Source organism: Parasporobacterium paucivorans DSM 15970, from assembly GCF_900141895.1.
Lineage (GTDB): Bacteria > Bacillota > Clostridia > Lachnospirales > Lachnospiraceae > Parasporobacterium > Parasporobacterium paucivorans.
Map to the genome: position 1 here is coordinate 1 of NZ_FQYT01000017.1, position 53,705 is coordinate 53,705.

Genomic DNA, 53,705 nt, shown 5'->3' on the forward strand with positions numbered 1-53,705 from the left:
CTGTGGCGATACATTTCTAGGTATAAAAAACACTCCCTCCTAAATAAACAAGTTTTTATTATTTCACTTGTCTACCTAGAAGGGAGCATATCATGTGCAGGGGCTTTTTTGTTTGTTATTTCTGAAACCTAAAAGGTTAACTATTAATACCGGCTTAACTAGCTCAAGATAGAGCCTGCGGTTTCGTGTTAGTTGTTGCTTCCAAAATAGTTATTGACATATGCTAATAACTAGCTATAATGAAATTATAAATAACATATATCAAAAACTGTCAGGAGGTGGTGCATACACTGAGAGGAGACGGCACTGGTCCAGTAGGATATTGTGCATGTCCAAACTTTGGTACGAAAGTAAAATATAACAGAGCAAAGTCCGGCAATAAAATTAAGTGCTTGAAATGAGGCTCTGTGATGTCCAGAGAGTAAAAGAAAGGAGAATGTTCAAATGCCAAGAAGAGATGGTTCCGGCCCAATGGGTCAAGGAGCTATGAGTGGAAGAGGTTTAGGTTTTTGCAGTGGAGCAACATTGCTGGGTATGGCGTTTGGTTTTGGTCGTGGCTATGCCCGTGGCATGGGTATGGGAAATGGTTCTGTAAGTGGATGCAAAAGAACTATCGGAAGAAAATTTGCTGGACAAATTTCAGGAATGACAGAGAAAGAGATTCTAACCGAACAGAAAGAATTTCTACAAAGAGAACTCGAGAGAACCGAAAAAAAATTACAAAATATCCTGGATACAGACAAGTAGTAACGGAATCCCCTACTGCTTATCGAGTTTTTATGAGGTAAGAAAATGCCAAGACCAAGAAAATGGAGAAAAGTCTGTTGCTTGCCAGAGAGCAACCTATACGGACCGCTTAACGGATCAGATATAGAAAACGAAATTATTATGATGACAGTTGAAGAGTATGAAGCTATCCGCCTTATAGATCGTGAGGGTTTGACTCAGGAAGAATGTGCTGAAAAAATGCAGGTTGCACGTACTACCGTTCAAAATATTTACAAGGATGCACGAAGCAAGGTTGCAGAGTCCTTGGTTAATGGGAACCTGCTTAAGATTGAAGGCGGAGATTATAAACTTTACAACGAAAGTGAACGGAAACATTGTTGTGGAGGATGTCGAAGAAATAGATGTGGATGAAGAACAAACGATAACAAGGAGGACATCAGATGAAATTGGCAATACCGGTAGATGATAAAAGTATGGAGAGTACCGTGTGCATATCTTTTGGGCGTACCCCGTATTTTCTGATTTACAGTACGGAGACGAAGGAAAGCGTTTTTTTAGATAACAGCGCAGCAGCCAGCCAGGGAGGTGCAGGAATCAAGGCGGCCCAGTCAGTCGTAGATGGCGGGGTTGAGGCCCTTTTGACTCCGCGATGCGGGGAGAATGCAGCAGAAGTAATCAAAGCCGCAAACATTAAAATATATAAAACAACGAACTCATCAATCAAGGATACTATTGCTGCCTTTGAAGACGGAAAGTTATCGCTGCTTGATGAGATACATGCAGGATTCCATAGACGTGGAGGTGAATAGTATGAAGATCGCTGTGCTGAGCGGCAAAGGTGGTACCGGAAAAACGCTGGTGTCTGTCAATCTGGCCGCCGCGGCAGAAGAAGCTGTCTATATTGATTGTGATGTAGAGGAACCGAATGGCTATTTGTTTTTTAAACCGAAAATGACGAAGGCTGAAAAAGTTACGATCGAGATTCCTTATGTGGATGAAAATCTTTGTACCGGATGCCGTAAATGCGTTGATTTTTGCAAATTTCATGCCCTGGCCTATGTAGGGGGCAAACTTATGATTTTTGAAGAGATTTGCCATTCGTGTGGAGGCTGTGTTTTGCTTTGTCCCCAAAAGGCTTTATCGGAGAAAGACAAAGTAATAGGTGAAGTCCAAAAAGGAAATTCGGGAAACGTGAATGTTATTACAGGAATTCTGAATCCTGGTGAAGCTTCAGGGATTCCGATCATTAAGAAACTTTTGGATGACAAGAATGAAGGCAGAAAATATACATTCATTGACTGTCCACCAGGAAGTGCCTGCATCGTAATGGAAAGCATCAAAGATGCGGATTATTGTATACTTGTTGCAGAACCGACAATATTTGGATCCCATAACTTGAACCTAGTTTATGAACTGGTAAAATTATTCGGTAAACCACATGGGGTAGTCCTTAACAAGTGCCTGGAGGGAGAAAATCCTTCTGAAATATTTTGCCTAGAAAAAGGAATCAGGATACTTGGGAAAATACCGTTTGATAATGAGCTGGGCACTATTAATTCAAATGCGCTGATTTCGGTTAGGGAAAGTGAGAAATATAAAGATATGTTCACCAGCCTGCTGAAGGATATTACGAGGGAGGTGCAGCATGAAGCAGCTATTGATTCTAAGTGGTAAGGGCGGGACAGGAAAGACTACGGTTGCAGGGGCATTCATCCGCCTTTCCAATGCCAGAGCTTATGCCGATTGTGATGTGGATGCACCAAATCTGCACCTGATTATGAACCAGTTTACGGAGCCGGTAAGAACCGATTATTATGGACTGCCTAAAGCAGAGATTGATACGGATAAATGCATACAATGTGATTTGTGCAGGCAAAACTGCCGGTTTGATGCAATCAGTGCAGATGAAGTTTATAAAGTTGATGCATTTGCCTGTGAAGGATGCGGCGTCTGTGAAGCGATATGTCCCGTGGGAGCCATTGTATTAGTGCCCTCGGTAGCAGGTGAACTGATGCTATATTCGGATGGCGGGAAGGTTTTTTCTACTGCACAGCTGAAAATGGGCAGCGGAACCTCGGGTATGCTGGTTACTGAGGTCAAAAAACAGCTCAAATCAGCGGACGTGAATGCCGAATTGGCAATCATTGATGGGTCTCCTGGAATCGGCTGTCCGGTTATCGCCTCGATCAGCGGGGTTGACCTGGTATTGATCGTGGCAGAGCCATCCATATCAGGCATAAGCGATATGGAACGCGTTATCAAAATGGCCCAGACTTTCCAGACAAAGACAGCTGTCTGCATCAATAAATATGATACAAATCTGGTCAATTCCGATAGAATAGAAAGCTTCTGCAGAGATAACGGAATCGCTTTTACAGGCAGGATACCCTTTGATCCAAATGCAGTCAAAGCAATTAACGAAGGGCTGACTATCGTGGATATCGATTGCAGGTCGGGAGATGCTGCGAGAGCTGTTTATGATAATACAATGAAAATATTATATGAAAATATGGAGGAATAAGATATGATTAAAATAGCAGTAGCAAGTGAGAATGAAATGGTAACGGAGCATTTTGGACATTGTGTGAATTTCAATATTTTTGAGGCAAAGGAAAATGAAATCATTAAGCATGAGTCGGTTCCGAATCCTGGGCACAGGCCTGGATTTCTTCCTGTTTTTTTGAATGACATGGGAGTTAAGGTCGTCATTTCAGGCGGCATGGGCGGCGGAGCAATAGAGATTTTCAATGAAAAAGGAATTGAAGTGATTGTCGGCGCAAATGGACGTGCAAAAGCTGCAGTTGAAGCCTATTTAGCGGGTGTTTTGAAATCGACAGGATCTGTCTGTCATGAGCATCATCACCATGATGAATGCGGGAATTAAACTCAGAACAATAATAATTCCGGCTGTAATACATTTTGGAAATATGTAATGATGAAGGGGGGTTAGCCCCTTCATTTCTTTAACCTAAAAAGGAATGAGGATTTATAACGATGAAAATCACATCAAGATCTGAACAGGCTATGGCTTACTTTAAGGAAGGCTATAATTGCTCACAGTCAGTATTTCTGGCTTTTCATGATTTGTATGATATGGAGTTTGATACGGCATTAAAAATCAGCTCATCATTTGGCGCTGGAATGGGAAGATTAAGAGAAGTATGTGGTGCCGTGACAGGTATGTTTATGACGGCCGGGCTGGTGTATGGATCGGAGGATCCGAAGAATCATGTGTTAAAGACGGAACATTATAAAAGAATCCAGTTTTTGGCAAAAAAATTTGAAGATGAAAACAAGTCTATCATCTGCAGAGATCTTCTTGGCTTAAAACCTGGAAAAGACAATCCGACACCAGACGTCAGAACGGCGGAGTATTATAAAAAAAGGCCATGCGTAGAACTTGTCGGTATGGCCACAGATATTTTGGAAAATTATATGGCAGCTGTTCAGCCCTCCAGTTTGATTATGACAAAAGAAAAGCCGATATTGGATGCTATTTAGTGTATAATATCAGTATGCGGTTGGCATAAAAGAGTGAAAATGGGGAGGAGCGATGATTTGAGGAAATTTACGTGTTCAATTTGTGGGTATGTTTATGATGAAGCAATGGAAGGGACAAAGTGGGAAGATGTTCCCGGGGGCTGGATCTGTCCTTTGTGTGGTGCGGCAAAGGATGTTTTTACGGAAAGTCATATGGATTACAAACCGGCTGACCGAGAATCGGGCGTCCAGGAAACGGAAGCGGGCAGTCTGAAGGAGCTATCCTTTGGAGGAATGAGTGCCTTATTCTCAAACCTTTCAAAAGGATGCACGAAACAGTACCGTATGGAAGAAGCCGAATTATTCAACCAGCTTGCCGAATTTTATCAGGCAAAGAGCGGCACGGAAAGCGAAGGACAATTAAAGGATATTAGCATACTCGTCAACCGGGATTTAGCTTCAGCTTATGTGCAGGCAAATTCAATTGCAGCCGATGCATCAGACAGAGGTGCGCTCAGAGCCCTCGTATGGGGAGAGAAAGTGACACGTATCCTGAATTCAGCTCTTAGCAGATATGAGAAGCAAAAGGATGCATTGCTTGAAAATACCCATATCTATGTATGTGACATTTGTGGATTTGTTTATATAGGGGATAAGCTTCCTGATATTTGTCCCGTATGTAAAGTTCCAAACCAGAAAATTACTGAGGTAAAAAGGGGGTAGGGAGAATGCATGCAGTTCGAAATATAAATTTATGTACAAAAGATTGTCTCTGCTTATATGTCTGTCCTACCGGAGCGACCGATACGGAGACCGGACAGATTGATGCTTCGAAATGTCTGGAGGGATGCCGCATGTGTGTAGATGCCTGTCCGTCTCATGCGATTTCATTGATTCCGGAAGAATTCCCGCCTCAGCAGGGAAAAACTGATTCCGTCAGGAATTCACTGCTCTCTTTGGCTGAAAGCAAAGTGAAGCAGGAAAGAATTGCTGCAGATATCGAGGAGAATGCAGATAATCCGATATTGCGGCAGTTTGCAGCAGCATTGAAAGCATCAAACCGGCTCATGGCCGAAGACCTTCTCCGCGAAACCGGCTATATGCTTCCGCAGAGTCGGAATGTACGGGATCTTCTTGGGGCCCTGCTGAATACGGACCAGCCGGAAGGATTTCCGAAAGAGGCTGTAGAAAAGCTATTGGAAATTCTTATAAAAGCTAATAACAAGGGGGGGGACAACAATGAATGAAAATAAAACGCTCGAAAACCTGATGGAGGCATTCGCCGGAGAGTCCCAGGCAAACAGAAAGTACCTGGCGTACTCAAAAAAGGCCGAGAAAGATGGTTACATCAACGCTGCCAAACTGTTCAGAGCGGCATCGGATGCGGAAACATTACATGCACTGAAACATTTTGAAGTGGCTGGAAAAGTTGCAACTACTGCCGACAATCTTAAGGATGCCGTTGCCGGTGAGACCCATGAATACAAGGAAATGTACCCTGATCACGTAAGGATTGCGGAAGAAGAAGGTAATAAGGCAGCTCTAACTTCTTTTATGTATGCCATGAAAGCGGAAGAAGTCCATGCGCGGCTTTATCAGGAAGCATTGGAAAACATGGATCAGGCAGAAGAAGTCTTCTACTATCTCTGTCCCGTGTGCGGAAATATCGAAAAGTCCCGTCCTGATAAATGCAGCATTTGCGGCGTTATGGGAGATAAATTTACCCAATACTAAAAATAAGGAGGAAAAGAATATGCCTGATTTTGGACATCCCTTTTCAGGGCTGAAGAAAGACCATAAGATTAGTGAACAGGAATTGATCAGATCCATCCGGTTTATGATAGCTGCAGAATATGAGGCAATACAGATGTATATGCAGTTAGCGGAATCGACAGATAATAAGCTGGCAATAGAGGTTTTGAAGGATATTGCGGATGAAGAAAAGGTTCATGCAGGAGAATTTTTAAGACTGCTTAAAGAACTGGATCCGGATGAAGAAAAGTTTTATGCAGAAGGTGCAGAAGAAGTTGAGGAAGAGATTGAGAAGCTGAAATAAAAGATATGCTGTTTTTATAGGGAGGGTGCTGGAATATGCCCTCCTTTTTGCTGCATCAATGAATCCATTTGTTTTTCATGTTTTGTATGCTGATGAAGAAGTGAATGAGGTTGAAACCAAATAGAACCAGAAAGCTTATCCAGGGAGGCAGGAAGTTTGTTTCGTTTATATGGAGAGCTTCAAAATGTCAGCCCCATAAGTCAGCGGCAAAATATATGAAAGAGGCCTAATTAATGGAGGCAGACTGCTTACCGGGATAAAAAGACCGCAGAGAAACTTTATCGGAAATCTGAAAAAATTAGAAAATGTCTGTGCTTCGAATACTTGCTAACTGAAACGGCATAGTAGAAATATTAATTCAAGGAGGCAGGATATGATTGACGAGAAGGAATTATGGGAACAATGCGTGAAATTCCATGGGCACACGTGTGGAGGCTTGACAATAGGATACAAAACATCTCTTTATGCCATGAAACTACTGGGTTTAGACTTTTCAGAAGATGAAGATGTAGTATGCGTTTCTGAAAATGATGCATGCGGGGTAGATGCTATTCAGGTAATCCTTGGATGCAGTGTCGGAAAAGGCAATCTGCTGTTTCATCCGCGTGGAAAACAGGCATTTACGTTTCACAACAGAGCCAATGAAAAAAGCGTGCGCCTGGTTTTGAAAGACAGGCCGGAGGGGATTACCAGAGAAGCATCATTTTCCTACATGCAGGAAAGAAGTCCTGAAGAATTGTTTGTGGTAAAAGAGGCTGTTATTCAAATTCCCGAAAAAGCGAAAATATTCAATTCGGTTACCTGTGAGCACTGCAAAGAATCAACGGCGGAGACCATGATACGGCTAGAGGATGGAAAATGTCTGTGTCTTGACTGCTACTTCCCTTACAGCAGATTTGATGATAGTGTCAAATGAGTTATGAAAAACCAAGTTATAAAAAACAGGCCCCAATAGAACCTTGAAAACTGCAGATAAAGGGTAAATCCCTTCGGGGATGGCTGGGTTGTAACCTCTGGCTTGGAATCTAAGAACAGATAGAACCTTCGGCCCGGTGGTTTTGCAGTTCCAAAATAGTTTTCTGGCCAAGGTAGATTAGCATCTGCCACTTGCCGGGCATGTTACCCGCAGCTTCGATGGCCTCCACTTTATTAAGCACATGGTAATGATTGTGTTTATGGGGTCTCAGGAAGTTGTAATAAATTTCTGTTGTAATCGTAATCCATGATCTGAATCTTGCCTTACGGTATTGTGATAAATTCTTATTTATTAAAGATGGAGAGATTTTTTCGTATGGCGGCCTTGAAACTGTAACATCTGAATGCCTGGAGATAGTGTATAAAATGCCTGTTGCCATTCATGATTATAAAGGAATTAAAATTGTAATACCTGATCCGGATACATCAGCGGAAGAATCGGAGGATGTGTATGAAGGAATATAAATATATCTATGGTCCAGTGCCGTCAAGGCGGCTGGGACTGTCGTTAGGAGTCAGCCCTATACCCAAAAAGACCTGTAATTACTCCTGTATATACTGCCAGCTTGGCAGAACGGACCACATGACGAATACGAGAAAGATGTTTTATCCTGTCAAAGAAATTCTCGAAGAATTAGATCTGGTTATTCGGGAAAATATTCCATTTGACGTAATCACAATAGTGGGCGAAGGAGAGCCGACTCTATATCTGGGTCTTGGGGAACTTATTAGAGAAATTCAAAAAAGAACGGATAAGCCGGTAGCGGTCATTACGAACGGAGCCCTTCTTTTCAATCCACAGGTCCAGGAAGATTTAAGTCAGGCGGATATAGTCTTGCCTACAATGGACGCATATGATGAAGAGTCATTTAAAAAGATCAGCCGGCCTCATGGCAGCCTGAAGTACTCAGAAGTAATAAAGGGATTAGAAGCATTTTCAGAAAAATATAAAGGCCAGCTATGGATTGAAATCATGCTGATGAAAGACATCAATGATGACGATACAAGCCTGCAAAAATATTTGGAAATGCTGGATAAAATCAAATTTGAAAAGCTCTATCTGAATACTCCCGTTCGGCCGCCAGCTGAGTCTGATGTAATGGCTGTAGATCATGAAAGAATGAGCCGTGCAGCAGAAATCCTGGGTGGTATCTCTATAGACCTTCTGGATTCAAATGGTTTTCATAGCGAGATAAAAGACGATTATGAAGCGATACTCAGCATTATAAAACGTCATCCGATGAATCAGTTCGAGATAGAAGGGTTTCTGGAGGCTAGGGGCAACAAAAACAAAGGGAAACTTTTGGTGAAATTAAAAAATGATACGAACGTGGCTTCAATTAATTACAAGGGATATGTAACATTTAGGCTGAAATAATAAGGCAAAACCAGTGCACGACATTATTGTGCGCCGGTTTTGCCGTACTTCTTACTCGGTATGAAAATTGCATTGAAATTGTCCAGGGAGTATAATTTAATCATAGAAAACATAAATGAGAAATCATGAACCCGAAAGGAGAGGCCGGATGGAAGTAAGCGAAAGAACCGCACTGTTTTCGATGGCAATAAATCTAGTCATATTCGCAATTAAATATCTGTCTGCATCAGCATCAGGAAGTATTGCGCTAAAAGCTGAGGCTTTCCATACCCTTGCGGATTTTATTGCATCATCGACTGTCTTTATTGGATTGAAGATTGCCAAACGCAAAACCAAGTCATTCCCCTATGGCCTTTATAAAATAGAAAATCTCATGTCTGTTTTTATTTCTCTTATTATTCTTTATACAGGCTATGAAATTGTGTTGGAGGTAATAAATACAAATACAATCGAAATTAGGAATACGGGTTATGCAATATTAAGCCTGTTAGCTTCGATGGCGATTACATTCTGGTTTTCCAGATATGAGAAGAAAATTGGGAAAAAGATGAATTCCCCCATTTTATTAGCGGATGCTGCTCACATACGCTCTGATGTGTTAAGCAATATTGTAGTTTTAGCTGCTGTTTTAACCGCTTCGATCGGTTTTCAATTTGATAAAATTGCGGCATTTATAGTGGTTGGCTTCATTGCTAAAACCGGCATCCAAATATTAATTGACGGCGTGAGAGTGCTTCTGGACGCTTCTTTAGATTATGAGACTCTTAGTAAGGTCGAAAAAATCATAACAGATATACCTTAAATTATTGAACTGAAAGACCTGACGGGCCGTAACTCCGGTCGATTCAAGTTCATCGAAGCCAATATTGTAATAAAAACTCACAATTTAGATAAAGCACATCTGATAGCGGACAAGATTGAAAACCGAATAAAAGATGAAATTAAGAACATAGATCAGATTATCATCCGTTATGAGCCGATGCAGAAGGAAGAAATCATCTATGCATTGCCGTTGACGGATGATCAAGCTTCAATCAGCGCCCATTTTGGAGAAGCGCTATTCTTTATGTTAGTGACATTAAAAGCAGGAGATAAGGCTGCCTATAAGACAGAGATCATTGATAATCCTTTTTGTAAAACAGAAAAAGGCAAAGGAATATCCGCGGCAGAATTCCTGGTGGAGAATAAGGTGGATCTGGTCATAGTCAAAAAAGGTTTCAGCAGTAAAGGACCGGCTTATGTTTTCGCGGACTCAAATATTGAAATAATACTCACTAATGAAGATACTCCTGAAAATGTACTGAAAAAACTAGGCCTAACGGTTAATTCATCTCCAGGGAATTGCTGAATCCGAATAATTAAGGAGACTATTTGAATTATGATAACAACCCTAAATCTGATATCAACTGAAGAAGCAGCCATTATACAAGAAATTACAACTGATCATGTTACAAAAGAACGCTTGGAAAGTTTAGGTCTAATAAGCGGAGTTGATATTGTTTTTGTTCGAAAATCACCGTTTGGAACCACGAGAATATATAAGTGTCTGAATACTCTGGTCGCATTAAGAAATGATATTGCGGAGAAGATTCGTGTGGAGGTGCCAGATGAATCGAAATGAGGATATTAATGTTGTTTTAGTCGGAAATCCAAATACAGGCAAGACGTCTCTGCTGAATGCTTTAACAGGCATGAGCCTGCATGTAGGGAATTGGCCCGGAAAAACAGTGGAAAAGAAGGCAGGTAATATTACATACAAAAATACAAAGTTTACCATTGTTGATTTACCAGGCACATACAGTATCACTCCATATAGTGAAGAAGAAAAAGTGTCACATGATTATCTGATGAATCAAATACATGATGTGATAGTGCAGACTATTGATGTCAACGCTTTGGAACGTAACCTTTTAATGACAATGGAATTACTGGCACTTGGGAAAAAGATCATTCTTGCATTCAATTTCAACCTGGAAGCACAGAGACGAGGCATAAGGATTGATGTACCTGAAATCCATGAGGTTTTACAGATACCAATTGTGGTCATTGAAGCTAATAAGGGAGAAAATAAGGAGGAACTGCTCGATGAAATTTTAAGAGTAGCTCAGGAGGAATTTGAAGTACCTTCTTATTTAAAAGAAATGTTAAAGGAGAATAATGAGATTCATCACGATAAATCCATTGAGTTTTTTAAAGAGAAATTGAAACCCTATTACTTAATTGAAAAAACAATCCAAAGGACAGAAAGAATTGATGGAATCATACTAAATAAATATACCGCGTTTCCCATTTTTTTTGCAGTGATCTTTTTGATGTTCCAAGTCACTTTCACCTTGTCTGGACCGATGATTTCCGCTATCCGCTATATCTTTGATTTGATGGGTGTGGGTATTGGTTTTCTGAAGCTGCCAGGCTTACTGACTTCCTTTCTGTCCGAGGAATTAATAGGTGGGCTAGGATCTGTTCTTTCTTTTACACCCCTGATTTTCTTACTCTTTTTGATGATTGCCTTGCTGGAAGACAGCGGATATCTGGGGAGAACAGTCATATTGGTTGACCCTTTCTTTGAAAAGCTGGGAATTACAGGCCGTACGTTTATACCAATGATTTTAGGTTTCGGTTGCAATGTACCGGTAATTATGGCAACTAGGACAATTAAAGATCGGCGGGAGCGCATGATTGCGATTTTGACAAACTCTTTTATATCTTGTGGTGCCCGTCTGCCTGTTTACCTGTTGTTTGCGGGACTGTTTTTTTCGAAATATGCTGGATATATCGTCATGTTTCTTTATATCACTGGCATTTTAATTGCTTTTATCGCAAGTTTAATCCTGAGCAAGTTGTTAAAAAACCAAACACAAAATTCATTAATTATTGAATTGCCACCGTATCGGAAACCGTCGGTAAAAAATATTCTAAAACATGCCTGGTATCATACAAAGGAGTTTATAAAGAAGGCAGGTACAATTATCTTTTGTTCAGTATTGGTTGTGTGGGTACTGGCAAGCCTGCCTGCCGGGGTGGATTATGGATCAGCTGAAAGTCTTCTTGGACACCTTGGTTATTTGATAAGTTCACTGTTTATTCCATTGGGATTCGGACATTGGACTTTTTCTGTGGCGTTGATTTTTGGAATAGCATCCAAAGAAATAATTGTCGGAACACTCGGGACACTTTACGGAGTTGGACAGGATGCTTTGATTTCAGATATTCCTATGCATATCACACCATTAGGTGCCTTAAGCTTCATGTTTTTTGTACTGCTATATATCCCTTGCATGGCGACCATCGCAATGATCAGACAGGAAAGCGGGAGCTGGAAATATACAGTTTTTCAGCCGTTAGCGACGATTGTTGTTGCCTGGATTGTTTCTTTTTTTGTCTACCACATGGGACATCTGTTTGGTTTCAATTAAAGGTTTTAAGGCTGAAAAGCTGTGTTCATTCCACTGTTCAATACATTGACAAAAATAGGAACTGGTAGTAGTGTATATGATAGCATATGGTTAAAATGAGCAAAGAAGGTAATTGTATGGAGATAGAGATAACAACACTGATTGAAAACAACCCGGACAATCGGGGAGAGCTTCAGTATGAGCATGGACTTTCTTTGCTAATTGAAGTAGATGGCATGAAGGTTTTATTTGACACCGGACAGAGCGGCCGTTTTATGGAGAATGCTGGGGTGCTGCGTAAGGACTTAGAACATCTGGACTATGTCATTATCAGTCACGGACATTATGATCATAATGGAGGCCTGAAAGAACTGATAAGAAAATCCCATACCATTCCAAATTTGATCGTGGGAGAAGGCTTTTTTAATCCGAAATACAAAAAAGTTCAGCCAGACGAATATAAATTTATTGGGTGTCCTTTTGATAAAGAGTATTTGATTCAGAATAAGATACTGCTGAGAGAAGTAAAAGAAGATGTCTTACAGCTGAGTGGCAACCTGTACCTGTTCCGTCATTTCCGTAGAGCTACGGATTTTGAAAAAAGGAATGACAGGCTTTTGCTCAGGGATGGTGATTCCTATATTCCGGATGACTTCGAAGATGAGATTGTTCTTGGAATCCAAACCTCGAAAGGGTTTGTTGTGATAGCAGGCTGTTCCCATGCGGGAATAGTCAATATCCTGAAGGATATAACGGAGAAGACAGGCCTCCCAATTTTTGGTATTATAGGTGGAACACATCTGGTTGAAGCCGATGATACAAGAATCCAAAAAACGATAGAAGCGCTTAAAGAGATGGAAATCCGGATTGTGGCTGCATCGCATTGTACAGGGGAGAAAGGACTTAGATATATCCGACGTGAGCTGAAGGAGCAGTTTCTTTTCAATAATACCGGAAGTGTAATAAGAATATCGGATGATCAATAACGTAATTAATGAAGGAGAAAAGATGGCCAGGCCTATAAAATGGAGAAAAATTGAGCATGTACCCGTAATGCCGTATTTCATACCATCGGAATCGGGTGTAGAGGAAGTGCCGAATAACATACTGAAGCTTGAAGAATTAGAGGCTATTCGTCTGAAAGATCTGGAAGGTTTAGAGCAGGCAGAATGCGCTGAAAGAATGGAGGTTTCGAGGCCGACATTCCAGAGGATACTGCTTTCAGCACGTGAAAAAGTGGCAGACAGCTTGATAAACGGGAAGGCAATTCGTATTGAGGGAGGGAATTTCACCCGAAATATTTGCCCAATCAAATGCTCGGACTGCGGGAATGAATGGCAGGAGAGCTTTGAGAACCTGGAGCTGATAAAAAACGGAAAGTATGTATGTCCCGAATGCGGATCAACCAGAGTCATGTGCGAGAAGGACTGCAGAGGCAAGTTTTGCCATAAGAACTGCAGACGCCACTGGTAAAGGAAGAGTTATTGGACAGAATCAAGATTGTCCGGTAACTCTTTTTTTGATTTTTTGAGTATAAACGATATTGACATATGACATAAAGTGGACTAAACTATCACATAGTGGGCATAAGACCATAATGTGATATAAAGGAGGTGCACGATGTATTGCTGTTCATTTTCAGACAAGGTGATGGACCATTTTATGTCGCCTAGAAATGTGGGAGTCATTTCAGATGCGGATGCAGAAGGAAGTTCGGGAGATCCTGAGTGTGGTGATGCATTAACGATCTATATCAAGGTTGAAGATTATGTCATTACAGATATCAGCTTCCTGGTTTTTGGATGCGTTGCAGCAATCGCATCAAGCAGTATGACAACAGAACTTGCAAAAGGAAGAAATTTGGAAGAGGCTTTGCAGATTACGAATCAGGATATAGCAGACGCATTGGATGGTCTTCCCGAAAGTAAAATGCATTGTTCCGTTCTGGGAGCGGACGCGCTTGAAAATGCAATCAAAAACTATTACACAAAAAATCAAAAAAAATAGGAGATAAAGAAGATATGATGGAACAGAACAGGGATTGTGCAGATAATGAATGCACGAAAGAAAGCTGCGAGGGCTGTGAGCAGAATAGAAAAAGTATGATGGAAGCGTTGAACCAATATAGCTCAGTCAAACATGTAATCGGTGTAGCCAGCGGAAAAGGCGGAGTTGGAAAGTCTTTTGTCACAGCCATGTTAGCTGTATTGTTAAATAGAAAAGGCTACAAAGTTGGAATTCTGGATGCAGATATTACCGGCCCTTCCATTCCGAAAATGTTTGGTATCTCGAAAAGGGCAGAAATAAATGAACTTGGGTTTATACCTGAGAGGACGGCTGGGGGAATCAAGCTGATGTCCATTAATTTACTGCTTGAGCAGGAAGATATGCCTGTAATCTGGAGGGGACCCATTCTTGCCGGTACTGTGAAGCAGTTTTGGACGGATGTTGTCTGGGAAGACCTGGATTACCTGCTGATTGATATGCCTCCCGGGACAGGAGATGTACCGCTGACCGTATTCCAGTCTATTCCGCTTGACGGAATTGTGATAGTATCTTCACCCCAGGATCTTGTATCCATGATTGTCAGGAAAGCATATAATATGGCAAAACAGATGGATATCCCTGTTTTAGGTCTCGTTGAAAATATGAGTTCTGTTAAATGCCCGGATTGCGGCAAGGAAATCAATTTATTCGGAGAAAGCAAACTACCGGCAATATCCCGGGAAATAGGGGTGGATATCCTGGGAAGGCTTCCAATCGATCCAAAGCTGGCTGAACTGGTAGACAAAGGAGAATTTGAAAGATTTTCATCCGAATACCTTGCAGATGCCGTTGAAAAGATTGAAAAACTTTAATCAAAAGGATGGCCTGCAGCCCTTAGGGCAGCAGGCTTTTTTATGAGGTGGTGCATTGTATGCAGAATTACATTTCCAAGTATATGGAAATCATTGCAAAAAATGGAATAAGGAATACAAAGCAGAAAGAATATATATTGCTTGAACTGATTAGTTCATCCACACATCTTACTGCGGAGCAGATACACCAAAGGGTCAAGGAACGGAAAATAGGTCTGGCCACCATATATCGGAATCTGAAGCTGTTTGAAAGCCTTGGGATCGTGAAGGAAATACCTTCAGGCGGAACCAGCTACTATGAACTGAAACTGTTCGCCAGAAAGCCGTTGCATATTCATTTTAAATGCTTGAAATGTAACTGCATGACGGATATGGATGATTCGGAAATTACCATGGAATACGTGAGATTGAACCAAAAGGTTGAAAAAAAATTGGGAGCCGAGGTAATGGATGCCGACATTACGCTGTTAGGCATATGCAGTGCGTGCAAGGCAAAATTTAAATAGATGTGCGAAATTGAAATTCAGTATGTTGGTGAGCCAACATACTTTGAGTGCCTGACAATGTAAACTTTTAGGCAACAAGATATTTGTTAAATATGGTAGATAAGAAGGAGTAAATGTATGAAAAAGTTTAAGGTATTATTGTTATTTGCTGCAATGATGTTCGCATTAACAGGTTGCCAGGGTATCAGCAACGCAGTGGCAGAAGAACCTTCAGAGGAAACAGTACCGGTTCTTGAAGGACATGACCTCATGATATACTGCGGAGCCGGAATGACAAATCCTTTTGAGGAAATAACGCAGTTGTATAAAGATAAGACCGGATGTGAAATGAATGTTACATATGCAAATGCCGGACAGATACAGTCCCAGATCAATACGGCACAGGAAGGAGATCTCTTTATAGCGGCTTCGGCTGATGAACTGGTTCCGGTACAGGACGTCGTCACGAGAAGTGAAAATCTGGTTTTACATATTCCAGTGCTGGCTGTGCAGAAAGGGAATCCTCTGAACATCACTGGGTTAAGCGACCTTGTCAGGGATGACATCAGGATGGTGCTTGGAGATGGCGAATCAGTGCCTGTCGGAAAAATAGCCAATAAGGCATTGGCAGATGCCCAAATAGCCGGTCAGGTTAATGTGGTTGCAACATTGACGACAGCCCCTGCTTTGGCAACGGCACTGGAATCGGATGAGGCAGATGCAACCATCATCTGGAAAGAAAATGCTAAAAGTCTCAGCATAGTAGAATCACCAGAAATGGATAAATATATCAAAACGGTAGTGGCAGCATCTTTGGAATACAGCCAGGATGATGAAGCGGTAGAGAATTTTCTGGAATTCCTGGATTCGGATGATGCGAAAAATATCTGGACAAAAAACGGTTATGAAATAGCGGAATAAGGTAGATGAAAGATTATTTCAAGATCATAAGTTATGTCATTACGGTTGTTGTCACCCTATTTATTGGATTGAGCATTTTGGCGATAATTGTCAAGGGATTTCCTGATTTGAGAGAGGCGTTCCTGAACAGGGAGACGCAGTTCGCTGTAAGACTGAGTTTATACACTTCCAGCATTTCCACAGTCATCTGCTTGCTGTTGTCCATTCCCGTGGCTTATACGATGACCAGGACGAACTTTATATTCAAGAAAATAAGCCGTACCGTAATCGGACTTCCCATGGCACTTCCGTATCTGGTGCTCGGTCTCTGTCTGCTGATTGTATTTTCTTCACCTATGGGTAAACTGTTACGAGATGCAGGATTTCAGGTTGTATTTCATCCAAATGGAATCATTATGGCTCACCTGATTGTAAATCTCCCCTTCTGCATAAATATGATCATAACAGCTTTCACACAGGTAAATAAGCGCCTGGAGTTTATTGCGGGGACGTTAGGTGCATCCGGTTTTCGCCAGTTTATCACGGTAACACTCCCTTTGTCGAAAAATGCGATCTTAAGCGCAACGATGCTGACATGGTCAAGGGCGTTGGGTGAATTTGGTGCGACGTTAATGCTGGTGGGATGCACCCGGTTGAAAACGGAAACGCTCCCAACTAACATATACCTTAATATTTCAACCGGCAATAACGACATGGCGATGGCATCCGCGGTTATCCTGCTGATGATTTCTGTGCTATTACACGGAGTTACGTATTTCTTTAATAGAAAGAGTACGATACACAACAGAATGGAGGATTCTTAGCAATGGAAACAGCTGTCGCCGTAAAGGACTTCACTCTCCGAAGAGGAAGTTTCCTGCTGAAGAGCATAAACCTTACAGTCCGTAAAAACGAGATACTTGCTATTATTGGAAAAACTGGTGCTGGCAAGACTATGCTTTTGGAAGCTATTTCTGGAGCCTACGGGGAAAAAAAAGGCCGGATTTTTGTATCAGGGACCGATGTGTTGTCTGTGCCGGTAGAAAAAAGGGGGATCGGGTTTGTGTACCAGGATTACGGGCTGTTCCCTCATATGACGGTATATCAGAATATCAGCTACGGACTCAGAATGAGAAAAACGCCAAAGGAAAGCATTAAAGAAAAAGTGGAGCATATCGCACAGCTCCTATCAATTCAGCATATTTTGAATTGCTGGCCGGCAACCCTCAGTGGAGGGGAATGTCAGAGAACTGCATTGGCCAGATCTCTGATTGTGAACCCCCGCCTGTTGCTGCTAGATGAACCTTTTTCCGCATTGGACCCAGTGACCAGAGATAAGATGCATGAACTGCTGCTGGATATACATCAGAAATTCAACTGCACCATTATTTTTGTGTCGCATGATTTCAAAGAAGCGGCAAGTCTGGCGGAACGGGTCGGAGTCATGATAGATGGGGAGTTAATCGAAGTAAGGAATTGCAAGGATCTATTTCTGCCGTACGAAGATGAGAGAGCAAATGAATTTTTGGGAATTAATCAGAAAGAGAGAAGAGTGGAATGACAGAGAAAGAATTATTTATTAGATTAAAAGAAGAGTTTACAAAAATAATCGTAGATAGACAGCTCACAATGGATAAAGTGAGCATCAGGTCAAAAGCCTTATCTGTTGAAGAGGCGATCGGGATCACAAAAAGAAAGGATTTTCCAATCATAACTGGCAAGGAAATACTCCTGCAGGCGGAATACAAGGGCAGCTATGGTCAGGCATTTACGGATGCGCCCGCTGTGTTTGAGGGAACGCTTTTACAAGTGCTGGAATTGGATCTGGCAAACGACGGGCACAGCCGGGGGATTTTCATAACCGCCATGAATGCCGTCATGTGCCAATTGGGGCTGACTGACCGAACAATCCACTGCAAAAATGAAGAGCCTGAATTATGTGCCGGAAAATTCAAAACCTATTTCAAGGAGCAATATAAGGATCCCAAAATTGCGCTGATAGGATATCAGCCTTCCATGTTGGAAAATCTTGCTGAGGAATTCCAGGTAAGGGTACTGGATCTGAACCCGGATAATATCGGGCAGGTCAGATATGGTGTATGTGTGGAAGACGGAATTAAGGATTACAAAGAGGTCGTTGAATGGGCTGATATCATTCTGTGCACAGGAAGTACCGTTTGCAACGGATCGATCGTAAATTTCATGGATTTGGATAAAGAAACCATCTTTTTTGGAACAACGGTAGCTGGCGCAGCTTCCATATTGGGATTAAAGAGAATATGCTTCGAGTCATTATAGGTGACTCTGTAATGTAAAAAAATCATGACCACCCGTAAAATGGGTGGTTTGCTCTGAGGCTGTAAGCCTTTTTTACTGGCCAGCGCCTAAATACCTTCTGTACGAGGTTTTGTGAGAATGAAAACAATATCAAAGTAATTCAAACAATAATGGGGCATATTCGGATTAATACCACTATGGATATTTATTCTCATGTAACGAAAGATAAGGCTGATGAGGTAATGAAAAATCTAAATGGCAAGATTAAAATATCATAGTGATCAGGGGGCCGGACTAAAATCAGCCCCTCTTATTTTGCTTTCAAACAAATAAAAATTTGATACAAGTTTATGATACAAAATTTGAAAATAATGATAATATATCATAGAACATGATGAAAAGAATATTTAATGAAAGCTCGATTTTACAAGCATGACAGACTATAATAGAGGCACATAGGATATATTTCTTAATACATAATATATGAAGCAGTCATATATCTGCATGGCTGAAATTTTGTCCTACCGGGAGACGGCCCACAAAGGCCCCCCGTCTCCGGCCCGCAAGCGGATTTCACTGCTGATAAGGGCGGGATCCCAGGTCTGGGTGGTGAGTTCTGCATTATTGGGGTCTGCCACCAGTATTCTGCCATCGCTGGAAATGCCCGCCAGGATTATGAAATGGCCTCCGGATCGGGTAAAATGCCCTTTATCCATAAGGGCTATGAGGATCTTGCCGGATTCCAGCAAAGAGACTATGTTCTGCGGGGAATGATCCGGGATGCTTTCCGTCTTAAGGCCGAATGCGGATAATGCCCCTGGAATTAGAGCGTGGAAGGAACCGGATCCCGGCGCCCAGTAGGAGTGATCGCTGGCCCACTGGGCCATTTCTGCCGGATTCATGGGTGTACCCGTGAAACTGGAGACAACCATGGATACAACGGTAGGTCCGCAACCATACTCATACAGGGGATCCGCCCCACCGTAGAGATAGCCGGCCCACCGTGCATCCTGCTGGTTATAATAGATCAGACTGCCGAGGCTCGTGGGGAGGCAAGGCTCCTCCGGATGGGAGAAATCGGGAGCTTCCGCAAGGAAGTCCGCTCCACCCAGGATTACCGGAAGAATCTCCACAGCACCAGCGGGCGGGAGGACTTTCTCCTCCCGGGTCAGGGAGAGGGAAGTTATCGGATTTGTGTGAACGAAAAACGTAAAAAACCCTAATATTACAAGAAAAAATATCGGGCGAAAGCTTTTTTTGAACATAAAATCACCTCAGAAAACAGGATTATGAATTGTATCGGCTGCTGGAATGAAAGTCAGGTAAGAGCAGGGAGAAGAAATGTCGGATATAAAATTTGACCAGGTTACAAAAGTATATAATAAAGATGTCACAGGCGTAGACAATCTTTCCTTTTTCGTGGAAACCGGAGAATTTGTGTTCCTTGTAGGAAAGAGCGGAGCGGGAAAAAGCACTCTGCTCAGGCTTCTGACAGCCCAGGAAGAGCCGACCTCCGGCGAAATCCATATCGGGAAAGAATGCCTTGGAAAGATTTCCCGGAGCAGGATCCCTTACATCCGAAGGGGATTTGGAATTATGGAGAAAGGTCTGGGACTCCTGGAGGACAGGGACATAAGGGAAAACCTGGAATTTGCCATGATAGCCGCAGAGCAGCCAAGAAGGGGGATGGCCGACCGGATCGATGAGCTGCTGGGCGTGGTGGGTCTTCGCAGGATGCAGAAGCAATTTCCCCAGGAGCTTTCCGGGGGAGAGGCGGCCAGGGCTCTTCTCGCCCGGTCGCTTATTGCCAATCCCCGGATTATTGTGGCGGATGAGCCGACAGCAAATCTGGATCCGGATTCCTCCTGGGATCTGATGTGTCTGCTGAGCGACATAAGCCGCCAGGGAATCACGGTCATGGTGGCCTGCCACGACAGGGAACTGGTAGACATATTGAAAAAAAGAGTAATCACCCTGGCCGATGGAAGGATCATCGGAGATGAGAAAAAAGGGCGCTACAATTCCAGGATGATGTAGTCTAGGAGCTCTTCTTGCTGAAAAAGTCTTCCAATTGGGAAAGGTGGACAGTGTCCTGACAGGACGCCTCCCGGTTGGCCTGGGCAGCTTCAAGAAGCTCCGAACGCATGATGGAAATCTCCTTGGGAGCATCGATGGCAAGCTTTACCCAGTCTGATCCGGAATCCACTACGGATACTTTGATGTTTCCGTTTATTACGATGGATTCCCCTTTTTTTCGCTGAAGGATTAACATGGCCTCACGTCCTTCCCCTGCAGGTCGGCCAGTGTATGCCGGAAAGAGTAAAGGTCTGTATCCAGGATGACCTGTTTTGCAATCCTGTTGGCAGAATTGACCACCACGGGACATTTCAGGTTGACGGTGCTTTCCCCGGCCTTTTCCATGACGGTGCATATTACATAAAAAGACAAGTCCTCTTCCCGGGGGAATCCAAGCAGCGAAAGGTCTGCATGGCTCAGTTCGGGACGGTAGTTTTTCAGCAGATGAAAAGGGTTCATCAGTACAAAGGCCGGACCCTCTTCGAGAAGGCTTTGTAGGGAAATCATGGCATCGCTGCCGGGATGGAAGGAAATGGGAAGATAATCCCTGTATTCCTCAAAACCGAAGAGTCCTTCCGGAAAGCGCACCGTTTCTGCCGGCTCATAGGAAACGGTGTCGAAATATTTCGTGTTCAGTTCCATTCAATCGGATCCTCCTTTTATTTTATGCGGTTGCGTCCAAGTATGAAAATTTTTCTGCCGCGCTGGGCGGAGCGTAGATGGGCTTGCCGATATATTCGATAATGACATCCGGGTATTGGGTGATCTTCATCTTTACATCGCCGGGGACAAATTCAAAGTTTCCGCCGCTGACCTTAAAGTCAAAGTTGAGTTTATCCATCTGGTACTCCATGGTCAAATCCGGTGCGCTCCATTCGATGTTGGGGCCGGCAGTCGGCAGAAATCCCAGCATGAACTCTCCGGCAGGCTTCTGGTTTCTTCCGGAGTCAATCTGTGTAAAGATATCATCCCCGGGCCTTGCTTCCAGCATAAGCCGTCCTTCCCTGGCGTATCTGGCGGTTGCCTCTGAAGCGGCAGCCTTTCCTTTCTCTGCCGCTTTGAAGGCGCTCTGCAGCGGGGTAGGGAAAAGAGAGGCACGGGCCTCAAAGGTATCCATCTTAAGGCGGGCGGGACGGCTGTGAATCGTCAGTCCGCCTTTTTGTCTGCTGATTTCCACCTGGGTCCTCTTGCCGGAATACTCCAATCTGGCGCTCTGTACGTCCAGTTCATAGGCTATGGGTACGGTGGTTATTTTTAGTAAATTTTCCATGGAATCAACTCCTTCCAGTTATTTCATGAAATCAATAAATGAGAGGGAAAGAATGCTGTTGCCCACACGAAGCGCCGCATCGTAGGCGTACTGGGCCCAGGAGTAGTTTGTGATAGCTTCCGTAAGATCGACATTTTCAACCTTGTCAATCTGTTCCACAAGCTGGACCTCATTATCCTCCAGACGGGTCAGGGTGGATTCCAGGAAGTTGGTCCGGGTACCCAGCTGGGCCTCCCTATTGACCAGGTCATCCAGGCCCTTATCGAACTGTTTGATCAGGGTTTTGAAGGCTCCGCTGTCGAAGCTGTCTGCTTCCAGCTTCTGGGCCATCTGTCCGGCCAGGACTACCAGGTTTTTGCTGACACCGTCTTCGTTTACCCCGAAGCCTGTCACGTTGATACCGGGCATAGACGCATTGAAGGCGCTTGATGCCACCACGGAGTTGTCGCTGTTTATGGCCAGGCCGAAACCCATGTCCACGTAAATTTTCTCCGAGTCATACCCGGCCTCCTTCAGGCTGGCTTCATCATTTACATCGATGCCCCGGTAAAACAGGGTCATTCCGTCGTCGCTTAAGGTAAAGGGGACGTTGGCCCCGTCTGCACCCGCAAAGATGAATTCGTCTTCGTAGGTGGCGTTGAGGCTCAGCACCATGGACTGCTGGTACTCCCGAAGGGAAGTGGCGTAGGTGGATCTTTCCGCTGCCCCGTTGGTTCCGTTTAAGGCCTCCAGGCTGTATTCCTTGGAGACGGTAGCGGCCATGGACGATATCTGCATAATCGCCGATTCCTGAGAATCCTGACGGGACTGCACATCCTTTACCATGGAAATGTAATCGGAATTCTTTAAATACTTCCTGTACAGCTGGGAGGCCCTGGAAGCGGAGTCGGGGTCCTGTGCGACACTGCTGTATCTCCGCCCATTAGTCAGAACCTGGCTGCGCGCACTCTCGGTGTTTACAGCCGACTGGTTCAGACTGGACTGATAGTTCCGGATCAATGCTTTGGTTGTTACCCTCATGTTAAAACCTCCTGTTTCTTATCGTCCTACCACACCGGTGCCATTGATCAGTTTGTCCAGGGCCTCATCCAAGGTGGTCATGAGCCTTGCCGATGCGGAAAAGGCCTGCTGGTACTGGAGAAGGTTGATACCTTCCTCATCCAGGGAAACCCCGGAAACGGAATCCCGGGCGTTGGCAATCTGGTTCAGGACTGTCTGGTTGTTCTCCAGAAGGGCAGAGTTTGTGTTGCTGGCAATACCCATGGCTGTTTCCATGTTGGTATAGCATTCCTGGAAGTTCCCCAGGTAGAAGGTCTCCCCGTCTATGGCAAACTCTCTTTTTTGGGAGAGTGCATTGAGCATTTTCAGTACATTGTCGTTCGCAGTGGAACCGGCGTCCGCACTGGAGGCGGTAATGATGCGGATATTGCCATTGATCCAGTCGTCGGATATGCGGATATTGGAGGCGGTGAATGCATCTGCCCCGCCGGAGGCTACAAACAGGGGATGGTTTTCTGTAATGGCGGAAGTTGTGCCGTCCCCGTTATCGACGGTCCTTGTCTGGGAATTCAGGCTGTTCATGGTAGTGGCAAACTCATTTACAAATGCGTCAAAGTATTGCTGGTAGAAGGGCAGGCCTGCCGTTTCATCCCCGGAAAAGTCACCTGCCCGGTTGAGCATCTTGAGGGCATTTTCGAAGGAGCCGCCTGCCAGAGAATCCTTCAGGTCTGCACTTTTTACGCCCTTTGTATCCGTGACGAAGAAGGAAATACTGGTGCTGTCGTCCTGGATGGACAGGGATCCGTACCGGTTGTCGTCAATCAGCGTATGGGAAACACCCTGGACATCCCTGAAAGAAACGTTTAGAATATCGGTGGAGATACCGCCGGAAAAATTCTGAGTGGAGTATTTTACATCGATGGGCAGCCAGGCAGCCAGCTCATCCAGCTTTAAATTGCGGGAATCAATCAGCTCCAGGGCCGTATTGCCCAGGACCTGGCTGTTCTTGATGGTCTCGTTCATGGTGGCGATTTCGGACAGCAGGGTATTGATCTCTGTGGAATCGTTCTCCAGGCCGGAAACCAGTTCCGAGCGGGCCTCGTTCAAAGAGGTGGAGTACTGGTTGAAGTAGCTGACCAGCACCTGGCAGGAGGAGCGGACAGTCGTATCAAAGACCTGGTTTCCCACATTGGTCGGGTTGGACAGGGCGCTCAGGTTGCTGCCCAGGTCGCTGAGGCCCGTCTTCACGGCATCCCTTCCGGTTTCGTCAAATATACGGTTTATCATGTCCAGAGCATCCTGGGCGGACTGGCTGGCGCCTGTCCTGGAAGCCTGGCTGCGGTACTGGGTGTCCAGGTACGGATTCCGTATCTGGGACACGCCGGTGATGTCCACGCCGAAGCCTACGTTGGTGGCGGTAGTGGAACTATAGAAGCTTCCGTTCTGGGTGTTGAGGCTGACCATGTCAAGACGCTGCCTGGTATAGCCTTCCGTGTTGACATTGGCGATGTTCTGTCCGGATATGTCCAGGGCCTTCTGGCTGGCCTGCATGCCAAGCTGGGCCGTGGTAAAGCCGGCGAAAGTGGAACGTAACATATGTGAACCTCCGATTAGATGGTGTGGTTGGTGAATGGAGTGGTTGAAATGGCGGGCACGCCCATTTGGGTGTAGCCCTGGGAAAGAGCTGTGTTGACCTTGTGAAGGCTGACCTCCATAAGGCTTCTGGCATTGTCCAGGGTGTTGGTGAAAAGAAGCACGTTTTGGTCCAGCTGTTCCATCAGGGGAAGCAGAAGCTCCCTTTCCTGCGGGCTGCAGGCCGCACTGACCTGCTTTAAGGAGAAGCCCTTATAACCCAGGGCTTCCTGGATGGATTCCCGCTTCCGGTCAAATCCACGAAGCTTCAGGATCATGACCTGTTCCTTCTTCATGCAGTCCTCCAGAAATGAAAGTCGTTCCTTTCCGACAGCATGCAGCTTCTGCATCTCGACGGCCGCCGCTTCCGAGAAGAACAGGATCATCTCTTCCAGAATCTTCAAAAAATCAGAAAACGTATACATTATTCATCCTCCCCCGTGAGTAGAATCCGGACAGCGATTTCCTCCGGATCCGGCCTGTATTCTCCACCCTCCACCTGGTGTCGGAGCGCCTCCACCTTTTCGGGAGAGGAGGGCTGCCTGACCTGGAGGGATAATTTGGAGGCAAGGGCCGATGTGAAGGCTCTCCCGGCCACTTCGGATCTGTCGGACTGGATGGAAATGGAATCGAAACTCCTGGACTCCTTTCCGGTCTCCGCTCCTGTTGGCTCCGCCTTGCCGGAAGCCGGCTGGCCAGCGGGGTTTATGTTATGGCTTCTATTGTTGAATGAAATTCTCATGGCAATTCTCCTTCTAATTTTCCGTCAGCTATTAATTTCCCACGGTAACCTGCCGATATAACCATTAAAATACTGCTTTATCTTTGGGCATATATTCTTTATACTTTGTATATCGTCTGTTGAAAAATAAAATTAATAGTAGGTGGGAAAATGTCAAATGTTTTGAATGTGAGCAGCGCAATACCCGGTTATGATAATAACATAAAAAACAATCCGTATACAACAGTAAGTCCGGATCTGCGCAGCTATACGGATCCATCCAGGGTGGCCGGCCCCGCAGGAGATAACGATGCCAAGGGAGGGCAGGGGGCTGGACCGGGGTTGAATTATGACTCCAATTACGAGACCTTTACCCAGATGCTGAACGCATCTCCCCAGCTGACGAAGGTATTTGCCCGGATGCTTTTCGGCGGCCTGGCTGGCCTGGTGGAAGCCGGGATGGGGGACGCCTTTGCTGGAGATATTGCCAAATACATGGAAAGCCTGAAGATGACCGAAGGGGAGGCCACGGAGCTTTTAAAGAGCCAGGCAGAGGGAAGCGTCCGCTACCGGGGAGCTTTCTTCGGACTGCTCCGCCAGGTCATGAACGAAACATCCTCCATCGAGCTGAAGACCCGCATACTGGATTTTGTCCGACGCTATGGGGACATGGCCTCCGGCAAGCACATCCAGAACAGCATACAGGAGAACCTGAGCGACATCGAAAGGCATATGCTCAGTCCGGATCGGGAGCAGCTGAAGGGCATGGCCGGTCGCCTGGTGTATCCGGCTGGACCGGAGGGGACGGGGGAGAATGTCCGGATGCTGAAAAATGAAATCCTCCCCTTTTTGTCCCGCTATATAAGAAAAACCCATGACATGGGCCGGGTGCGGGATGCCATCAGCCTGCTAGCCTACAATACAGCCCGGTATGAAAACGGGGATTCCCAGGGTGTGTCCCATGCCTTCAAGAAGCTGCTGGGCTACCAGGCCTTTGCACGGCGCTTCAAGGGAGTGGATCCAGACGCCCTGATGGAGGGTCTGGCAAAGATGGACTTTGACAGGGAGGCCGGGAAAAATGAACGAGTACAGAATTTCCTGAACGTCCTGCAAAGGGGGCTTTCGGGAGAGGCGGGTCTGGAAAACAAGCAGGCCTTTGAGGACGTGCTGCAGGCTCTGCTGCTGAATGAAAGCGTGTACATGCCCCTCCTCCATCTGATGGCTCCCATGGAGCTGGAAGGAAAACAGCTCTTCTCGGAGCTGTGGATCGACCCGGACGCGGAGGATACGGGCAACGTGCTGGCCCGGGATCGGAAAATCAGGCTCCTGGTAAAATTCGATATAAAAGACGTGGGATATTTTGACCTGGTTTTATTTTACCAGGATGGGAAGGCAGATGTCCAGCTGTTCTATCCAGAGAAGCTTGCCTCCTCCCGGAAGATGATTGAAACCGGAGTGGGAGCAATCCTTGCCGGAAACAGCATAGAAGCCCGTTCCCTGAGCCTGGATGTAAGCCGAAAACCCCTGCAGCTGCAGGAAGTATTTCCCAAGCTTCTGGAAAGGAGGAATTCCGTAAATGTCAGAGTTTAATAAGGTCTTAAATAAAAAAGCGGCTGCACTCCGGTATGAGGAAGGCCGGAGTGCAGCGCCGGTAATCGTGGCCTGCGGGAGCGGGTATATGGCGGAGAAAATCGTGGAGATGGCCGGACAGAACGGAGTGCCGGTCTATGAGGACAATTCCCTGGCCACGGTCCTCTCCCAGCTGGAAGCCGGATCGGAGATTCCCCAGGAACTGTATCAGACCGTGGTGGATATCTATGCCTACTTCCTCCAGTTCGCCCCGGAAGGGAAATGAGAAGAGGCTAAAGTCAGGCGTTCTTCTGGTGGATCTGCTCCCGGAATACGAATTCCCGGATGACGGCCTCCTTGGCTACGGAAAGCCGGATGAACCGGCAGCCGTAGCCGGTCCTGTCCTGAAAGGGCACCTTCTGGCGGCGCAGGATGATGCCCTCCAGAAGCAGGGGAACGGAGCCTTTCTGAAACGGAAAGGAAAATTCGTTCCCCACAACCAGCTCTTCCTTGGCAATAAAGAACAATCCTCCGGCGCTGATGTCCCGGACGCAGCCCTCCAGGGTAATGTTATGGAAATCTGCATCTTTCGTGGATATGTCTATCTTGAAATCCGTCTTCACCTTAATGTCCCGTCTTCTCTGGATGACACCCCTCTCCTCCTCAAACCGGCAGTTTACGGAAAAATAACTGCGGTAATGGGGATGCACCACTTCCTTGTAGCTGTACAGGGTGCAAAGATAGGTAATCAGTCCGTCGATTGAATCATAAAACGTCACCTGGACCTCCGTGGACAGCTGCTCGGAATAATCATCCAGCAGGGCCAGGGAGGCCTTTTCTTCGTTTACAGATATGACCTGGGCGTCACAGATGAACTGGTTGTCTAAATTATAGAGGCTGCATTTCGAACAATTATCTAGCAAGCAGAGTCTTTCCTTTCAAGTGAATTATCTCTGTTTTAATTATCGGATAAATGCCCCCAAAGATAATAGAAGGCATGAAAAAAAGAAGGTGCCCTTTCGGACACCTTCCAAAACAACTGCTTTTGATATTACTGCAATAACTGGAGAACTCCCTGTGGAAGCTGGTTTGCCTGCGCAAGCATGGACTGGGAAGCCTGGGAGAGGATGTTGTTCTTGGTGAATTCCATCATTTCTTTGGCCATGTCCACGTCGCGGATACGGCTCTCGGCGGAGCTCATGTTCTCGGAAGTTACGCTTAAGTTGTTGATGGTGTGCTCCAGACGGTTCTGGGTGGCTCCCAAATCGCCACGTGTAGAAGAGACGGTGTTGATAGCGGCCTTGATGTCTTCGATAGCATCCTGTGCACCGGCCTGTGTGCTGATGTTGATAGCATTGATTCCCAGTCCTGTTGCATCCATTGCACCTACGGATACGGTCAGTTGATTGAAACTATCAGAGGTATCGCCAATCTGGAGGGTTAATCCCTCAGTAAGTGTGGATACTTCATTAGCTCCGTTGGCGAGAGTAAGTGTGCCAGCAACGGCCATATCAGTTCCAGTGGTGGCTCCTGAAAGTGTCAAGGACATGCCTGCACCTTGCTCGGATAGAAGAGTATTTATATCATCTTCTGTATAGGCTTTTCCGGCTACGAGGGTGACGGCGACATCTCCAGTTGCACCATCAACAACGACTCCTTCAGCTCCAGTGGCAAAAGTAATATCCTTATCGTTCATGGCTGCGCCGGCGTTATCAGCGCTTACAGATACAGCTACTGTTCCAGTTGTACCTGTTGCGTTGGCTGCTACTGCTGCAGCTGTAACTGCTTTTGTGCTCATAGTACCGTCCAGAAGCGCAATTCCGTTAAAGTTGGTTCCCTCAGAAATGCGGTTGACTTCTGTTCGCAGGGAATTAAGCTCGTTCTGGAGATTATCGCGGTCAACAGCATCACTGTATGTGCCATTGGCGGACTGGTCAGCCAGTTCTACCATACGGTTCAACATGCTGTGTACTTCGGTCAAAGCGCCTTCCGCGGTCTGTACCAGGGAGATGCCGTCTTCCGCGTTGCTCTTTGCTGTGTCCAGACCGGAAATCTGTGCCCTCATTTTTTCTGAGATGGCAAGACCGGCGGCATCATCGCCTGCGCGGTTGATCCGGAAACCGGATGATAATTTCTCCAGGTTTTTGGATACGGAAGTGTTGTTGGATGCCAGCTGTCTGTTTGCGTTCAGTGCTGTAATGTTGTGTTGAATTCTCATGTGTTATTTCCTCCTTGAAATTGAGTGGTTGCAGGAACATCCTTGTTCCTGTTGGTGCGGCATGGGCAGTTCGTGGTCTGGTAGAGACCTCAGGCTGCTTCCGGCTGTCGACTTGGCCGGAAAGGAAAATCCCCCCGAATGCCTTTCAAAGGTATTATCGGAGGGATTGGAAAAATATTAAGGGATTGGAAAAATAAAATTATAACTCTGCCATTTCATCCAGGATCGTAACGTCCGTTTCCTGGGCCAGGTTCACTTCGTAAGGCTCCGTCTCCGTTTCCCCTGCTTCCTGGAGAATCCGGATGACCGGCTGGAAGGGCAGGGAGGAGTTCTGGGAACTGACGATTCCGGAGCGCCCGTCTGAGAGGCGCACCAAGGTGCCGTTGGGATAGATGGCCAGCTGGGTAATGAAGATGTCCACCAGGCTGGTGTCCAGCTTGGTGCCGGCATCCTGGAGCAGGATGGAAACGGCTTCGCTGGCGGAAACGGCCTTGCGGTAGCAGCGGTCCATGGTCAGGGCATCGTATATGTCGGCGATGGCCACGATGCGGGCGAAGTTGTGGATACCATCATCCAGGATACCCTCGGGGTAGCCGCTGCCGTCCAGACGTTCGTGGTGATAGAGGGCTACGTTTCTGGTGATGGCGGACATGACGGGGTTTTCCTTGAGGATGTCATAGCCCAGGACGGTATGGGATTTCACATAGTTGAATTCTGTCTCGCTCAACTGGCCCGGCTTAAACAGGATATCCTGGTCCAGCACCGTCTTGCCGATGTCATGGAGCATTGCGCTTTCTGAAAGCAGGAGGAGCCTCTCCCGAGAGAGACCCAGCTGGGTCCCGAGTATCAGAGAATAGATGGCCACGTTCAATGAGTGGGAAAGGGTATTGGCATCCGTTGTTCCAATGCTATCCAGACTGACCAGCACATCTTCCCTGGAAATCAGTTCATCCAGGATGATATTGGAGGAATGAAGGAGGTTGGTAGAGTCTACGTTCCCTGTTTTCCGGAAGTTGTCAAAAATATTGTGGAGGATATTCCGGCACTTATGGATGGTCTTTTCGGAAAGGAGTTCCGTCACCTCGATACCTTCGCTTAAGCCATCTTCGACATAAAGGCTGCTGACACCCATGTTTCGGAGGGTGCGTATGTATTTATCCAGATTATGTACACCACGGTTGAGCATTAGCATGTTCTTGTAAAATACGGGTCTTGCCAGGTACATATCCGGCTTCAGTTTGTTTAATGGGACTTTTCTCATGTCTGTCTGCACTCCGAATTTCAAATATTGTGGTTCTGCCGCACTATGTGGGATTTACATAAAAATTGACAAAAAAATTAATTCGCATAGTCTATGTCGGCACGCAGAAGAGAAAGTTAATAGTTATACCTGAAAAAAAACATAAAATAATACAAAAAAATCATAAAATGCGCTTGTTTAACGTTGACAATCACAAAAATAACGTCTATACTCATTTTTATGATTGTTTTTCTGCCATAATCATCATATTCTGATTAACAACAAGCAATATTCAATTGAATTGAAAAAGGCAAAACCTTTCGAAAGAAGGTGACGCAAAGCCATGAGTCTACAGCAGTTTTACTGCCAGGATCGTCAGACCGCCACGAATGAAAAGGCATAAAATTTATGTTTGTTTCGTATGGGCACCCTTTGATGCCTATTTTTTATGGGGATTTTACGGGATACGAGCAAATCTACACAGCTTTGTACACAGAATAAGGAGAAGAAAAATGAATTCTATTTTTGGAAATTCCATTTCCATGTCGGAAAAATCCTTGGATTATCTCTGGCAGAAGCAGCAGGTGACATTGAATAATATCGCCAATGTGGATACCCCGGGATATAAAAAACAAGTTGTTTCATTTGAAAAAGAATTTCAAAAGCAGCTGGAAACAGCTGTAAAGTCAAACGATTCCTCCCAGATCAGGGAAACTATCAGTAATGCTAAAACAAAATTGAATACTACGTCAACGTCGGACAGATTGGACGAGAATAACGTAGATATGGATATGGAAAGCGTGGAGCTTTCCCGGACTGCTCTTCAGTATCAGTATATGCTGGATTCAGTCAACAATGACATCAGCCGTCTCAGGACGGTTATTAAGGGTTAGCAGAAAGGGGTTATAAATCATGAATGAATCATTTATCACGCCGATTATTCCGGTGAATTCCACCCCAGGATGGAACCCGGCTTCCGCAGTGGAAAAGGCGGAGGGGGATTCCCATTTCAAGGGGATTTTCCAGAGCGCTATTAAGGGCGTCGCCGAGTCGGAACAAGAGCTGGCTGGTCAGGAATACCTGCTGGCTACAGGGCAGATCGAAGATGCCCATGCAGTCCCCATTGCGGCGGCCAAAGCCCAGCTTTCGATAGACCTGTTGGTGCAGCTGCGGAATAAGGCCTTGGAGTCATACAACGAAATCATAAATATTAATATATAAATGATATAGCATTTATTTCAGGGAGGACGCAGTGAATCCAGTATGGAAAAAGTAAAAGATGTATTGGACTGGCTGAAACAGTTTGCCAATAAAACCAGTAAAAAGACAAAAATGATTATTGGAATCGTGGTTGGCGCAGTCATCGTGTTTGCAGTCGTTCTGGCAGCCATCCTGAACAACAGTCCCTATCAGGTGATGTTTGCGGACGTAAGCGAAGGAGAGGCTTCGGAAATCATTTCCATTCTGAAAAGCTCCGGAACGGATTTTCAGTACAAGAACGGCGATTTTCTGGTTAAAGAGGATGTGCTGGATCAAACCATGGCGGAACTTGTGTACCAGGGGTATCCGACCAGCGGCTTCACCTATAATGTGTTTACGGAAAATGCAAGCCTGATGACCACGGATTCGGATAAGAGAACCTATAAGTTGTATGAACTCCAGGACCGGATCGGCGCCACCATCCGGCTCTTTGACGGAGTAAAGGATGCCAAGGTCACAATCGCTCTGGGAGAACAGGAAAAATATGCCCTGACCGATGAGGACAAGAGCAAGGCAGGAGCCAGCGCCACGGTCATCATGAAGAACGGGGGATCCCCCACGAAGGAGCAGGCCTCCGCCATTCAGCGGCTCATAGCCAGAAGTGTGGAGGGGCTGGATTTTGAAAACGTTTCCGTCTTTGACGGAAATGGAATAGAGGTATCCGCGGACTCTACGGAAAATGCCGCCGGCATTGCAAGCGATGGGGCGGAACTGGCCAGGCTCCTGGAGGATCAGGTGACACTGAATGTCATGAATGTCCTTACGCCATTTTACGGGGCCGGGAATGTCCGGATTTCCGTGAAAGCGGCCATAAACATGGACCAGGTGGTAACGGAGTCCATAGCGTACAGCACCCCGGAAAAGACAGGGGAAGAGGACAAGAGCGGCATCGTTTCCAACGAAAGCGGATCCCGGGACGGTTCCGGAGGGAGCACCACAGATGGAGGGGCCGCCGGGACAGACAGCAATACGGATGTACCGGGGTACACCACAGGCGGAGGGAGCACCGGAAGTGGGGTCAATTCCGAAACCTACACAAAGGAGTATCTGGTAAACCAGATCCGGCAGCAGGGGACCGTCAGCCCGGGCGTGCTGGAGAATCTGACCATTTCCGTGGCAATCAACGGAGAGGATTTCAAAAGCCTGGATGAGGGGGAATTGCGTGCTTTGGTTGGAAACGCAGCAGGAATTGCGGCTTCGGACTATGAAGAGAAAATAGCCCTGGCGTCCGCTCCTTTCTTTGAAGAGGAAAAAGCAGCGCAGGAAATCCTTCCAGTCAGCAAGCTGGAACGCCAGTATATACTGATGATTAGCGGCGTGGCTCTGATCATAATCATTGCTGCAGTCCTTCTTGGCCTGAAAAAGAAGAAGAAAAAGAGCAGGAAGGCCCCGATGGCGGAAAATCCATCCGCCGCACCCCCTCCCAAGAAGAGGGAACAAAACGAGGAAGTCATCAACCTGCAGAATGAGCATGGAATGGAGCTGAAGAAAAGCATCCGGAATTTCTCGGAGCAGAATCCGGAGATTTCCGCTCAATTGCTGAAAAACTGGCTGAATGAAGGTGATCGGTATGAGTAGCTTACGAGGCCTGACCCCAGGACAGAAAGCGGCGGCGGTTGTCGTTTCGTTGGGGGTGGACAAGGCGTCCCAGATATATAAATTCATGGACAAGGCGGATGTGGAAAAGCTGACGCTGGAGGTGGCCAGGCTGGGGCACCTGGAGGCAGACGAAACGGAAGGCGTGCTGGACGAGTTCTATAAGACCTGCCTGACCCAGAAGGTGGTGACCGACGGGGGGCTTGAATATGCCCGGACCGTTCTGGAAAAAGCCTTTGGAGAATCCCAGGCATCTACCCTCCTGGACAAGGTGACGAAGTCCTTAAAAACCAAGTCCTTCGGATTTATTCGCAAGAATGACGTGAAAAGCCTGTTCCTCGTGCTGCAGCATGAAAGGGCACAGACGATAGCCCTGGTCCTGGCCTACACGGATCCGGAAATGACGGCATCACTGATTGAGGAGCTGCCACGGGCGAAGAGGCTTCAGGTAGTGGAATGCATCGCCCGGATGGAGAGCGCTTCCCCGGAAGCCATAAAAATCGTGGAAGAGCAGCTGAAAAGGAAATTCTCCTCCATCCTCACTACGGATTACACCACCATCGGCGGAATAGACTACATTGCAGATGTCATGAACCGAATGGACAGAAGCAATGAAAAGCTGATTTTTGATGAGCTGGGCCGCAAGGATGCGGAACTTACGGATACCATCCGCAAGAAGATGTTCGTATTTGAAGATATCATTGCCATGGATGACAGATCCATCCAGAGGTTTATCCGGGAATGCGATCCGAAAGATATCGTTTATGCACTCAAGAACGCAAACGAGCAGGTATCCGGTATGTTCTTCGCCAACATGTCTGCCCGTATGGCAGAGACCATACAGGCAGACCTGGAAGTCACTGTCAATGTCCGTCTGAGGGATGTGGAAGAGGCGCAGCAGAAAATCGTCAATACCATCAGACGGCTGGAAGAGGAAGGCGAACTGATCATCAACAAAGGAGGAAAGGAAGAAATCATTGGCTAGGAATATGAAGGATGAAGGGGTGAGACCCTACCAGTTCTACCTGCAGTTCGGAGAGGAACTGACCCGGGTGCAGCCGGAGGAATTGTCCGGATCGGACTGTTCCGAGTCAGAAATCGTGCTTCTGGAGGCCAGGGAGAAGGCCGGGCAGATTCTGGAGGAGGCCAGGGCTGAGAGCGAAAAAATCCGTTCAGATGCCTATGAAACGGCTGCCCGGGAAGGGCACAAATCCGGATATGAACAGGGCCGGCAGGAAGCCTATGAGGAACATGCCAAAAAGCTGCGGGAAGACACGAACCGGCTAGAGGAAGAGATAGCCCGGGCCATCGAGGATATGGAGAACAAAAAGGCCCTAATGATGGAGACCCATCTGAATGACCTGAAAAACATCTCCGTTTCGATAGCGGAAAAAATCATTAAGACCAGCCTGAGCGCAAGCGAAGAAATCATCAAGAGGATGATCATATCCGCAGCGGACAAATTGAAGAAATCCCAATGGGCGAAAATATATATATCGGACAGCGACTCGGACCGTATAGTGAAGGGCGACGCAGCCCTGATACGAGAACTGGGGAAATTGTCCGACAACATCAAGATTATTGCCATGGACGGGGAAGAAGAAGGCACCTGCATCATCGAGCTTCCGGAGGAAATCATTGATGCCAGCGTGAATACCCAGCTTGAGAATATACGGGACATTCTGAATAATGCAAGATTATAGCGGGAGAGGGATATGCTAAAGGATTTGCCTGAGCTGATACTGAAATCAGAGACAAAAAGCCACATCGGAAAAATTGAAAACATCGTCGGAATGGCGATTGAGTCTTCCGGTGGGCGAGCCAGTATCGGGGATATCGCCATGATTTACAATGAGGACCGGAAGAAGCAGATTCCCGTGGAAGTGGTGGGCTTTAGGGACGACAAGATCCAGCTGATGGCCTATGAGAATATGAACGGCATAGCCTCAGGAAGCTTTGTCCGCAACACCCGCAACCGCCTCAAAATACCAGTGGGAGAGTTCCTGCGGGGAAGAGTCATTGACGCTCTGGGAAGGCCCATGGATGAAGGAGGGCCTTTTGAATCCCCAGCCTATTATTATGTGGAGAATCCCTACATCAATCCCCTGACCAGACCACCCATCGACGAGCGCCTTGATTTTGGGGTGAACGCCATCGATGGACTGAACAGCGTGGGGAAGGGCCAGCGTATCGGCATATTCGCCGGCAGCGGCGTGGGAAAGAGCACCCTTCTTGGCATGATTGCCAGAAATGTCAAATCGGACATCAATGTGATTGCACTGGTAGGGGAGCGTGGACGGGAAGTCCGGGAATTCATAGAAAAGGATCTGGGTCCCGAAGGAATGAAACGATCCGTTCTGGTGGTAGCCACATCGGACCAGCCGGCCATGCTCCGGATGAAATGTCCTCTGGTGGCCACCACCATCGCAGAATATTTCAAAGATCAAGGGAAGGATGTCCTCCTGATGATGGATTCCCTGACACGGTTTGCCATGGCGCAGCGGGAAATCGGGCTGGCCACAGGGGAACCGCCGGTGGCCAGAGGCTACACCCCTTCTATTTATGCCGAATTTCCCAAGCTTCTGGAACGGAGCGGTAAATTTGAGAAGGGATCCATAACCGGTGTATATACGGTTTTGGTGGAAGGGGATGACACCAACGAGCCTGTGGCAGATACGGTCCGGGGCATTTTGGACGGCCATATCGTCCTCAGCCGCAAACTGGCCAATGAAAATCATTTTCCGGCTATCGACATCACGGGCAGCATTTCCCGACTGATGACCAATATCGTATCGGACGAGCACAGGGATCTGGCAGCCAGGCTCAGGGACATCCTCAGTATCTACGAAAAGAATGAGGACCTGATTTCCATAGGCGCCTACAAAGCGGGAACCAATCCCAGGCTGGATTATGCCATCCAGAAAATCGACAGTGTCAATGCCTTCCTGAAACAGGAGATAGAAGAAAGCCATTCTTATGAGGAGATTCTGAATAAACTAGAAGAAATCGTAAAACAGTAAAGGCGGTAAAAGAAGAATATGAAGAAATTTCATTTTTCATTGGATTCGGTGTTGCGGTTTAAGGAACAGGTGTTGGACAGCCTCAAAAACGAGCACGCGCGTACGCTTGCCCGGGTGTCAAAAACAGAGCAGGAACTGAAAGAGCTGAAGGACCGGCACTGGGAGAACGCCACCCGATTTAATGAAAACAAGAAAAATGGAGCGACTATTATGGAGATGCGTTCCACGGAGGCGTATCTGCAGGTATTGGACCGCAGGATCGAAATGGCCGCAAAGGAGCTGGAAATCCTAAAGGCGCAAGAACAGGAAAAACGTAGACTAGTCATCGAAGCCAATAAGGAGACTGCCTCTATAGGCAGGCTGCGGGAGAAGAAGTTGGAACAGTATTTGAAGGAAGTCAGGAAAAAAGAAGAGATATTCATGGAAGAATTTGTTTCCAATGCGCGCCTGAAGCCAGCACAGGGATAATTCTGTCAGACAGATTATCATAGATATTTCAGAAAGAAAGGAGGAGAAGAATTGGTAAACATGACAAGCGCTGTTCCGGTAACTGGCACAAACGTATCGGTCAGCAAGAATCCAGAGGATGCTGATATCCTTCTGCCGGCTGGATTCAAGGAACTCCTGCAGGCTCTGGGAACAGAAGGGAATGCCCGTTCGGGCGCTGCGGCTGTACCGCTTTCCATTATCGAAGATTCTGGGGAAGCGGAAGTACAGATGCCGGAGCAGGAAGAAAAGCCGGATATCATGCCGGAATTGGCGGTGGGCCTGATGACCCAGGAAATGATGACCGCGATTGCTGCCATGAAGCCGGAGACAAGGGTGGAAAAACCGGAGGGTACGGTCAACCCCGGTATAGCGCAAATCGCGACAGAGCCTGTCCCGGTGCAAAAATCCATCCAGAAGCCTTTAAAAAAAATCGGGCAGGTCAATATCCCAAATGAGGAGTCGGGAGGCGATCGGGCACCGATGCCGGAAATTCCTGGCGGGAAGAGCATGCAAATGGAAACCGTTCCCGCAGCTTCCTCAGCCTCAGCGGCTGATACGGCACCAGCAATCAGGGTTTTGGATGAGGCTTTGCCCCGGTCAGAACAGGTAACCGCGGAAGAGACAGGCGGCGAAATGGCGGCGGCATCCGTGAGGTCGGAACCGGCGAGGGAAATCGCACAGGCACAACCTATTAAAATAGAGGAGTTGAAGCAACCGATACCTGCTAAAGGGTCAGATCCCATCATTGATACCATCGTAGAAAAGATTACCGGGATGGAAAAGGCCTTTGAAATCCAGATGTATCCGGAAAATCTCGGGAAGGTTTCCATCAAGGTCAGCTATGGGCAGGATGGAACCAACATATCCATTGTCTGTGAGGATAAAAAAACCATGGAGCTTCTGGTGCAGAACGCAAAAGATATCGGAGGCATCATCGAGCAGAACCTGGGTACGCCTACCACGATTTTCGTGGAGAAAGGAAATGATCCAAACTACCTGGACCAGGAGGGCCGGCACCAGGGGCAGAGGGGGAGGCATCCAGAGCCCGATTCCAAAAAGGAGCAGGAAAAAGAAAATACCATGGATTTCCTGCAGCAGCTGCGGCTGGGGCTTATAACCGGCAGCGGATACCATGGATAAAAGGAGGTAAACAGAATTGGATTTGAATTCGATTGGGAATTATCTGGGAGCAATCAAGCCGGGCAGTGTAAAGGACGAAGGGGGAGCAAAAAAAACCGGAGGACTGGGTATGGAAGACTTCCTGCAGCTATTTTCGGCACAGCTGAAATACCAGGATATGTCAAGCCCCATGGATAACTCGGAGATGATGAACCAGCTGACCCAGGTGTCATCGGTAACGGCCATGGAAACCATGACGGAGCAGATGGACAGTATCGTCAGGATGACCACGCTGACGTATGCATCATCCATGATTGGGAAAGAGATTACCATTTCACAGGACAATGTCCTGGATGTGCCGGTCAAAGGGATTGTAACGGGAGCAGGGGTATACAATAACGAACCCTGTGTGTATGTAAACGGCACAGCATATAGCCTGTCAAAAATAATGGTGGTGGGAAATACAAATGATTAGAAACATCAACCCGGTAAACAGCGCAGGACAGCTGCAGCGGGAAATCGCTACAAACAGAGCTGGACAGAATTTTGCTGATATCCTGAAGGGGAAGCTGGATGAGGCAAGCGGTCTGCAGTTCTCCAGACATGCTGCTCAGAGGGTGGAACAGAGGGGGATGGAAATTACGGATTCGCTCCTGTGGAATCTCAGCGGTGCGGTGGAGAAGGCAAGGAGCAAGGGTGCCAGAGACGTAGCGGTGATTGGGGATTCGGGAGCATTCATCGTAAATGTGCCCAACAACGTGGTGGTCACAGCCATGGACAGAGAGGAAATGAAAGATAATATCTTTACCAACATCGACAGCGCCGTAATTATATAGCCGGACCATTTATGGAGGCTTGCCCTTCTGCCCGACTGGCAGAGGGGGAAATGGCAAAAAAAAGAAGGGGGAATCTTTAAAATGGTTAAATCAATGTTTTCCGGCGTGTCCGGATTGAGGTCACATCAGCAGAAAATGGACGTAATCGCCAATAATATTTCAAACGTAAATACATGGGGGTATAAGGCCGCTACCTATTCCTTCAAGGATGCGGTTTATCAGACCATCAATGCATCCACTGGCGGAGACGGGGAAACGGGAGGCATGGGAGGGACAAACGCTTCCCAGCTTGGATATGGAACCGCCACCGGGTCCGTCACTACATCCTTCACCTCTGGGGCCATGGCTACATCAGACAGTCCTCTGGACTGCATGATCGATGGAACCGGGTTCTTTATCGTGGGCCCCATGAACTCGGCCCAGATAGACATTTCCACGGGCGACCTTTCTGCCTCTGGCCTGTACTTATCCAGAGTCGGGATTTTCTCTACAGACAATAACGGATATCTTGTGGATAGTTCCGGATACTACGTGTACGGGGCCCAGTCAGGAACGGTGGGGTCTAGTGGAACAGAGGGGGAGCTTGCGGATACGATTTCTCCCATCTGCATACCGGACTACGTCCCGGCGGATGGAGACCCGGTGGGAAAAACTTCCTATGACATCCAGAGCTATTCCATCAGTGCGGACGGAACCCTTCTGGGCGTGGATAAGGATACCAACCGAACCATTGTAATCGGGCAGATTGCCCTGGCGGCGGTGGAGAACCCAAATGGCCTTGAGAAAACCTCCGGCTACTATTACTCCATCGGAGACAATGCAGGGGATGTAACCGGAAACCTCACAAATGGCGGAGCCCTGGGGCGCATCAAGAGCGGGTATCTGGAGCAGGCCAACGTGGACCTGGCAAAGGAATTCTCCGAAATGATCACAACCCAGAGGGGATTCCAGGCCAATTCAAAGATCATCACGGTTTCCGATGAAATGCTGGAGCAGCTCGTTAACATGAAACGATAGTTATTGAAAGCGCAGCAGGGGGAAGAGAATGATCCGGTTAACCAGACTGAATAATCAGGAAATCGTCATAAACAGTGCACAGATTGAATGCATAGAGGTCATCCCGGAATCGAAAATCATCATGATGAACGGGAAGTTCTACATTGTGCAGGAAAGCATCAGGGAAATAATTGAAAAAACGAAGGAATATGCGGCGGCGGTAAGGGATATGTCACGAAATATGATTTAACGTGCATGGAAAAACGGCATCAGGGAGGCCTGAAAATGGATTTTACAAGTATTATCGGATTAGTAGCGGGCATTATTTTAGTTGTTTATGGCATAGGGATGGATAAAATCGGAAATTTCCTGGATACACCCAGTGCCCTGATTGTAGTCGGTGGAACGGTAGCGGCAGTTGTTGCAAGTTTTCCGTTGCGTATCCTGAAAAATGTTCCCAAGCACTTTAAAATTTTGTTGCAGGGGAAAAACAATCCGGCAAAAATCATAGAAGAAATGGTGGATCTGGCTCAGTTTGCCAGAAGAAACGGACTGCTGGCACTAGAAGACCGGGCGAATGAACTGAAGGACCCTTTCTTTAAGCAGAGTGTCCTGCTGATTGTGGATGCCATGGACACGGAGAAGGTTAGGGAGCTGCTGGAAACCCAGGTGGATATGATGTCCGACCGCCATGAAGAGAATACGGTGCTGTATGACAAAGCGGCGGCCTACTCCCCTTCTTTTGGCCTCATCGGGACACTCATAGGACTTATAAACATGCTTAAATCAATGAATATGGACGCAGGCGGTTCCAACGACATGGGAAAAAATATGGCTGTGGCCATGATAACAACATTCTACGGTTGTGTGCTGGCCAGCCTCGTTTTTTCCCCGATTGCTAAAAAGTTGCGGATACGAAACGAGGAAGAGGTCCTGTATAAACAGCTGATCATAGAAGGAGTGATTTCTATCCAATCCGGAGATAATCCCAAGTTCCTAAAAGAAAAGCTTGTCTCCTACCTGGAACAGGGACAGCAGAAAAGGATACTGGAGGGGAAAGACTCTACTGGAAAAGAGAAAGCAGCACAGGAAGCAATGGATCTGTAAACGTAGAAACAGGGTGATGGAATGGGAAAACCAAGAAAGAGAAAGAAATCGGATGGCGGCGGATACAACTGGATGGACACGTATGGGGATTTGGTAACACTGCTTCTTTGCTTTTTTGTGCTCCTCTATTCCATTTCTGTCGTCGATCAGGAAAAATGGGTTGCCCTGGTCAAGAGCATGAACCAGGAAGTAGTGGAGGAGACCGGAACACAGGCAAACCCACCAGGAACGCCTTCCCAGCAATCCGAAGAAACGCAGCCGGATACCGTAACCCCGAGTTTTGATGATCTGTACGATGAGTTAAAGGCGGCAGTCCGGGAACGAGGCCTGGAGGAATCCGTAGGGCTGAGCAAGGGAGAAGGCTATACCTTCGTTTCCTTTAAGGATCAGGTGTTTTTTTCCGGAAACAGCTATGCGCTGACCAACGAGGGCAGGAAAATTCTGGATACATTTTCCCTTGTTTTGGGAAACTTCAATGATGTCATAAAGGAGGTGGAGGTTCTAGGATATACCTCCCAGGCGCCTCCGGGCCAGCCCAATGACATTTATACAGACAGGATACTATCCGCGAACCGTTCCACAGAAGTCGTGGCCTACGTCCAGGCAAAAGGAAGCGTGAGTCCGGAAAAGCTGGTGCAGGTAAGCTTCGGGCAGTACAGACCCATCGCCTCCTACGAAACGGCAGAGGGGAGGGCGCAGAACCGGCGGGTGGAGATGATCATCGCGGAGGAAGGCGTCGAACAGAAGAGCCTGGACGCATATTATGATGAGATTTACAAGCAAAATCAATAGATAGTAAAGGCGGATGGTACCAATGGCAGACGTATTATCACAAAGTCAGATAGATGCACTGCTCAATTCACTGAGCGGGGGAAATGCGTCGGATCAGGCGGCGGAAGACGAGAACAAAGGGCAGAATAATTTCAAAAAATATGATTTCACCAGTCCAAAGAAGTTCACTAAGGACAAATTGAAAATATTGAAAAATGTATACGAAAACTATGCCAGGATTGCGTCATCCCAGATAAACAGTCTTTTCCGGGTTTCCAGCGAAGCGGAGGTCATAGCCGTGGAGGAGCAGAGGTATTATGAATTCACCAATGCCTTAAGTGAAAATGATTTTATGACCCTGGCTTCCGTGACGCTGCCATACAGGACCAAAAATCCGCCGGTTCTGATACATGTATCCACACCGGTCATGATTTACCTGATGGATAGGATGCTGGGCAGCTCTGGGGCACCGGAGATAGTGCCGGACGGATATTCCTATACGGAGATCGAACAGGCATTGTATGAAAAAATCATCCATTATCTGATTGCAATCATGACGGATGCCTGGACCGGGTATATCAAGATGGGTATCCATTTTGACCGAATCCAGAAAAATCCGGGACTGGTGCAGGAAATCGGTGTCGATGAAACGGTTGTCATCATCGTACTGGAGATGAAAATGGAAAGGATCTCCGGCAAGTTCAGCATATGCGTGCCCGGAAGCCTCCTTACGGGCGTATTCGCCGCCATGGACAAGAGGAAGCATATTTCTCAGGAGGAAGGCTCGGAGGATGTGGAAATCCGGGAGGAGATCCTTAACAATATCAAAAATTCCAAACTGGAAGTCACGGCACAGCTGGGGACGGCACAGCTGAAGCTGGAAGACATATACAAGCTGAATGTGGGGGATGTCATTAACCTGAACAAGCCAAAGGATTCACAAATCCAGCTTTCAGTAGCCGGGAAACCCTGGTTTAACGGACAGCTTGGCGTGTATAACCGGAATGTGGCGGTCAGGCTGGAGGATAGGTTAGAAGAAGAAAAAATATGAATTTGAAAGGTATGGGAGAAAATGGCTAAAATTTTACTGGTAGATGATGCTGCTTTTATGAGGATGATGTTAAAGGATACGCTGACCAAGAATGGCTATACGGACATTTATGAAGCGGAGGATGGCCTGCGGGCGGTGGAAACATATATGGAAATCAACCCGGACCTGGTTATCATGGACATTACCATGCCCAACATGGATGGTCTGGAAGCTTTAAAGGCTATAAAGGCAAAGGATCCAGGCGCAGAGATCGTCATGTGCTCCGCTATGGGACAGGAAAGCATGGTAATCGAGGCGATAAAATCCGGTGCAAAAGATTTTATCGTCAAGCCGTTTAAACCGGACAGGATTCTGAAAACCGTTGCCAGCATCGTTAGCTAAAGGAGAGAATAGAGATGTCGTTCCTAAGTTCTATGGATATTTCCGCCTCGGGCATGACGGCACAGAGGCTTCGTCTGGATGTCGCATCCGAGAATATTGCCAATATGGAAACCACCCGGACAGAATCCGGTGGATCCTATAAAAGAAAAACAGTCATTCTTGAGTCTGCCGAGTCCGGAAGCTTCCGGAAGGCCCTGCAGAAGGCGGCAGGTGTTGTCGCTACTGCGGTAGCGGATGAAGAGGCAGGATTTGAGCCCGTCTACAATCCGGACCATCCGGATGCGGATGAGAACGGGTACGTACAGATGCCCAATATCAGCCTGATAAAAGAGACAGTGGATAGCATGTCCGCCACCAGATCCTACGAGGCAAATATTACTGCATTTAACGCAATGAAGACTATGGCACAGAAAGCACTGGAGATAGGTAAATAAGACGATTCCATTGTAAGGAGAATATATACGTATGAGTTTTATTAATTTTACCGAGTTAGAGATTGATGCCATAGGGGAAATTCTGAACATCAGCCTCGGATCATCGGCTACCGCTATTTCCACTCTGCTGGAGAGCAGGGTCGATATCACTACGCCCGTTGTGAAAGTGGTGACCAGGGAGGAATTTGAATATAAGAACCTGGAGCCGGCGGTGGGGGTAGAAATCACATATGTTTCCGGATTAACGGGCAGCAGCGTTATGGTCCTGAAAAGACGGGATGTTAAGACAATCGTGGAAATGCTCATGAGGACGGAGATTCCGGAAGAGGAGTTCGAACTGGATGCAATGAACCTCAGCGCCATTTGTGAAGTGATGAATCAGATGATGGGTGCATCCTCCACGGCCCTGTCCGAGTTTCTGAGCAGGCGAGTTAACATTTCCACCCCAGTATCTTTTGAGATAAACAATATCAGCGATTTCAAGGATAAGTACTTTATTCAGCCGGATGACACCATGGTTGTGGTTGGGTTCACCTTAAAGATATTGGATAAGATCAATAGCGAGTTCATCAGCGTCATGACGCCGGACCTGGCAAAGGAGCTGGTGAAGGGATTTCTGCCTGATGCGTACGAACCAGAAAATATAGTGGAGCCGGAGAAGGAACCTGCGGGGGATAGAATGCTTTCCCAGGAAGAAATCGAGAAAATGATGGCGGCAGCCTCAAGACATGAGACCGTACCGGAAATCAAGCCGGAAATCAGGCCGGAGTCGGTCCAGAACTCGCAGGATATGAATCGGATGATGCAGCAGATGCAGGAAATGATGGAAGCAATGCACAAGCAGGAATCGAAAGCCGCCAGCGAACCGAAGCTCATCAATGTGCAGAATGTTCCATCGGTTCATTTAAAGCAGGAAAGTGCTGCCGGCGGGGAAGAAAAGGAGAACATGGAGCTGATCCTCGGCGTTCCCCTGGACGTTTCGGTGGAGATAGGCCGCACCAGGAAGACCGTCAAGGATATCCTGGAGTTTTCAAAAGGATCACTGGTAGTTTTAGACAGGCTGGCAGGCGAACAGGTGGATCTGTTCGTTAACGGCCACTGCATCGCAAAAGGGGATGTGGTAGTTGTGGAGGATAATTTCGGCATCCGCATCACTGAAATCGTGAAAAGAGATATTGTATGATAGAAAGCATCGGAACCGCCGTGTTTACGCTGGCAGTGGTGGCAGCCGTCATTTACCTCAGCTACGTATCCACGAAATATATAGCAAAAAAGAATATCGGAATGCAGCGGACTTCCAGCAGGTACATGAAGGTGATTGACCAGATGGGCATGGGCAAGGATAAATCCGTGGCCCTGATCCAGACGGGCCTGAACTATTATCTGGTGGGATTCTCAGGAAGTGGGATAACGCTCCTGGCCCAGTTGGAGGAAGAAGACCTGGCAGAGCTGCCCAGGGAAGAATCCTTCGGGATGAATGTACCGACAGATTTCAAAGGCATCCTGGAAAAAATTGATCAGTTTAAGAACAGAAGGAAATAGGGGATAACGATGGATACACAGTCACTGATAAACATTAACGGAAACAGTACTCCTACCCTGGAAATTTTTCTGATGCTCACCGTCATTTCCCTGCTACCCTCCCTCCTTATCATGATGACATCCTTTACCAGGACGATCATTATTCTGTCCTTCGTAAGGAATGCGCTGGGGGTACAGCAGACGCCGCCTAATATGGTACTGGTGGGAATCGCGTTGTTTCTGACCCTGTTCATCATGCAGCCGGTCATATCCGAAATCAACACGAATGCCTACAAGCCATATATCGCCGAAGAGATCACCCAGCAGGAGGCTCTGGACATAGCACAGGTCCCTTTGAAGGAGTTCATGCTGCGGAATACGGAGAAAAGCTCCCTGAACTTATTCCTGGATTTGTCCGGGAAGGAAAAAACACAAGAAATCGAAGAGCTGCCTCTGACGGTTGTGATTCCATCCTTTATGACAAGCGAGCTTAAGAGGGCCTTTATGGCGGGATTTTTATTGTATCTTCCGTTTCTCATCATTGATATCGTAGTATCGAGTACGCTGATGTCCATGGGAATGATGATGCTTCCGCCGGCCATGATCTCCCTGCCATTCAAATTGCTGTTGTTTGTAACGGTCAATGGCTGGGAACTGTTGTTTGCAAGCATAGCAGGAAGCTTTAACTGATAGGCAGAAGGGATTTAGAGATGACGAATGGTGAAATCGCTGATTTAATGTATGAATTTTTTGTTATAGCCGTAAAACTGGCAGGTCCGACCCTGATTATAAGCATGATTGTCGGGATAGTCATTGCCATTTTTCAGGCAGCCACCCAGATTCACGAATCTACGGTTACATTTTTGCCGAAACTGATCGTGATTGCCCTGATATTGGTATTCACAGGGGGAACCATGCTGGAAACCCTGCAGGATTTCACCGTGAAAATCTTCGGTATGATGCTGTGAGAAGGATTAGGAGGAAACGGGATCCATGGGTATTTTAACCACGGCGCAATTCATGCTTTTTTCCCTGGTATTCATGCGGATGTCCGGATTCATACTGCTCAATCCGGTCCTTGGCAGACGAAATATCCCTATGGTGGCAAAGGGCGGCATGATAATGGTACTGAGCTTTCTGATATATTCCTTTATGGAGGGGGCAGCCATGGAGGTGAACTTACCCATAGAATATGCTGTTCTGCTTTTGAAGGAGTTTGCCATCGGGTATGTGCTGGGATTTGTTATGCAGCTGTTTGAATTTGTGGTCACTTTTGCGGGGAGCCTCATAGATTACCAGATGGGGTTGGCCATGTCTAGCATCTACGATCCACAGAGCGGAGGACAGGTGGCCTTGAGCGGACAGCTGTTTCAGATTTTCACGATGCTGCTTTTTTTTGCGGTGGATGGACACCTTGCCCTGATGAAGATACTAGTGACATCGGCCCAGGTCGTGCCTTTCGGAGAGGTGGTGTTCACGCCGGCGCTGGCGGGCGGGATACTGGATATCTTCTGTCAGTGCGTGGTACTGGCCGTGAAACTGGCGTTTCCATTTATCGCCATGGAGTTTTTGACGGAAATCGGAGTGGGAATCCTGATGAAGATGATTCCCCAGATAAATGTTTTTGTCGTCAATATTCAGGTGAAAATTCTGGTGGGGCTCATCATGCTGACATTCCTCTTTTCCCCCGTCACCAACTACCTGGAAAATCTAAATATTAATATGATAAACACACTGCAAGGGGTACTGAAGATGTTCTGACACTTGGAACAAGAAGGGAAGTGAAATGAATGCCGGGAGGAGATTCCAAGACAGAGAAAGCCACCCCGAAACGGCGGAAAGACGAACGGAAGAAAGGGAATGTGTTCTTCAGCAAGGACATTATTACAGTGGTTACCCTCTTGGGAGCCTTTTTCGGGCTGAAGCTGCTTTTTCCTTTCATGTACAGGACAGCAAGAGACAATCTCTTTTCCTATATAGATAAAGCGGAGCATATCACCGCACTGACTTCCGGAACCCTTCAGGAAATCACAAATGACACCCTGCTGACAGGTGCAAAATTGATCGTTCCCATTCTCTGCATCGTCATCTTCCTGGTTGTCCTGGCTACGGGTGTCCAGACCAGATTCATTTTCACCGGGAAAAATATGACTCCCCAATTTGGAAGGCTCAGCCCCCTTAAGGGAATCAAGAACCTGTTTTCCCTTAAGAATGTAGTGGAGCTGATCAAGAACCTTATTAAGATAGCTATCCTGCTGTACATACTGTATCAGGCTGTCCGGGGTGAGATGGACGTGCTGGCGAAAACGATGGACATGGACATAAAAACATCCTCCGTCTATCTTCTGGATACGGTACTATCCCTGGTAATGAAGATCTGCCTTGTATTCATCGCTGTGGCAGGATTTGACTACATGTACCAGCGATGGGATTACGAAAAGAAAATCCGGATGTCCAAACAGGACATGAAGGAAGAGTACAAGCAGATGGAGGGAAATCCGGAAATCAAGGGAAAAATCCGAGAGATTCAGCGTCAGAGGGCCAGAAGCCGTATGATGCAGGCGGTTCCCTCCGCTGATGTGGTCATCCGGAATCCTACTCATTTTGCAGTTGCCCTGAAGTACGATATCCATAAAGACCGCGCACCCATCCTGGTGGCTAAAGGGCAGGACGAGCTGGCCCTGCGGATTGTCCGGGTGGCACAGGAAAACGGCGTCCACGTGATGGAGAACAAGCCTCTGGCAAGGGCGATATATGCATCCACAAAGACTGGAAATGATATTCCGGAAGAGTATTATGCCACGGTGGCGGAAATCCTGGTTTACGTATACCGGCTTAATCAACAAAGCATAACATAGAAATGGTGTGAATAATGAAGAAATTAATGAACAATGCGGTAGTGATATTTATGGTGGCCATTGTGATGCTGCTGATCATTCCGCTGGGTCCTTTCCTGCTGGACGTAATGATAATCATAAATATTTCCGTCTCCTTGATTATCCTGATAATTTCCATGGGAATCAAAGAGCCACTGGAATTTTCGATTTTCCCCTCCCTCCTTTTAATTACAACACTCCTGCGTGTTGGAATCAATGTTTCTTCCACGAGAAATATCCTTTCCAACCAGGGAAATGCAGGACAGGTAATCAAATCTTTTGGCGATTTCATCCTGAAGGGAAATGTGGTTGTCGGCTTTATCATCTTCATCATTATCGCACTGGTGCAGTTTATCGTTATCACGAAGGGATCCGAAAGAGTCGCAGAAGTGGCTGCGAGGTTTACGCTGGATGCCATGCCGGGAAAACAGATGGCTATCGATGCGGATCTAAGTTCTGGGCTGATCAGCGAACAGCAGGCCAGGGAACGCAGAAGCAAAATCCAACGGGAAGCCGATTTCTACGGGGCCATGGATGGTGCCAGCAAATTTGTAAAGGGAGATGCTATCATGTCCCTGATCATCACCGGCATCAACTTTATCGGCGGAACCATCATCGGAATTGTCCAGAGCGGTATGCCGTTTACAGAGGTGCTTTCCGTATATTCCATTGCTACGGTGGGCGACGGACTGGTCTCCCAGATACCGGCTCTGATGGTTTCAACGGCAACAGGCATGATCGTTACCAGATCCGTGTCGGAGGGAAGCTTAAACGAAGATGTATCCAGACAGTTTAAATCCCAGCCGTATGCATTCATGATTACTGGAGGCTTTCTCCTGGTCCTCATGCTGGTGCCCGGGATGCCCCGGTTGCAGATGGGAATCCTCGCAGCAGTCTTTTTGACCGGCGGTTACAAGATCATGAAGAGGATGGATTGCCAGACAGATGAAATGCAGATGCTCGCTTCGGCGGGAGCAGGTGAGCATGAAACAGCAAATCCGGATGAAAATGAATATTACAGGGATCTCAATAATGTATACAGCTTGATCTCAGTAGACCCCATCGAAATGGAGTTTGGATACAGCCTGATCCCTCTGGCCGATGAATCCAACGGAGGGAAGATGATCAACCGCATCGTGATTTTCAGGAGGCAATATGCCCAGGAAATGGGTTTTGTCATCCCTTCCATACGCCTGCGGGATAGTGCCGGACTGCATACCAATCAGTATGTAATAAAAATAAAAGGGGAGGAAGTGGCAAAAGGGGAAATTCTGGTGGACTATTACCTGGCCCTTGAATCCCCGAACCCTTCGGGTGTAATAGATGGAATCGAGGCGATAGAGCCTGCCTATGGAATTCCCTGTAAATGGATCACTGCGGACAACAAAGAGATGGCAGAAATTTACGGCTACACGGTAATAGATCCTCTTTCCGTGATGCTGACCCACCTTTCGGAAACCGTGAAACAGCATGCCCATGAGCTGCTGAGCCGGCAGGAAGTAGCACAGCTGTTGGAAAATGTGAAGAAAAACGCACCGGAGCTGGTGGATGAAATATTCCCTACAATCATATCCTATGGAACCTTCCAGAAGATCCTTTCCAATCTTCTCAAAGAAGGGGTGCCCATCAAGGATATGGAGACGATTCTGGAATCTGTGGCAGAATCCGCAGCGGTCACTCGAGATGCCGATACCATTACGGAGAATATCCGGACCGCCCTGAAGCGAACCATAACCAGAAAATTCTGCAGGGACGGACAGATGAAGGTTATCACGCTGGATTCAGAACTGGAAAAAACCATCATTTCCAGCCTGACCAAAAGCGACCGGGGAATCTACCTGGCCCTGAGTCCCGAAGTGATGCAGGCAGTTATCGGCCAGATGGCGGAAGAAATCCGCAAGTTCAATGAGTTATCCCATGATACGGTCATTCTGACCAGTCAGGTGATCCGGACACATTTCCACCGGATGATCGAGCAGTTTTATCCCAGGGTATATGTTCTGTCTTTTAATGAGATAGCCAACAATATCCAGATCCAGGCAATTGGAAATATTACTATGTAGCGGGCAGGTATAAAATGGATGCAGAAAACGGATTTCAAAGAAAAAGCAATGAGGAATTATTGACTGAATACAAACAGACCTGTGCATTGGAAATCAAACAGGAACTTGTATTGCGTTATGTCCACATCGTCAGAAACATTGCCCTGCAGATGCGGAACGTGTATCTGGGGTTCTCCCAGCTGGATGACGTCGTGAACGAGGGCGTGCTGGTCATCATGAATGCCATCGAAAAATTTGATCTGGAAAGAAATGTGAAGTTTGAAACCTATATCTCCAAAAGAATCAGGGGAATGATTATCGATCTGGCCCGTAAGCAGGACTGGATTCCCCGGGGAGTCCGGAAAAGTGCGAAGGATATCGATAATGCCACACTGGAATTATACAATGAGACGGGACGATTTCCGAAACCTCAGGAAGTGGCAGATTTTCTTGGAATCGGCCTGGATAAATACCAGGAGATTCTTGGCAAGACCACGCTCTTCAACGTGCTCTCCCTGGATGTTCTTCTGGAGGAAACCAGCATCAAGCAGAAAAATAATGAGATTGCCGCCCCCCACAGCCCGGTTCGTCCGGAACAGCACACCCTGGACAAGGAACTTAAGGGCATGCTGGTGGACGGAATCAAAGATCTGCGGGACAATGAACAGACAGTGCTGTCCCTGTATTATGTAGAAGAGCTCAATATGAAGGATATCGCAAAGGTCATGCAGCTGAGTGAACCCCGGATATCACAGATCCACAGCAATGCCATCCGGAAGCTTCGTATCAGCATGCAGAAGACCATGGGGTAGACGAAAGGAAAGGGATTACTATGTTCAGAGGATTTTACAATCTGACCTCGGAGATTATCTGTCAGAACAAAAACTTAAATGTCATCAGCAACAACATGGCTAATGTATCTACGCCTGGCTATAAAGGAGATACTCTTGTGACCAGCACTTTCCGTGACGAGCTGTTATACCGTTCTGGAAGCCCTGAGCCGATAGGGGAGACCAGCATGGGCAAAGCAGGGGTGGGAAACGTGACGGGATTTACCCAGGGGGCCCTGTACAATACGGGAGGAGTCCTGGATGTCGCGCTTACGGGGGAAGGATTCTTCAAGGTTCAGACCGGAGAGGGCATGGTATATACCCGGGATGGAGCTTTTTCCATTGATGCGGAAGGATTTCTTTCTTTACAGGGCATCGGAAGAGTTATGGGGTCACAGGGTCCCATCAGAATGCGGACGGACGATGTTTCCATTGATTCACGTGGAAACATATATGAAGCTGGAAATACGGAACCATCTGGTAAAATTTCCATCGCGGATTTCCAGGATTACGGGCTTTTACAAAAACAGGACAACGGCATGTTTACAACTATCCAGCCGGAACTAAATTCAGACACCGTGATGCAGTGGAAATATTTGGAAACCTCCAACGTGGATACCATGACGGAGATGACGCAGATGATGGGGAGCCAAAGATCCATTCAGAGCTCGGCCCAGGTGCTGAAGATGTACGACCAGCTAATGGGGAAGATTGTTTCTGAAATCGGAAGGATATAAAAAGGGGGATAAAGATGAATGGTTCTTTCTATGCGGCTGTAACAGGCGCATCCGGACAGCAGACAAAAATGGATGTGGTAGCCAATAATATGGCAAATATTAATACGGCGGGATATAAGTCCCAGAGTGCGGTGTTCTCGTCGCTGGTGCAGAAGAAATTAAGCGATTCCGTATCTGGACTGGAAACTGTGCGTACCGGAACGGGGGCTGCAGTCAAAAAAATCGGGACGGAATTTACGCCGGCCGGGTATACGCAGACAGACAACGAGAATGATTATGCCATAGTAGGAAAAGGGTTTTTCATGCTGCAGAATCCGGTTTCGGGTGACACAACCTTTACCAGGGATGGAAGTTTCAGCCTGTCCCAGCGGGGCGGGGATTTCTATCTGGCTTCTTCCGATGGGAAACTGGTGCTGGACAAAGCAGGACGATATATCCGAATGGAAGAAGGAACGAACCCTGACATTGGAATATTCACCTTTGAAGTGGAGGCCGGATTGAAAAATATCGGCAAAAACGAATATGAAGCGACCCCAGTAAACGGGGAGCCAGTCCTGTCGGAATCATCCAGCCTGCAGCAGGGAGCCCTGGAGATTTCCGGCGTGGATCTGGCTGCGGAAATGGCTAAGGCCATGGAAGCTCAAAAAGCATATTCTCTCGCCCTGAAAATGATTCAGACCTCGGATGATGTTGCCGGTACAATAAATACACTGCGGTAATTGCTATAGAAGGGAGAAAACCTGGCATGCAGATTGAAAAATATGAAGATATGAATCTGTTAGAGATGGATGTAATACGGGAAATCGGAAGTATCGGAACCGGCAATGCGGCAACGGCTCTGTCTCAGCTTTTAAGGGAAGAAATACGAATGTCCATTCCGGAAGTGGCGATATTGGGGTTCGACGAGACAATAGAAAGGCTTGGAAATCCGGAAGAAATCGTGACAGCAGTTTTGGTCAGGATGAAGGGGGAGATCCAGGGCATGATGCTGCTCATCATGAAAATGGACTTCATAAGCGCAATTACTCAAAGACTTCTGAGTAAAGAAATACTGGATTATGCATTTTTAGGAAATCTGGAAATATCCGCCATAGAAGAGGCCGGCAACATAATCATTTCGTCGTATATCAATGCATTGTCCGCTCTGACAGGCGTATCCATAAGCCTTTCGGTGCCTGATATCGCTGTCAACATGCTGGGAGGAATATTAAGCGTACCCATGGCAGAATTCGGATATACCACAGACAAACTGATGATGATTGACGGAAAATTCTTTCTAAATAATAAAGAGCTCGAAAACCGGCTGCTGCTGATGCCGGACATCGAATCCCTGAATTTTCTGATGGAAAGACTGGGAGTACACAATGAATAAAAATATAACGGTTGGAATCGCGGATATGAAAATAGCCAGAGGGGAAGGAACCATCGTCACCCATGCCCTTGGATCGTGCATAGGCATAACTTTTTATGACCCCATGATACGTCTGGGAGCTATGGTCCACATCATGCTGCCGGAGTGCAGGAACATCAAAGATACAAGCGTTTTTAAATATGCGGATTCCGGGATAAAAGAAACCCTGCGGAAACTGAGTGCCTACGGGGGAAGCCGTGCCCGGATGGAATGCAAGATTGCCGGTGGGGCCAAGATGTTCGAATTTAAAGGCGGCGGCGAATTGGGCAATATCGGGCTTCGGAATGCAGAGTCGGTTCGCCGTATTCTAAAACAGGAGGGTCTGACCCTGCGGGGGGAAGATACCGGATCCAATTATGCCAGAACAATGTCTCTGGAATTGCATACAGGAAATGTGACGATTAAAACTTACGGGAGAGCAGAAATATCTTTATGATATGCTCTCTTTCTTTTTTTGGAAATACTTATATTCTCTTGTGTTTAGCCGATATTAAAAAGAGGGATTCAGAGTGAGAGGAGGTTTCGGCAATGTCAGTAGAAAATACCAATGATTCTCTGTTGGATATGTTTATATTTGAAACAATGCAGCTTACAGGTCAGCTTGAAGAATCTGTTCTGATCAGTGAAAAGGAGGGCTGCTACAACCAGGGTGCCATCAACGAGATTTTCAGGATCATGCATACCATAAAGGGTTCCGCAGCCATGATGATGTTTGAAAATATATCGGTGCTCGCCCATGGGCTGGAAGACCTCTTTTTTTATCTGCGGGAAGAGAAACCGGAGCTGGCGGACTGCTCGGCCATATCGGATCTCATCCTGGAGGGGGCTGACTTCATAAAAGAAGAGGTTACAAAGATCCAGGACGGTCTGGCTGCAGAAGGTGATTCTTCCGCTCTGCAGAGAAAAATCAGGGATTTCCTGATCAATCTGAAAAACCTGCGCGTCAGAGAGAACGTCGAAGACGATAATT

Annotated in this window: 70 protein-coding genes, 4 pseudogenes and 1 riboswitch (1 of these 75 running past the window's edge); of the genes and pseudogenes, 61 read left to right on the forward strand and 13 right to left on the reverse strand. The window is 46.8% G+C overall.

Features of this window, described 5'->3' with window-relative positions; genetic code table 11:
- Window positions 1–444 precede the first annotated feature (444 nt).
- The 11 genes from BUA79_RS08200 (at window position 445) to BUA79_RS08250 (ending at window position 6,265) form a co-directional block, all read left to right on the forward strand.
- Window positions 445–747, forward strand: coding sequence for a DUF5320 domain-containing protein (locus tag BUA79_RS08200; protein ID WP_073993956.1), 303 nt, complete (start codon window positions 445–447; stop codon window positions 745–747).
- 45 nt (window positions 748–792) lie between these two features.
- Window positions 793–1,140, forward strand: a complete 348-nt coding sequence (locus BUA79_RS08205) for a DUF134 domain-containing protein (protein ID WP_073993957.1) — start codon at window positions 793–795, stop codon at window positions 1,138–1,140.
- A gap of 29 nt (window positions 1,141–1,169) precedes the next feature.
- Entirely contained in the window at window positions 1,170–1,538 is a 369-nt protein-coding gene (locus BUA79_RS08210) for a NifB/NifX family molybdenum-iron cluster-binding protein (protein WP_073993958.1), read from the forward strand.
- Window position 1,539: 1 nt separating this feature from the next.
- Window positions 1,540–2,403, forward strand: a complete 864-nt coding sequence (locus BUA79_RS08215; RefSeq protein WP_073993959.1) for a nucleotide-binding protein — start codon at window positions 1,540–1,542, stop codon at window positions 2,401–2,403.
- Window positions 2,375–3,250, forward strand: coding sequence for an ATP-binding protein (locus BUA79_RS08220; protein ID WP_073993960.1), 876 nt, complete (start codon window positions 2,375–2,377; stop codon window positions 3,248–3,250). Before BUA79_RS08215 ends, BUA79_RS08220 begins: the two co-directional genes overlap by 29 nt.
- 3 nt (window positions 3,251–3,253) lie before the next feature.
- On the forward strand, window positions 3,254–3,613 hold the full coding sequence (locus tag BUA79_RS08225; RefSeq protein WP_073993961.1) for a NifB/NifX family molybdenum-iron cluster-binding protein: 360 nt from the start codon (window positions 3,254–3,256) through the stop codon (window positions 3,611–3,613).
- A 110-nt stretch (window positions 3,614–3,723) separates the two neighbouring features.
- Entirely contained in the window at window positions 3,724–4,230 is a 507-nt protein-coding gene (locus BUA79_RS08230; protein WP_073993962.1) for a C-GCAxxG-C-C family protein, read from the forward strand.
- 57 nt (window positions 4,231–4,287) lie between these two features.
- Complete coding sequence (locus BUA79_RS12980; RefSeq protein ID WP_073993963.1) at window positions 4,288–4,932, forward strand: rubredoxin-like domain-containing protein; 645 nt, start codon at window positions 4,288–4,290, stop codon at window positions 4,930–4,932.
- A 5-nt stretch (window positions 4,933–4,937) separates the two neighbouring features.
- Window positions 4,938–5,456: a 4Fe-4S dicluster domain-containing protein gene (locus BUA79_RS08240; protein WP_073993964.1), complete on the forward strand. Its 519-nt coding sequence runs from the start codon at window positions 4,938–4,940 to the stop codon at window positions 5,454–5,456.
- Window positions 5,449–5,943, forward strand: coding sequence for a rubrerythrin family protein (locus BUA79_RS08245; protein WP_073993965.1), 495 nt, complete (start codon window positions 5,449–5,451; stop codon window positions 5,941–5,943). Before BUA79_RS08240 ends, BUA79_RS08245 begins: the two co-directional genes overlap by 8 nt.
- Before the next feature lie 19 nt (window positions 5,944–5,962).
- Window positions 5,963–6,265 carry a ferritin family protein gene (locus BUA79_RS08250; protein ID WP_073993966.1) on the forward strand — a complete coding sequence of 101 codons (303 nt, stop codon included), beginning with the start codon at window positions 5,963–5,965 and terminating at the stop codon, window positions 6,263–6,265.
- A gap of 165 nt (window positions 6,266–6,430) precedes the next feature.
- Here the strand turns inward: BUA79_RS08250 and BUA79_RS12985 are convergent.
- Window positions 6,431–6,574 (reverse strand): annotated as a pseudogene (locus tag BUA79_RS12985) (ABC transporter permease); the annotation flags it as partial.
- Between the two features lie 64 nt (window positions 6,575–6,638).
- On the opposite strand from BUA79_RS12985, the gene BUA79_RS08260 reads away from it, so the two are divergent.
- Entirely contained in the window at window positions 6,639–7,181 is a 543-nt protein-coding gene (locus tag BUA79_RS08260; RefSeq protein ID WP_073993967.1) for an FmdE family protein, read from the forward strand.
- 109 nt (window positions 7,182–7,290) lie between these two features.
- On the opposite strand, the pseudogene BUA79_RS12915 reads toward BUA79_RS08260, so the two are convergent.
- A pseudogene (locus BUA79_RS12915) lies at window positions 7,291–7,464 on the reverse strand (transposase); the annotation flags it as partial.
- A gap of 227 nt (window positions 7,465–7,691) precedes the next feature.
- Here BUA79_RS12915 and BUA79_RS08275 point away from each other — a divergent pair.
- The 16 genes and pseudogenes from BUA79_RS08275 to BUA79_RS08350 form a co-directional block, all read left to right on the forward strand.
- Window positions 7,692–8,618 (forward strand): radical SAM protein, encoded by a 927-nt coding sequence (locus BUA79_RS08275; protein ID WP_073993968.1) that lies wholly within the window; start codon window positions 7,692–7,694, stop codon window positions 8,616–8,618.
- A 148-nt stretch (window positions 8,619–8,766) separates the two neighbouring features.
- Entirely contained in the window at window positions 8,767–9,420 is a 654-nt protein-coding gene (locus tag BUA79_RS08280) for a cation diffusion facilitator family transporter (RefSeq protein WP_073993969.1), read from the forward strand.
- Between the two features lie 18 nt (window positions 9,421–9,438).
- Window positions 9,439–9,585, forward strand: a pseudogene (locus tag BUA79_RS12990) (cation transporter dimerization domain-containing protein); the annotation flags it as partial.
- 12 nt (window positions 9,586–9,597) lie between these two features.
- Complete coding sequence (locus tag BUA79_RS08290) at window positions 9,598–9,966, forward strand: NifB/NifX family molybdenum-iron cluster-binding protein (protein ID WP_073993970.1); 369 nt, start codon at window positions 9,598–9,600, stop codon at window positions 9,964–9,966.
- A gap of 30 nt (window positions 9,967–9,996) precedes the next feature.
- On the forward strand, window positions 9,997–10,239 hold the full coding sequence (locus tag BUA79_RS08295) for a FeoA family protein (RefSeq protein WP_073993971.1): 243 nt from the start codon (window positions 9,997–9,999) through the stop codon (window positions 10,237–10,239).
- Window positions 10,226–12,034: a ferrous iron transport protein B gene (gene feoB / locus BUA79_RS08300; protein ID WP_073993972.1), complete on the forward strand. Its 1,809-nt coding sequence runs from the start codon at window positions 10,226–10,228 to the stop codon at window positions 12,032–12,034. Before BUA79_RS08295 ends, feoB begins: the two co-directional genes overlap by 14 nt.
- Before the next feature lie 116 nt (window positions 12,035–12,150).
- Window positions 12,151–12,999, forward strand: a complete 849-nt coding sequence (locus BUA79_RS08305; RefSeq protein ID WP_178138569.1) for an MBL fold metallo-hydrolase — start codon at window positions 12,151–12,153, stop codon at window positions 12,997–12,999.
- A 22-nt stretch (window positions 13,000–13,021) separates the two neighbouring features.
- Window positions 13,022–13,486 carry a DUF134 domain-containing protein gene (locus BUA79_RS08310; RefSeq protein ID WP_073994036.1) on the forward strand — a complete coding sequence of 155 codons (465 nt, stop codon included), beginning with the start codon at window positions 13,022–13,024 and terminating at the stop codon, window positions 13,484–13,486.
- 147 nt (window positions 13,487–13,633) lie between these two features.
- Window positions 13,634–14,020 carry an iron-sulfur cluster assembly scaffold protein gene (locus BUA79_RS08315; protein WP_073993973.1) on the forward strand — a complete coding sequence of 129 codons (387 nt, stop codon included), beginning with the start codon at window positions 13,634–13,636 and terminating at the stop codon, window positions 14,018–14,020.
- A 17-nt stretch (window positions 14,021–14,037) separates the two neighbouring features.
- Complete coding sequence (locus BUA79_RS08320) at window positions 14,038–14,871, forward strand: P-loop NTPase (RefSeq protein ID WP_456299434.1); 834 nt, start codon at window positions 14,038–14,040, stop codon at window positions 14,869–14,871.
- Between the two features lie 59 nt (window positions 14,872–14,930).
- Window positions 14,931–15,377 (forward strand): Fur family transcriptional regulator, encoded by a 447-nt coding sequence (locus tag BUA79_RS08325; RefSeq protein ID WP_073993975.1) that lies wholly within the window; start codon window positions 14,931–14,933, stop codon window positions 15,375–15,377.
- Between the two features lie 117 nt (window positions 15,378–15,494).
- Window positions 15,495–16,277 (forward strand): molybdate ABC transporter substrate-binding protein, encoded by a 783-nt coding sequence (modA, locus tag BUA79_RS08330; RefSeq protein WP_073993976.1) that lies wholly within the window; start codon window positions 15,495–15,497, stop codon window positions 16,275–16,277.
- Between the two features lie 5 nt (window positions 16,278–16,282).
- Window positions 16,283–17,080: an ABC transporter permease gene (locus BUA79_RS08335; RefSeq protein WP_073993977.1), complete on the forward strand. Its 798-nt coding sequence runs from the start codon at window positions 16,283–16,285 to the stop codon at window positions 17,078–17,080.
- Between the two features lie 2 nt (window positions 17,081–17,082).
- Window positions 17,083–17,817, forward strand: coding sequence for an ATP-binding cassette domain-containing protein (locus tag BUA79_RS08340; RefSeq protein ID WP_073993978.1), 735 nt, complete (start codon window positions 17,083–17,085; stop codon window positions 17,815–17,817).
- Entirely contained in the window at window positions 17,814–18,554 is a 741-nt protein-coding gene (locus BUA79_RS08345) for a Rossmann-like domain-containing protein (protein ID WP_073993979.1), read from the forward strand. Before BUA79_RS08340 ends, BUA79_RS08345 begins: the two co-directional genes overlap by 4 nt.
- Window positions 18,555–18,658: 104 nt before the next feature.
- Window positions 18,659–18,811: pseudogene (locus BUA79_RS08350) on the forward strand (site-specific integrase); the annotation flags it as partial.
- Between the two features lie 243 nt (window positions 18,812–19,054).
- On the opposite strand, the gene BUA79_RS08355 reads toward BUA79_RS08350, so the two are convergent.
- Entirely contained in the window at window positions 19,055–19,798 is a 744-nt protein-coding gene (locus tag BUA79_RS08355; protein ID WP_073993980.1) for a C39 family peptidase, read from the reverse strand.
- Window positions 19,799–19,874: 76 nt separating this feature from the next.
- Between BUA79_RS08355 and BUA79_RS08360 the strand changes: the two genes are divergently transcribed.
- Window positions 19,875–20,570, forward strand: coding sequence for a cell division ATP-binding protein FtsE (locus BUA79_RS08360; protein WP_073993981.1), 696 nt, complete (start codon window positions 19,875–19,877; stop codon window positions 20,568–20,570).
- 1 nt (window position 20,571) lies between these two features.
- Here the strand turns inward: BUA79_RS08360 and BUA79_RS08365 are convergent, their stop codons facing one another.
- From BUA79_RS08365 to BUA79_RS08395, 7 genes are read right to left on the reverse strand one after another with little or no spacing between them, the layout of a single operon-like run.
- Complete coding sequence (locus BUA79_RS08365) at window positions 20,572–20,805, reverse strand: carbon storage regulator (protein ID WP_073993982.1); 234 nt, start codon at window positions 20,803–20,805, stop codon at window positions 20,572–20,574.
- On the reverse strand, window positions 20,799–21,251 hold the full coding sequence (fliW, locus tag BUA79_RS08370) for a flagellar assembly protein FliW (RefSeq protein WP_073993983.1): 453 nt from the start codon (window positions 21,249–21,251) through the stop codon (window positions 20,799–20,801). The genes BUA79_RS08365 and fliW overlap by 7 nt, the downstream gene beginning before the upstream one ends.
- A 22-nt stretch (window positions 21,252–21,273) precedes the next feature.
- Window positions 21,274–21,879 carry a DUF6470 family protein gene (locus BUA79_RS08375; protein WP_073993984.1) on the reverse strand — a complete coding sequence of 202 codons (606 nt, stop codon included), beginning with the start codon at window positions 21,877–21,879 and terminating at the stop codon, window positions 21,274–21,276.
- A gap of 18 nt (window positions 21,880–21,897) precedes the next feature.
- On the reverse strand, window positions 21,898–22,899 hold the full coding sequence (locus BUA79_RS08380; protein ID WP_073993985.1) for a flagellin: 1,002 nt from the start codon (window positions 22,897–22,899) through the stop codon (window positions 21,898–21,900).
- An 18-nt stretch (window positions 22,900–22,917) separates the two neighbouring features.
- Complete coding sequence (flgK, locus tag BUA79_RS08385) at window positions 22,918–24,474, reverse strand: flagellar hook-associated protein FlgK (RefSeq protein ID WP_073993986.1); 1,557 nt, start codon at window positions 24,472–24,474, stop codon at window positions 22,918–22,920.
- A 14-nt stretch (window positions 24,475–24,488) separates the two neighbouring features.
- The gene (locus tag BUA79_RS08390) at window positions 24,489–24,935 is read right to left on the reverse strand and encodes a hypothetical protein (RefSeq protein ID WP_073993987.1); all 447 of its coding nucleotides are present in this window, start codon (window positions 24,933–24,935) and stop codon (window positions 24,489–24,491) included.
- Window positions 24,935–25,252 carry a flagellar biosynthesis anti-sigma factor FlgM gene (locus BUA79_RS08395; RefSeq protein WP_073993988.1) on the reverse strand — a complete coding sequence of 106 codons (318 nt, stop codon included), beginning with the start codon at window positions 25,250–25,252 and terminating at the stop codon, window positions 24,935–24,937. The genes BUA79_RS08390 and BUA79_RS08395 overlap by 1 nt, the downstream gene beginning before the upstream one ends.
- A 150-nt stretch (window positions 25,253–25,402) precedes the next feature.
- Here BUA79_RS08395 and BUA79_RS08400 point away from each other — a divergent pair, with 150 nt between their 5' ends.
- Window positions 25,403–26,821, forward strand: coding sequence for a hypothetical protein (locus tag BUA79_RS08400; RefSeq protein ID WP_073993989.1), 1,419 nt, complete (start codon window positions 25,403–25,405; stop codon window positions 26,819–26,821).
- Complete coding sequence (locus tag BUA79_RS08405; RefSeq protein ID WP_073993990.1) at window positions 26,808–27,086, forward strand: EscU/YscU/HrcU family type III secretion system export apparatus switch protein; 279 nt, start codon at window positions 26,808–26,810, stop codon at window positions 27,084–27,086. The genes BUA79_RS08400 and BUA79_RS08405 overlap by 14 nt, the downstream gene beginning before the upstream one ends.
- Window positions 27,087–27,099: 13 nt before the next feature.
- Here BUA79_RS08405 and BUA79_RS08410 read toward each other — a convergent pair whose 3' ends face one another.
- The 3 genes from BUA79_RS08410 to BUA79_RS08420 form a co-directional block, all read right to left on the reverse strand.
- On the reverse strand, window positions 27,100–27,723 hold the full coding sequence (locus tag BUA79_RS08410; protein WP_073993991.1) for a PilZ domain-containing protein: 624 nt from the start codon (window positions 27,721–27,723) through the stop codon (window positions 27,100–27,102).
- Window positions 27,724–27,851: 128 nt separating this feature from the next.
- Window positions 27,852–29,018, reverse strand: coding sequence for a flagellin N-terminal helical domain-containing protein (locus BUA79_RS08415; protein WP_073993992.1), 1,167 nt, complete (start codon window positions 29,016–29,018; stop codon window positions 27,852–27,854).
- 199 nt (window positions 29,019–29,217) lie between these two features.
- Window positions 29,218–30,279, reverse strand: coding sequence for an HD-GYP domain-containing protein (locus tag BUA79_RS08420; protein WP_073993993.1), 1,062 nt, complete (start codon window positions 30,277–30,279; stop codon window positions 29,218–29,220).
- 278 nt (window positions 30,280–30,557) lie between these two features.
- Window positions 30,558–30,646, forward strand: a riboswitch (cyclic di-GMP riboswitch).
- Between the two features lie 124 nt (window positions 30,647–30,770).
- Here BUA79_RS08420 and flgB point away from each other — a divergent pair.
- From flgB to BUA79_RS08570, 30 genes are all read left to right on the forward strand, one after another.
- Entirely contained in the window at window positions 30,771–31,151 is a 381-nt protein-coding gene (gene flgB, locus BUA79_RS08425) for a flagellar basal body rod protein FlgB (protein WP_073993994.1), read from the forward strand.
- A gap of 19 nt (window positions 31,152–31,170) precedes the next feature.
- The gene (fliE, locus tag BUA79_RS08430) at window positions 31,171–31,479 is read left to right on the forward strand and encodes a flagellar hook-basal body complex protein FliE (RefSeq protein WP_073993995.1); all 309 of its coding nucleotides are present in this window, start codon (window positions 31,171–31,173) and stop codon (window positions 31,477–31,479) included.
- Window positions 31,480–31,521: 42 nt separating this feature from the next.
- Window positions 31,522–33,096: a flagellar M-ring protein FliF C-terminal domain-containing protein gene (locus BUA79_RS08435; RefSeq protein WP_073993996.1), complete on the forward strand. Its 1,575-nt coding sequence runs from the start codon at window positions 31,522–31,524 to the stop codon at window positions 33,094–33,096.
- Window positions 33,089–34,099: a flagellar motor switch protein FliG gene (gene fliG, locus BUA79_RS08440; protein ID WP_094757386.1), complete on the forward strand. Its 1,011-nt coding sequence runs from the start codon at window positions 33,089–33,091 to the stop codon at window positions 34,097–34,099. Before BUA79_RS08435 ends, fliG begins: the two co-directional genes overlap by 8 nt.
- Complete coding sequence (locus BUA79_RS08445) at window positions 34,092–34,817, forward strand: FliH/SctL family protein (RefSeq protein ID WP_073993998.1); 726 nt, start codon at window positions 34,092–34,094, stop codon at window positions 34,815–34,817. Before fliG ends, BUA79_RS08445 begins: the two co-directional genes overlap by 8 nt.
- 12 nt (window positions 34,818–34,829) lie before the next feature.
- Window positions 34,830–36,134 carry a flagellar protein export ATPase FliI gene (gene fliI, locus BUA79_RS08450; RefSeq protein ID WP_073993999.1) on the forward strand — a complete coding sequence of 435 codons (1,305 nt, stop codon included), beginning with the start codon at window positions 34,830–34,832 and terminating at the stop codon, window positions 36,132–36,134.
- An 18-nt stretch (window positions 36,135–36,152) separates the two neighbouring features.
- Complete coding sequence (gene fliJ / locus BUA79_RS08455) at window positions 36,153–36,602, forward strand: flagellar export protein FliJ (protein WP_073994000.1); 450 nt, start codon at window positions 36,153–36,155, stop codon at window positions 36,600–36,602.
- A gap of 51 nt (window positions 36,603–36,653) precedes the next feature.
- Entirely contained in the window at window positions 36,654–37,763 is a 1,110-nt protein-coding gene (locus BUA79_RS08460; protein WP_073994001.1) for a flagellar hook-length control protein FliK, read from the forward strand.
- 16 nt (window positions 37,764–37,779) lie between these two features.
- Entirely contained in the window at window positions 37,780–38,217 is a 438-nt protein-coding gene (locus BUA79_RS08465; protein ID WP_073994002.1) for a flagellar hook assembly protein FlgD, read from the forward strand.
- Window positions 38,210–38,578 (forward strand): TIGR02530 family flagellar biosynthesis protein, encoded by a 369-nt coding sequence (locus BUA79_RS08470; protein ID WP_073994003.1) that lies wholly within the window; start codon window positions 38,210–38,212, stop codon window positions 38,576–38,578. The genes BUA79_RS08465 and BUA79_RS08470 overlap by 8 nt, the downstream gene beginning before the upstream one ends.
- Window positions 38,579–38,659: 81 nt before the next feature.
- Window positions 38,660–39,595: a flagellar hook-basal body protein gene (locus BUA79_RS08475; RefSeq protein ID WP_073994004.1), complete on the forward strand. Its 936-nt coding sequence runs from the start codon at window positions 38,660–38,662 to the stop codon at window positions 39,593–39,595.
- 28 nt (window positions 39,596–39,623) lie between these two features.
- Window positions 39,624–39,824, forward strand: a complete 201-nt coding sequence (locus BUA79_RS08480; protein ID WP_073994005.1) for a flagellar FlbD family protein — start codon at window positions 39,624–39,626, stop codon at window positions 39,822–39,824.
- A gap of 35 nt (window positions 39,825–39,859) precedes the next feature.
- Window positions 39,860–40,681 (forward strand): motility protein A, encoded by an 822-nt coding sequence (locus BUA79_RS08485; protein ID WP_073994006.1) that lies wholly within the window; start codon window positions 39,860–39,862, stop codon window positions 40,679–40,681.
- Between the two features lie 21 nt (window positions 40,682–40,702).
- On the forward strand, window positions 40,703–41,473 hold the full coding sequence (locus BUA79_RS08490) for an OmpA/MotB family protein (protein WP_073994007.1): 771 nt from the start codon (window positions 40,703–40,705) through the stop codon (window positions 41,471–41,473).
- Window positions 41,474–41,495: 22 nt separating this feature from the next.
- On the forward strand, window positions 41,496–42,503 hold the full coding sequence (locus BUA79_RS08495) for a flagellar motor switch protein FliM (protein WP_073994008.1): 1,008 nt from the start codon (window positions 41,496–41,498) through the stop codon (window positions 42,501–42,503).
- 21 nt (window positions 42,504–42,524) lie between these two features.
- Complete coding sequence (locus BUA79_RS08500; RefSeq protein ID WP_073994009.1) at window positions 42,525–42,884, forward strand: response regulator; 360 nt, start codon at window positions 42,525–42,527, stop codon at window positions 42,882–42,884.
- Between the two features lie 14 nt (window positions 42,885–42,898).
- The gene (gene flgC, locus BUA79_RS08505) at window positions 42,899–43,318 is read left to right on the forward strand and encodes a flagellar basal body rod protein FlgC (RefSeq protein WP_073994010.1); all 420 of its coding nucleotides are present in this window, start codon (window positions 42,899–42,901) and stop codon (window positions 43,316–43,318) included.
- 31 nt (window positions 43,319–43,349) lie between these two features.
- Complete coding sequence (gene fliY / locus BUA79_RS08510) at window positions 43,350–44,501, forward strand: flagellar motor switch phosphatase FliY (RefSeq protein ID WP_073994011.1); 1,152 nt, start codon at window positions 43,350–43,352, stop codon at window positions 44,499–44,501.
- Window positions 44,498–44,860: a FliO/MopB family protein gene (locus tag BUA79_RS08515; protein ID WP_073994012.1), complete on the forward strand. Its 363-nt coding sequence runs from the start codon at window positions 44,498–44,500 to the stop codon at window positions 44,858–44,860. The genes fliY and BUA79_RS08515 overlap by 4 nt, the downstream gene beginning before the upstream one ends.
- A 9-nt stretch (window positions 44,861–44,869) precedes the next feature.
- Window positions 44,870–45,529, forward strand: a complete 660-nt coding sequence (gene fliP, locus BUA79_RS08520; protein WP_073994013.1) for a flagellar type III secretion system pore protein FliP — start codon at window positions 44,870–44,872, stop codon at window positions 45,527–45,529.
- A gap of 20 nt (window positions 45,530–45,549) precedes the next feature.
- Entirely contained in the window at window positions 45,550–45,807 is a 258-nt protein-coding gene (locus BUA79_RS08525) for a flagellar biosynthetic protein FliQ (RefSeq protein WP_073994014.1), read from the forward strand.
- Window positions 45,808–45,832: 25 nt separating this feature from the next.
- Entirely contained in the window at window positions 45,833–46,600 is a 768-nt protein-coding gene (fliR, locus tag BUA79_RS08530; protein WP_073994015.1) for a flagellar biosynthetic protein FliR, read from the forward strand.
- 29 nt (window positions 46,601–46,629) lie between these two features.
- Window positions 46,630–47,697, forward strand: coding sequence for a flagellar biosynthesis protein FlhB (gene flhB / locus BUA79_RS08535; RefSeq protein ID WP_073994016.1), 1,068 nt, complete (start codon window positions 46,630–46,632; stop codon window positions 47,695–47,697).
- A gap of 14 nt (window positions 47,698–47,711) precedes the next feature.
- Complete coding sequence (flhA, locus tag BUA79_RS08540; RefSeq protein ID WP_073994017.1) at window positions 47,712–49,778, forward strand: flagellar biosynthesis protein FlhA; 2,067 nt, start codon at window positions 47,712–47,714, stop codon at window positions 49,776–49,778.
- A 14-nt stretch (window positions 49,779–49,792) separates the two neighbouring features.
- Window positions 49,793–50,569, forward strand: a complete 777-nt coding sequence (locus BUA79_RS08545) for a sigma-70 family RNA polymerase sigma factor (protein ID WP_073994018.1) — start codon at window positions 49,793–49,795, stop codon at window positions 50,567–50,569.
- A 20-nt stretch (window positions 50,570–50,589) separates the two neighbouring features.
- Window positions 50,590–51,324: a flagellar hook-basal body protein gene (locus BUA79_RS08550; protein WP_073994019.1), complete on the forward strand. Its 735-nt coding sequence runs from the start codon at window positions 50,590–50,592 to the stop codon at window positions 51,322–51,324.
- 14 nt (window positions 51,325–51,338) lie between these two features.
- Window positions 51,339–52,043, forward strand: coding sequence for a flagellar hook-basal body protein (locus BUA79_RS08555; protein ID WP_073994020.1), 705 nt, complete (start codon window positions 51,339–51,341; stop codon window positions 52,041–52,043).
- Window positions 52,044–52,069: 26 nt separating this feature from the next.
- Entirely contained in the window at window positions 52,070–52,696 is a 627-nt protein-coding gene (locus tag BUA79_RS08560) for a chemotaxis protein CheC (protein WP_073994021.1), read from the forward strand.
- Window positions 52,689–53,171: a chemotaxis protein CheD gene (locus tag BUA79_RS08565; RefSeq protein ID WP_073994022.1), complete on the forward strand. Its 483-nt coding sequence runs from the start codon at window positions 52,689–52,691 to the stop codon at window positions 53,169–53,171. The genes BUA79_RS08560 and BUA79_RS08565 overlap by 8 nt, the downstream gene beginning before the upstream one ends.
- Window positions 53,172–53,263: 92 nt before the next feature.
- Window positions 53,264–53,705 carry the beginning of a chemotaxis protein CheA gene (locus BUA79_RS08570; protein WP_073994023.1) on the forward strand. It continues 1,514 nt past the right edge of the window, so only the first 442 of its 1,956 coding nucleotides appear in the window; it begins with the start codon at window positions 53,264–53,266; its stop codon lies beyond the right edge, outside the window.

Excerpts from the sequence above, each read along its gene's own strand:
- BUA79_RS08200 (WP_073993956.1), top strand. The coding sequence starts at position 445 with ATGCCAAGAAGAGATGGTTCCGGCCCAATGGGTCAAGGAGCTATGAGT.
- BUA79_RS08205 (WP_073993957.1), top strand. The coding sequence starts at position 793 with ATGCCAAGACCAAGAAAATGGAGAAAAGTCTGTTGCTTGCCAGAGAGC.
- BUA79_RS08210 (WP_073993958.1), top strand. The coding sequence starts at position 1,170 with ATGAAATTGGCAATACCGGTAGATGATAAAAGTATGGAGAGTACCGTG.
- BUA79_RS08215 (WP_073993959.1), top strand. The coding sequence starts at position 1,540 with ATGAAGATCGCTGTGCTGAGCGGCAAAGGTGGTACCGGAAAAACGCTG.
- BUA79_RS08220 (WP_073993960.1), top strand. The coding sequence starts at position 2,375 with ATGAAGCAGCTATTGATTCTAAGTGGTAAGGGCGGGACAGGAAAGACT.
- BUA79_RS08225 (WP_073993961.1), top strand. The coding sequence starts at position 3,254 with ATGATTAAAATAGCAGTAGCAAGTGAGAATGAAATGGTAACGGAGCAT.
- BUA79_RS08230 (WP_073993962.1), top strand. The coding sequence starts at position 3,724 with ATGAAAATCACATCAAGATCTGAACAGGCTATGGCTTACTTTAAGGAA.
- BUA79_RS08240 (WP_073993964.1), top strand. The coding sequence starts at position 4,938 with ATGCATGCAGTTCGAAATATAAATTTATGTACAAAAGATTGTCTCTGC.
- BUA79_RS08245 (WP_073993965.1), top strand. The coding sequence starts at position 5,449 with ATGAATGAAAATAAAACGCTCGAAAACCTGATGGAGGCATTCGCCGGA.
- BUA79_RS08250 (WP_073993966.1), top strand. The coding sequence starts at position 5,963 with ATGCCTGATTTTGGACATCCCTTTTCAGGGCTGAAGAAAGACCATAAG.
- BUA79_RS08260 (WP_073993967.1), top strand. The coding sequence starts at position 6,639 with ATGATTGACGAGAAGGAATTATGGGAACAATGCGTGAAATTCCATGGG.
- BUA79_RS08275 (WP_073993968.1), top strand. The coding sequence starts at position 7,692 with ATGAAGGAATATAAATATATCTATGGTCCAGTGCCGTCAAGGCGGCTG.
- BUA79_RS08280 (WP_073993969.1), top strand. The coding sequence starts at position 8,767 with ATGGAAGTAAGCGAAAGAACCGCACTGTTTTCGATGGCAATAAATCTA.
- BUA79_RS08290 (WP_073993970.1), top strand. The coding sequence starts at position 9,598 with ATGCAGAAGGAAGAAATCATCTATGCATTGCCGTTGACGGATGATCAA.
- BUA79_RS08295 (WP_073993971.1), top strand. The coding sequence starts at position 9,997 with ATGATAACAACCCTAAATCTGATATCAACTGAAGAAGCAGCCATTATA.
- feoB (WP_073993972.1), top strand. The coding sequence starts at position 10,226 with ATGAATCGAAATGAGGATATTAATGTTGTTTTAGTCGGAAATCCAAAT.
- BUA79_RS08305 (WP_178138569.1), top strand. The coding sequence starts at position 12,151 with ATGGAGATAGAGATAACAACACTGATTGAAAACAACCCGGACAATCGG.
- BUA79_RS08310 (WP_073994036.1), top strand. The coding sequence starts at position 13,022 with ATGGCCAGGCCTATAAAATGGAGAAAAATTGAGCATGTACCCGTAATG.
- BUA79_RS08315 (WP_073993973.1), top strand. The coding sequence starts at position 13,634 with ATGTATTGCTGTTCATTTTCAGACAAGGTGATGGACCATTTTATGTCG.
- BUA79_RS08320 (WP_456299434.1), top strand. The coding sequence starts at position 14,038 with ATGGAACAGAACAGGGATTGTGCAGATAATGAATGCACGAAAGAAAGC.
- BUA79_RS08325 (WP_073993975.1), top strand. The coding sequence starts at position 14,931 with ATGCAGAATTACATTTCCAAGTATATGGAAATCATTGCAAAAAATGGA.
- modA (WP_073993976.1), top strand. The coding sequence starts at position 15,495 with ATGAAAAAGTTTAAGGTATTATTGTTATTTGCTGCAATGATGTTCGCA.
- BUA79_RS08335 (WP_073993977.1), top strand. The coding sequence starts at position 16,283 with ATGAAAGATTATTTCAAGATCATAAGTTATGTCATTACGGTTGTTGTC.
- BUA79_RS08340 (WP_073993978.1), top strand. The coding sequence starts at position 17,083 with ATGGAAACAGCTGTCGCCGTAAAGGACTTCACTCTCCGAAGAGGAAGT.
- BUA79_RS08345 (WP_073993979.1), top strand. The coding sequence starts at position 17,814 with ATGACAGAGAAAGAATTATTTATTAGATTAAAAGAAGAGTTTACAAAA.
- BUA79_RS08355 (WP_073993980.1), bottom strand. The coding sequence starts at position 19,798 with ATGTTCAAAAAAAGCTTTCGCCCGATATTTTTTCTTGTAATATTAGGG.
- BUA79_RS08360 (WP_073993981.1), top strand. The coding sequence starts at position 19,875 with ATGTCGGATATAAAATTTGACCAGGTTACAAAAGTATATAATAAAGAT.
- BUA79_RS08365 (WP_073993982.1), bottom strand. The coding sequence starts at position 20,805 with ATGTTAATCCTTCAGCGAAAAAAAGGGGAATCCATCGTAATAAACGGA.
- fliW (WP_073993983.1), bottom strand. The coding sequence starts at position 21,251 with ATGGAACTGAACACGAAATATTTCGACACCGTTTCCTATGAGCCGGCA.
- BUA79_RS08375 (WP_073993984.1), bottom strand. The coding sequence starts at position 21,879 with ATGGAAAATTTACTAAAAATAACCACCGTACCCATAGCCTATGAACTG.
- BUA79_RS08380 (WP_073993985.1), bottom strand. The coding sequence starts at position 22,899 with ATGAGGGTAACAACCAAAGCATTGATCCGGAACTATCAGTCCAGTCTG.
- flgK (WP_073993986.1), bottom strand. The coding sequence starts at position 24,474 with ATGTTACGTTCCACTTTCGCCGGCTTTACCACGGCCCAGCTTGGCATG.
- BUA79_RS08390 (WP_073993987.1), bottom strand. The coding sequence starts at position 24,935 with ATGTATACGTTTTCTGATTTTTTGAAGATTCTGGAAGAGATGATCCTG.
- BUA79_RS08395 (WP_073993988.1), bottom strand. The coding sequence starts at position 25,252 with ATGAGAATTTCATTCAACAATAGAAGCCATAACATAAACCCCGCTGGC.
- BUA79_RS08400 (WP_073993989.1), top strand. The coding sequence starts at position 25,403 with ATGTCAAATGTTTTGAATGTGAGCAGCGCAATACCCGGTTATGATAAT.
- BUA79_RS08405 (WP_073993990.1), top strand. The coding sequence starts at position 26,808 with ATGTCAGAGTTTAATAAGGTCTTAAATAAAAAAGCGGCTGCACTCCGG.
- BUA79_RS08415 (WP_073993992.1), bottom strand. The coding sequence starts at position 29,018 with ATGAGAATTCAACACAACATTACAGCACTGAACGCAAACAGACAGCTG.
- BUA79_RS08420 (WP_073993993.1), bottom strand. The coding sequence starts at position 30,279 with ATGAGAAAAGTCCCATTAAACAAACTGAAGCCGGATATGTACCTGGCA.
- flgB (WP_073993994.1), top strand. The coding sequence starts at position 30,771 with ATGAATTCTATTTTTGGAAATTCCATTTCCATGTCGGAAAAATCCTTG.
- fliE (WP_073993995.1), top strand. The coding sequence starts at position 31,171 with ATGAATGAATCATTTATCACGCCGATTATTCCGGTGAATTCCACCCCA.
- BUA79_RS08435 (WP_073993996.1), top strand. The coding sequence starts at position 31,522 with ATGGAAAAAGTAAAAGATGTATTGGACTGGCTGAAACAGTTTGCCAAT.
- fliG (WP_094757386.1), top strand. The coding sequence starts at position 33,089 with ATGAGTAGCTTACGAGGCCTGACCCCAGGACAGAAAGCGGCGGCGGTT.
- fliI (WP_073993999.1), top strand. The coding sequence starts at position 34,830 with ATGCTAAAGGATTTGCCTGAGCTGATACTGAAATCAGAGACAAAAAGC.
- fliJ (WP_073994000.1), top strand. The coding sequence starts at position 36,153 with ATGAAGAAATTTCATTTTTCATTGGATTCGGTGTTGCGGTTTAAGGAA.
- BUA79_RS08470 (WP_073994003.1), top strand. The coding sequence starts at position 38,210 with ATGATTAGAAACATCAACCCGGTAAACAGCGCAGGACAGCTGCAGCGG.
- BUA79_RS08475 (WP_073994004.1), top strand. The coding sequence starts at position 38,660 with ATGGTTAAATCAATGTTTTCCGGCGTGTCCGGATTGAGGTCACATCAG.
- BUA79_RS08480 (WP_073994005.1), top strand. The coding sequence starts at position 39,624 with ATGATCCGGTTAACCAGACTGAATAATCAGGAAATCGTCATAAACAGT.
- BUA79_RS08485 (WP_073994006.1), top strand. The coding sequence starts at position 39,860 with ATGGATTTTACAAGTATTATCGGATTAGTAGCGGGCATTATTTTAGTT.
- BUA79_RS08490 (WP_073994007.1), top strand. The coding sequence starts at position 40,703 with ATGGGAAAACCAAGAAAGAGAAAGAAATCGGATGGCGGCGGATACAAC.
- BUA79_RS08495 (WP_073994008.1), top strand. The coding sequence starts at position 41,496 with ATGGCAGACGTATTATCACAAAGTCAGATAGATGCACTGCTCAATTCA.
- BUA79_RS08500 (WP_073994009.1), top strand. The coding sequence starts at position 42,525 with ATGGCTAAAATTTTACTGGTAGATGATGCTGCTTTTATGAGGATGATG.
- flgC (WP_073994010.1), top strand. The coding sequence starts at position 42,899 with ATGTCGTTCCTAAGTTCTATGGATATTTCCGCCTCGGGCATGACGGCA.
- fliY (WP_073994011.1), top strand. The coding sequence starts at position 43,350 with ATGAGTTTTATTAATTTTACCGAGTTAGAGATTGATGCCATAGGGGAA.
- BUA79_RS08515 (WP_073994012.1), top strand. The coding sequence starts at position 44,498 with ATGATAGAAAGCATCGGAACCGCCGTGTTTACGCTGGCAGTGGTGGCA.
- fliP (WP_073994013.1), top strand. The coding sequence starts at position 44,870 with ATGGATACACAGTCACTGATAAACATTAACGGAAACAGTACTCCTACC.
- BUA79_RS08525 (WP_073994014.1), top strand. The coding sequence starts at position 45,550 with ATGACGAATGGTGAAATCGCTGATTTAATGTATGAATTTTTTGTTATA.
- fliR (WP_073994015.1), top strand. The coding sequence starts at position 45,833 with ATGGGTATTTTAACCACGGCGCAATTCATGCTTTTTTCCCTGGTATTC.
- flhB (WP_073994016.1), top strand. The coding sequence starts at position 46,630 with ATGCCGGGAGGAGATTCCAAGACAGAGAAAGCCACCCCGAAACGGCGG.
- flhA (WP_073994017.1), top strand. The coding sequence starts at position 47,712 with ATGAAGAAATTAATGAACAATGCGGTAGTGATATTTATGGTGGCCATT.
- BUA79_RS08545 (WP_073994018.1), top strand. The coding sequence starts at position 49,793 with ATGGATGCAGAAAACGGATTTCAAAGAAAAAGCAATGAGGAATTATTG.
- BUA79_RS08550 (WP_073994019.1), top strand. The coding sequence starts at position 50,590 with ATGTTCAGAGGATTTTACAATCTGACCTCGGAGATTATCTGTCAGAAC.
- BUA79_RS08555 (WP_073994020.1), top strand. The coding sequence starts at position 51,339 with ATGAATGGTTCTTTCTATGCGGCTGTAACAGGCGCATCCGGACAGCAG.
- BUA79_RS08560 (WP_073994021.1), top strand. The coding sequence starts at position 52,070 with ATGCAGATTGAAAAATATGAAGATATGAATCTGTTAGAGATGGATGTA.
- BUA79_RS08565 (WP_073994022.1), top strand. The coding sequence starts at position 52,689 with ATGAATAAAAATATAACGGTTGGAATCGCGGATATGAAAATAGCCAGA.